Source organism: Terrilactibacillus laevilacticus, from assembly GCF_006517395.1.
Taxonomy (GTDB): domain Bacteria; phylum Bacillota; class Bacilli; order Bacillales; family Sporolactobacillaceae; genus Terrilactibacillus; species Terrilactibacillus laevilacticus.
Genome location: NZ_VDCY01000004.1, coordinates 230,686 through 288,356, shown reverse-complemented (window position 1 = coordinate 288,356; position 57,671 = coordinate 230,686). Strand labels below are relative to the sequence as shown.

The window sequence follows — 57,671 nt, the reverse complement described above, 5'->3', positions numbered from 1 at the left end:
TTGTTGCGACTTCATTTCGATAAGCATCAATTTCAGATTTCTGATCCGCTGTGGTAATTTTATCAACCAATTTATGTTCGGGGGCTAGTACGAGAAAACTCGCTCCAAACAGTGTATCTGGACGGGTCGAGAACACGGTTATTTTTTCGTCATGACCATCGATAGAAAACGTGATATTTGCCCCTTCTGATTTTCCAATCCAGTTGCGCTGCATATCTTTAACACTTTCAGGCCAATCAAGTTCTTCAAGATCGTCAAGTAAACGATCGGCGTAAGCGGTAATTTTTAGCATCCATTGTCTCATAGGCTTACGTATAACTGGATGCCCTCCACGTTCACTCTTTCCATCAATGACCTCTTCATTGGCGAGTACGGTCCCAAGAGCTGGACACCAGTTTACTGGAACTTCATCCACATAAGCCAATCCTTTTTTATAAAGTTGAAGGAAAATCCATTGTGTCCATTTGTAGTAATCTGGGTCTGTTGTGTTAACCTCTCTATCCCAATCATAAGAAAAGCCTAAAGATTTAATTTGTCCTTTAAAGGTTTCAATGTTCTTTTTAGTAAATTCACTCGGATCATTACCCGTATCTAAAGCATATTGTTCAGCAGGAAGACCAAATGCATCCCAACCCATCGGATGTAAAACTTCAAATCCTTGCATACGTTTCATTCTCGATAAAATATCCGTTGCCGTATATCCTTCAGGATGCCCAACATGCAATCCTTTACCTGATGGATATGGGAACATATCTAACGCATAGAACTTTTTCTTATTCGATTGATCGTCTGTTTTGAACGTTTCATGTTCTTCCCAATATTTCTGCCATTTTGGTTCAATCACCTTATGATTATAGGCCATTGATAACGCCTCCCTTAATACATCCCATAATAAAATATTAAAACGAGCTATGTTAACTAAACATATTTTTTGTTTTATATTCAAATAAATTTTCCATATATCATTAACATAGTTCACAAACTAAAAAACCTCTCGCCCCAAACGTATCGTTAGGGACGAGAGGTTGACACACCATTGTATCGGTTACCCGCGGTACCACCCAAATTAGTACTAAACGTACTCACTTGTTTATGCATTAACGCAAGCTTCACGGCAGATAGTTACTCATCTTTCACTACTGCAACTCAGAGGCGAGTTCGTTCCTGTTAGTATTGACTTGCACCAACCGTCAACTCTCTTTATTAGAATCTATTTCAGAAGACTCCAAAAACTAACGTTAGTCACTAATACTCCTCGTCGATGTTTTTAAATCAATATAAATATTATTATACCCAATTATTTATTCCTATACTCATCATTGTATGTAAGTGGTTTTTATATGTCAATATCTTTTACCTATTTTAAGATATACAAAAGGAAAATGAAGAAACTTGTATTGAATCTATTTACGTAAAGACGACTATTTAATCCATGTTAGAATGAAATTACCCATTTAATTTGGTAGACTAGAAATTGTGATATTAACGGTCCTTAAGAGAGGGGTTTATTCATGAGTAGCACCATACCTCATTTTTATCCAGAAAATAAACGTTACTATTCTTGGAATACATTTTTAAAAACAAGGTTTGGTGAAAAAGTCTTTAAGATTCCACTTGACGGCGGATTCGATTGCCCCAATAGAGACGGCAAAGTCGCTTACGGAGGTTGTACTTTTTGTAGTCAAAGCGGTTCAGGTGATTTCGCTGGAGACAGACGTGACGACTTAGTCCAACAATTCCAAACCATTAAAGAGCGGATGCATCAAAAATGGAAAAAAGGCAAATACATCGGCTATTTCCAAGCCTTCTCGAACACCTATGCGCCTGTTGATATTTTAAAACAACGTTATGAAGTGATTCTAGAGCAAGATGGTGTTGTCGGTTTATCCATTGCCACTCGTCCCGATTGTCTCCCTGATGATGTGGTTGAGTATCTAAGCGAACTTAGTCAAAAAACCTATTTATGGGTAGAATTAGGCCTACAAACCGTACACGATAAAACAGGCGAACTCATCAATCGAGTGCATGATTTTGACTGTTACAAAGAAGGTGTGGCTAAACTTCGCCAACATAACATTCCAATTTGCACACATATTATCGATGGACTTCCTGGTGAGACACCTGAGATGATGCTTGAAACGGCAAAGGAAGTTGCTAAACTTGATATTCAAGGGATTAAGATCCATCTTCTTCACCTCTTAAAGAAAACAGCGCTAGTGAAACAGTACGAAAAAGGGTTATTTGATTTTTTAGATTTTAACACTTACATCCAAATTGTCTGTGATCAACTAGAGGTATTGCCACCTGAAATGACCATTCATCGTCTGACCGGTGATGGCCCTGCTGATCTATTAATTGGTCCTATGTGGAGTTTGAATAAATGGGAAGTATTAAATGCCATTGATCACGAACTTGAGAAGCGCAGCAGCTGGCAAGGAAAATACTATGAAATGAAGGCGGCGTCACGATGATTTTAAAAGGTGTCATTCAAATGGCTCATGACATTCTACTTGAGGCCATACAACAAGGGGATATCGTCATTGATGCCACCGTAGGAAATGGTCATGATACGTTATTTCTAGCTGAGGCTGTCGGAGACGAAGGGCTTGTCTATGGATTTGATATTCAAGAACAAGCCATCGAAAATACAAAAAAGAGACTCACTTCAGCAGGGAAAAATCAACAGGTCAAGCTCATTTTAGATGGTCATCATCATCTTGAGCAATATATAGACGAAAACGCAAATATCAAAGCAGCTATCTTTAACCTCGGTTATCTTCCAAAAGGAGATAAAACCATTGTTACGAAACCAGATACGACGATCAAAGCGGTCAAAGCTTTACAAAATCGCCTTGTCGTTGGAGGAGTCATTTCTCTGGTTATTTATCCTGGCCATCCAGAAGGGGCTATTGAAACAAATACCCTTTTACCCTTCTTTAAGACCTTGGATCAACACTTTTGGCGAGTTATAAAAATTGACATGTTTAATCAAGTTCATGAACCACCCTTTCTCATTGTTTTAGAAAAGCGCAAATGATTCAATCCGTTGGGAGGTTTTTATCCCAATTGTATGAAGTTTAACTAAATTGATCATTTAAAAAACCAATTAAAAAAGTTCGACCTAAGATTTATATTAGGCCGAACTTTTCCTGTTTTTGAAGTTCTACTACGTACACTAGATGTTTACATACTTGGTTTTAATCGTCGATAAAGCCAACCATTGAAGAAAAAGAACATGCCAGAAAGCCCCGCTTTTTTTATAAGACGCCGTGATAAATATCGAACATTTTTTTGCCCAGCTACTTTTTTATCTGCTAAATAGATGCTTAACAATCCGCGATTGATCATGAGATGAAAATTTTTATTGGGTAAAGTTTTAATACTGATATCAGCTTGTTCAATAAAATATTGAAAACGTTTCATCATTTCTCGATCATTGGGATAATAAAAGCAAAAATTCAAGTCTCCACCTTGCTTGTCTTCTTCCTGATCAATAAAATAATCCATTAAAATATGTAAACCCTGTACCCACGGAAAATAACCCTCTTTGATTGTCTTTGCAAGACTTTTCATTTCGCTTCCTTTGGCAGAAGCATAGGCAACCAAACAAAAAATTCCCAATGTTGATCCTGAGCAAGCGGAAAACTCGTACCACGTCATAGGTGGAACTTGATTTTTGTATTGATTAAACCATGCTTCGAGACGAGGAACACGCTCTTCTTTTGTTACGTGTTTATGCACTTGGAGATCGCAATAATATCTTGCCAATTCAAGAAGATAGAATTTGATATCATCATATCCTTTACAATTTTCAAGGTAAGATTGACAAGTTTTGACGAGTTTAAGTAAATAACCGCCATCAGTAGAAACCTTTCTTAATCGATAATAATTTTCAGGTGAAGCGCCAGGTGTCAAAGCATGAATCATGGCTTTATGTAAGGCCCTAAAGTCTTCTGGATCGAGTGAAGTGCTTCGATCACATAGATTATCTAAATAATCACTAATCGTTTGATAAGCGACAATAAATGGAATGACATCTAAGTAACGGTCCTGAGCAAGAAGACTATAAATGGCTCCACCTTCACAGTGAAAGGTTTTTGACTGGATACTAGCTAACGCCTGTTTTTGTAATTCTGGATCAGGTATTTTTAAAGCTAGTTTATGCCATTTGTTTAATTCATGATGGACACCTGGTAGTACTTTTCGATATATTTGTGCCATGAGTCCAAATGGCGTTGATGGTACTTTCATGTACTGACCTCCATAGAACCTAGTCTTCATCGAACATTATATGCCTATCTTTGAATATGTTACAGTTAACACAGCTACAACCTGTGTTATCTTTAAGTATATCAAATTTAGTCAAAGATGTTAAAAAAAGGTGTGACCTCGTTTCGTCACACCTTTTTTATTGTTTTGTTTTATGATATTCACATCATTTATTTAATTTGACATTTTTCTTTTATTAGTTCTGCCTTATCTGTGTGCTCCCATGGAAGATCAATATCAACTCGGCCAAAATGCCCGTAAGCTGCTGTTTGACGATAAATGGGTCTTCTAAGATCTAGCATTTTTATAATCCCCGCAGGACGTAAATCAAAGAGTTCACGAACAGTAGCAACTAATACGTCTTCTGGTACAACGCCCGTCTCAAATGTATCGATTGAAATCGATACGGGTTGAGCAACACCAATAGCATAGGCTAACTGTACTTCGCATTTTTCTGCTAGACCTGCTGCAACGATATTTTTAGCCACATAACGAGCCGCATAGGCCGCTGAACGGTCAACTTTCGTTGGATCTTTCCCCGAAAAAGCTCCGCCACCGTGTCTAGCATAACCACCGTACGTATCAACAATAATTTTACGCCCAGTGAGTCCTGCATCGCCTTGTGGGCCACCAATGACAAAGCGGCCTGTCGGATTAATAAAAAATTTCGTTTGGTCATCGATTAATTCACTTGGGACGATCGATTTTATGACAATTTCAATAAGATCCCTGCGAATTTGTTCTTGAGAAATTTCTGGATGATGTTGGGTTGAAATAACTATCGTATCGACTCTAGAAGGCTTTCCTTCTTCATTATATTCAACCGTTACTTGCGTTTTTCCGTCGGGACGCAAGTAATCAATTTCACCCGATTTTCTTACTTCAGATAATTTTCTAGACAATTTATGGGCTAATGATATTGGTAATGGCATTAATTCAGGTGTTTCATTAGAAGCATAACCGAACATTAAGCCTTGATCCCCTGCACCAATAGCCTCAATCTCATCATCCGTCATTTGACCTTCTCGAGACTCAAGTGCCGTGTTTACACCTTGCGCGATGTCAGGTGATTGCTCATCAATAGACGTTAAAACCGCACAAGTTGCAGCGTCAAAACCATATTTTGCTCTGTCATACCCTATCTCTTTGATGGTTTGTCTTACGATTTTTGGAATATCTACGTAGGTTGATGTGGAGATTTCTCCTGCAACGAGCACCAGTCCCGTATTCACACTTGTTTCGCATGCAACTCTTGCAACTGGATCTTTTGCAATAATTTCATCTAAGATAGCATCAGATATTTGATCACAGATTTTATCTGGGTGTCCTTCTGTGACAGATTCTGATGTGAAGAGTCGCCTGGAATATTTCTTTGCCATTCGTTCTAAGTCCTCCTTCTACATAAACTATGATGTCTATTAATAACGGTACTCGTTTCCCACTGAAAATCGTGTTAAAAAGCATGAAAAAAAGACCTCGTCCCTCTAAATTAAGGATTAGGCCGCCGGTCAGATCCACGCACCTCTTATCGTCAAGGGAATTACAATCCTTTCAGGTTAGCACCGTACACATGTCATGCCGGTTGCCGGGCTTCATCGGGCCTGTCCCTCCGCCTACTCGGGATAAGAGCAGCCGTATTAGAATTAGAATATCGTAGTCGTGAATGCCTGTCAATAACTATAAAGAATAAGTTATCTTTGTTACGAAGATAAATAGAGTTTTTTAATTCTTTTAAGGCAATAAGTGAGAACATCATCTCTCATCATAAAACTATAATGACTTAATTTCTTAATATGTTGGGGAATATTTTCAATAAAATATGGGCCTTCAGTCTCTAGATAGTCCATTTTTAACCGAATATCTGATATGGTAGCAAAATATACATTCTTCACTATCGTACCATTTTTACCTTCAACTTTATATTGGCCAATATAATGGATATCTAACACTTTTGCCCCAGTTTCTTCATCTACTTCTCTAATCGCTGCCATTTCGGGAGTTTCACCGTCTTCTACTTTACCACCAGGAAACTCTAAACCACGTCTTGGATGCTGGGTTAAAAGCCACTGTGTATGGAACTTGCAAATCACCCAAACATGCTTTGGTTCGGAAGAAAAGGGATGATCTTCAAATGACAAAGTAACTCTGTTTTGATAATAATCATCAAAGGTAATCGATTGATTCATTGTTTGTAACTCCATCCCTATCTATAAGTGCAATTCAAAAAGATTTTGAGGGTCTAATAGCTAAACTTTATAATTTTTTTATATTGTTTAGCCTAAGAATGTCAGATATAAATCATATAGAAAAAAACTAATGTCTGTATCTTTTTGGTTAAAATTTATTCTATCATTCAGTATAAAAAATTACGTTCACTTTGTCCAATCAATCCAAAAAGAGTATCAGTGGTCTTTTAGTGGAATTGATCTTCGGAATAGCGTTCTTGATAACGCTTCCATTCTTCTTCAAGCTCAGATAATGTTAGGCCTAATAAATCAGATTCAGATTCTTCTGCATTAGCTTTTATCAAATCAACAAGTTCCGCTTTTCTCTTCTCAACGGCAGCTCTCAATATATTATTTGGGCGCTCCATTAGGCGTCCTCCTTTTTTTATAACTTACAAACTGTCATTTCATCTATTTTCATTGTTACCAATCACGTCATTTATTAAACTATTTAAGAAATTTGGTTTTAAAATTTTTCAAAAAGGGAATTCAACTTATAACCCTAATCCCAACACTAATTCATCGTTTATTCTGCGTTTTATAACGCAGATTTTTTTTACTTTAAGAAAGTAATAATAATTACGGTATAAGTTATAGTGAACTTGCATAATCTTCTTCGATTAAGCAACGAGTTGTCTCGGAAGGCGAAGTCGTAGTGACACATTATAGGCCTCTGTTCTAGCGCCTTTAAGGCTGGCCAATCGGCAAGTTTTCTTTAGTTTTTAGATACAAAGTATACGAATAAAAACAGGAATTGATACAATTTCATAAAAGTTGATACCAAAAAAGAAAGCGCATACATTTCACAACAACAAAAATTTATTTCTTTATTATAGTATATTAAAAATAGAGCATAAATTGCCACTTTTTTATTAAAAAATCAAAAAATTTAAGGAGGTACTTCCCTTGAGTTCAGAATTATATTCCGCTAATGAATTATTAGAGGTTGTTCAAAAAGTCACCAAATGATAAGCTGCGAATCTCGGTCGCCCACTTGTTTTTCCGGTCCTCATGTAGAAAATTAAAGAGGATCTTCAACTAAAATCGCTCACGTCCTGTGGCGGGCGCCTGAAGCTACCACATCATGTGGAATGCCGGTCCTCAAAACGGCGCCGCCTTGATCTTCTTGATTCTAATTTGTCACCTTTTTGAACACGCACTATTAAGAAGATACAAAAGTAAAACCTTGTCTCCTCTTGAATATATTCAAAATTTATTTGACCGTATTGAGCTTATTAATCCTAAAATAAATGCCTTTGTCACATTAAATAAAGAAAAAGCTCTAAATCAAGCTAAACAGGCTGAATGTATTTATGAAAAAAAACGATAAAGCCAGGCCACTTGAGGGCGTCCCAATTGCCATTAAGGATTTAACAAATACCAAAGGACTTCGTACAACATATGGCTGCCTCTTTTATAAGGATCATATACCGAAAAGAGATGCAAGTATCGTCCATCGTTTGAAAGAAGCAGGAGGCATTATTATAGGTAAAACAAATACACCTGAATTTGGCCATACCGGAACGACAACAAATCGGCTTTTTGGACCGTCTCGAAATCCTTGGGACCTGACAAAAGCGACCGGAGGATCAAGCGGAGGTTCTGCTGCGGCAGTTGCTGCTGGTTTAGTCCCTTTAGCCGAAGGAAGTGATGGGGGAGGTTTAATACGTATACCATCGAGTTTTTGTGGTGTCTACGGTTTTAAACCTACCTTTGGAAGAATTCCAATGGATAACCATCTTGATGGTATCTTTGGCAACCATGAGCCTTTTATACATTATGGTGTCATTGGCCGGCATGTAGACGATATTGCTTTAATGTTTGATGTCGTTCAAGGTGATGTCGTGACTGATCCTTTTTCACTACCTAAGATGCAAGATTTTGCAAGCCATTTAATAAAGCTAAATAATCGAGATTTTCGGATTGGATGGACAAGCGATTTTGGAATTTATACTCTTGATGAAGAGGTTAGTAACCTCTTTTTTGATACTTTATCAAAACTTGAGCGACTTGGAATAACAGTTGAACATGTGAACATCAATATGAAGAAAACACTGCCTGAGTATATTACCTATTTTGAATCGTTATGGACATGTGGTTTAGCTGCCGGCAGAGGAGAATTTACGGAGAAATATCGGGATCAATTACCTGAAACTTTGCTTACTATGATTGAACGAGGGAAACAATTATCGGCGGTAGAATTCAAATCATTAGAAACATATCGGGCCTATCTTTATCATATGATGGAATCTCACTTTCAAACCTATGACATTCTGATATCACCAACACTTGCGGTACCTCCGTTTGATTACGATCAGGAAGGCCCTTTTCATATAAATGGTAAGAAAATCAAACGGGATTCAGACTGGGTCATGACGCAATTGTATAATTTAACTGGTGAACCCGCGATATCCATCCCCATTGGTTTTACAGAAAAAACAAAATTACCAGTTGGCATTCAGGCAGCAGCAAGGCGTTTAGATGATGTTCGCCTCCTTCAATTTGCCAAATTATTAGAAGATTATTTTCAAATTCCAACTTTAGCTCAGCAAAACCATCATTAAAAGTGCTTGTTCAAAAAGGTGACAAACGAAAAGGGTTACTGGCTAAGTACGCTGGCATCCTGCAAGAAACGCCAGTTACTTGCCCGTCCTGGGTGTTGGAAGGCTAAGAGCGGCGCAGTTCCCGAGGACCAGCATTCCTCGCGTTGTGGTAGCTTCAGGCGCCCGCCACAGGACGTGAGCGGTTTTAGCCAGCGATCCTCTCGTATCCACTACATGAGGACCGGAAAAACAAGCGGGCGACCGAGATTCGCAAGTTATCATTTGGTGACTTTTTGAACAACCTCTAAAAATCGAGTTTTTTTATTTTTTTGTAAAATAGGTTATAATAGTAGTAGTATCGAGGAAGGGATGATCGAATTGGCATTTAATAAAGGTCCGCAAGAACCAATACCTGAAGCAAAAACAGACGTTTGGTCATGTACAAATGATTCATGCTCAGGTTGGATGAGAGATAAGTTTTCCTTTGAGGAAGAGCCTACATGTCCTTTGTGTCAATCAAAAATGGAAAAAGAAACACGTGTCCTTCCAGTGATCGACTAATCTTCAATTCTTTTGAAGATAAATTAAAACTTCCATCAGTGTGGGTTTTCGACGCACAGGATGTGCTAGTGCAGACGTTGCGACAGGACATCGCGTTTTTAGCCTGCGTTATCCCCCACTGATGGTAAGCCTGAACCAATCGACCTTTACGGGCAGTTGACCCCCACCCATCTTCTTTGTATACTCAGAATCGTCTTGAGGTGGGGGGTTGACTAGCCGTTAAGGCGGGATAACAGCTCCACTATTGTCTAGTGACAAAGTGGAGCTAAATTATGTCTTCATCCTAACGATGAGTCGTTTATTTATTCATTTGTGTATCATCCAATAGGCGATATTTAATTTTAAACCGAGACAAAATTTTAATCCAACTTTTACCGAATAGAGCAAGAAAGAAAACATTAGAGATTGCATGGGCGAGGTCAAAATAAAAACTCGATAGATAATAACTCATTATCATCGACCAAGTCCACTCATGACCCATTAAGATGATCCATAAATTCATAATCCAACCAAAAAGGAATCCTGCTAAAAACCCAAAGACACATAAAACAATACGAGAACGTAAGATTTTTGTTTGACCTAAGAAACCAGCTAAAACACCAATCAGTCCCCACGCATACATTTGCCATATGGTCCATGGACCTTGTCCAAGAAATAGATTTGAAACAAAGGCACTCAACGTTCCTATGATGAAGCCACTTTCCGGACCAAAAACGACACTGCTGACAATAATGACAAAGGTCACAGGCTGAACACTTGGAAATGCAGAAAATGGAACACGACTCAAACCTGCAATAGCCGCAAGTACACCAATTAAGACGACTTCACGACCCGATATATGACGGACCTCAAATCGAATAAAGAATGGTGCAGCCGTCCCTATGATAAATAAAGAAATCCAAAAGTACAGATGCTCTGGCCAAATAAACTCCGATAAAATTAAGACTCCTGACAGGCTTATAAGAAATAGGATTAATAAGGTTTTTGTACGTGCCACTTCATTTTAGCCTCCTCAAGATTCAAAACATGCGGGATCCCTCGTTGACGCGTCATACGATTAATGGCGGTCGTATAGAAGTGATTATGTTTAAAAAAGTCTTTAGCTTCTTCCACTTCTGACATCCCTCCACGAAACATCATGCCACTTCGTTTGGCATGTTTGCTTGCAAATTCAATATCATGTGTGACCAATACAATGGATTTTCCCTTTTTATTAATCTCCAATAAACATTCAGCAAATAAGTCTTTAACAAAAGGATCAAGCCCTTTTGTTGGTTCATCGATAAGAATGATGTCGGGATCCGTCAATAAAATACATGCTAATACGGCTTTTTGGAGCTCTCCACCACTTAAATCATAGATATGACGATCTTGAACATTATGAAGGGAGAAATGATGTAACCATTCATTTATTTTTTCTTTTGCCGATGGGATTTCATATCTTTGAACAAGATCATTCATTTCCTTTTTTAACGTGTCTTGAATAAAATAAAATTTGGGGTTTTGTGGACAATAACCTAGGACTCGACGATCTATTTTTTTTAGATTCTGATGTTTGTAGTAAACATTGCCCTCTTGAGGTTTTAAAATTCCACTGAGAATCTTCAATAAGGTTGATTTACCTGAACCATTACCACCGACGATCGCTAGAAAATCTTCTTGATAAATAGCGAGATCTAAATGCTCAATGATTTGTTTCCCTTTGCGATGATATTTAAATGATATATTTTTAGCTTGGAGAATTGCATCATTGATCATGACTTCTTGATCTTTTCGAACTTCCATCTCATGAATATGTAACGATCTTAACCATGTTCGGCCTTCATTGACATTTAAAGGAATCAGGTCCCTTTCTGGTTGAGGATCAAATGTTAAGTACAGTTCGGCTATATTAGGCAGCCACTCTTTCATATCTTTAATGTTTTCATCTTTAGACTGCCATAAATGATATAGCACCTCTCTTGGGGTGTCATTATATACGATTTGTCCATGATTCATAAAAATCATTCGATCACACAAGTCATATACGTGTTCAAGACGGTGTTCAACGAGAATAATGGTTATGCCAAGTTCTTGATTTAAATGATAGAGCAAATCAAAAAAGTCTTTAGTTGATATGGGATCCAGTTGACTCGTCGGTTCATCTAAAAGAATGATCTTAGGATTTAATAAAAGAACTGAGGCAATATTTAACAATTGCTTTTGTCCACCTGTAAGTTCATCGATAGGATAATCCATCCATGCCTCGATACCAAAATAATGAACAAGTTCTGCCAATCTTTTCTTTATTTCTGAACGCTTTAATCCTATATTTTCTAATCCAAAGACGAGTTCTTGTTCAACATGATCCATCACAATTTGATTATCTGGATCTTGAAAAACAAATCCAACGGCCTGTGCCATTTCCCTTTTTGGATACATATCTATGGACTTGTTATCAACATAAATAGAGCCTGTTTTATCACCTATAGGTTGAATAACCGGCTTTAAGTGCCTTAGTAAGGTCGACTTTCCGCATCCTGTAGGACCTGTAAGCAAAACAAATTCACCTGAATTTACGGTAAATGATAGATCTTTAAGGATGGATTCATCTTCATTTGGATAGTTAAATGTTAAGTTTTCAACTTGTAAAAGTACCATCGAATCCGCTCTCTTCCTTCAATAAAAAATGGACAACTAAAATATACCAAACTTAAAACTATAAGCCATATGGCTTGCCCCTTTGGAAATAAGGATTCATCAAGTGTGATCATTGTGTAACCAAAGAAAGGTGTATCAGGATAAAACTGACGTCGCAAGATAAAATACATCAAAATTAAAGCAAAAAAGATGAGGCACCAAAAGGTATCTTTTCGATTAAATCGATAACTGACATAAGACGTTCTTTTTCTATCTAGACCAAAACCTCTAGATTCCATTGAATCAGCTGTTTGCAAAGCCTCTTCTAAAGAAAAGGTAAGAAGCAATTGAATAAGCATGATGCCATGGCGAAGACGCCCCCGAAAACGGCCTGTTGTGATAGATAGACCTTTCATGTCCTGCACGTGCTTAATTTCTATGAACCTTTTCCTAAGTAGAGGCATGAAACGAAGTGTAATGACCGTAAGCAACGTAAAGCGAGGGACAACCTTGCCAAAAAGAAAGAGAATTTTACCTGTTGTTAAGATGAGATTAAGTGATGTAAAGATCAAGATTAAGCATAGGATACTAGCTCCCATGATCAGCCCACGAATAACCGCTTCTAACATGATTGGATTTTTCCCAAGATAGAACAGTGGATGTGTTCCACGATGATTCATCAATACATTAATGACAAAAATGACTAAACTCATCCATCCTTGTTGAATAAAAAAAGAAAAAACTCGAAATCGAGGATCTTGCCATTTATTAATCAATACGAGCATGACGAGGCAACCAATAGTTAAAGGTAAAGATTGAATGGACATAACTAAAATAAAAGCACCAAAATAGAATAAAAAAGATGTCACGGGGTGGTAATTTGACATGGCGCGCATTACTTCTTCACGTCCTGATCCGTCCTATAATTTTCTGTATAGATCCACGTTATCGAATCACCGTTAGAAACCGTTACGGCTCCAGAACTACGGGAGAGAAGAGTACCGTTTTTCTTTACCATCCAACCGCTCATTGGGCCATGGTCAAATTCATACAAATTATTAATACCTTCTACATAAGTTGACGAACCAGATCCAGTCACACTGTACTGTATATGCTTTTCTTTCAGATATTTAACCGTCGCCGTAATAAGGGTCATTTTTTCATTGATTGGTACGTTGGCCTTATTTACGAAGGTTCCCATTTTTTTATCACCCACAATGGTTAGTGATACCGATTTTGTCACTTTGTTCTTTACTGGAGCTGGGGATGAACTCTTTTGAGTAGATTGGACCGTGCTCTTTGAAGGTTCTTCGGGTGCTTTTTTATCGACCTCTTTACTTTTAGTTGTTGAAGTATTAGTTGAAGTGGCCGATTTTGACTTACTTGTTGTGACTGGTTTTTTGTCTGTAGGTTGTTGACTTTGATCTTGAGTTGTTTTTTGGTTTTCTTGAGTCGATTGCTGTGTTGTTTTCTGTTCTTTTGTGTCTTTTGTATCTTCTTTAGGCTTGCTTTCTGATTGTTCAGAAGCCATAGATTCTTTAGGTTGGTCATTCTTTTTAACAGTTTGCTCATCTGTTGCTTTTTTATTTTGTTGTTGTTGATCTTGATGTGTTTGAGTCATTGGCTCTGACTTTGTTTCACTCTTATCTTGTCCACATCCAATAAGTAAAATTGGAATTAACATGAACGCGAATAATCCAAGTAATACTTTTATTTTAACCATCATTATCACTCCTGATCTGGTATCGCATAGATAATATATCTTTTGGGTGCATTTCCAATATAGGAAAACGGATAACATGTAGTTAGGACAAGTTCTTCATGCGGCTTGGTGGAATGGATAATGGATGTATCTTCGCTTGACACAATTTTCATCCTTTGAATTATATATTTAAATTCACCATAGTCTAACTTAACAATTAAAGAATCTCCCTTTTTCAATTCACCAACATGTCGAAAGACCGTATCACGGTGACCTGATAAAACGATTTGATCGTGCATGGCAGGAAATGATGTTCCCGCTACATGGCCTACTCCCTTTGCTAGATCATCGGGATTGGCTCCTTCTACAATCGGTAACACCTTTTTTAATTTCGGAATGGTTAACATAGCAAAACCATCTCCTTTTTTAGGTGCATAAGACCCCAGGGTCACATTCTTAGTTTTTGATTGAGTGAGTGACGATTGGATATGATTTAATGTCACCCTTTCATGATACCGAGTCGATAGCATTTGAAAGCCGGCATATAACATAATGCCAGCTCCCAAGATGCAGAGAATCAATGCTTTATTTTTCATGAACATGTCTTCTTCTATTAATCCAATAAAAAATCAATCCAGTGATAAAAATAATAAAACCTATAGCAAACATATTTGGTGTATTAGTGGCTGTATTAGGTAGCTCCCTTTGTGTTTGAGAGGCTTTATTATCACTTTTTGAAGCTTGTTCTGGACTAGTTGATTCATGTTTACCTAATGTTTTAGGTGAAGATGAACGTTGATCGTCAGCTCGTTCATCAGAGTTAGCGAGTTTAGTTGATTTAGTTGGTTTAGTTGGTTTAGTTGATTTAGTTGATTTAGAACTATTTTTTGATGATGTACTTACACTCACTTTTGACGGAACTTGGAATTGGTAGATCGACAACTGATCTTTATTTAAAAATTTGTTAAAAGCCGCCAATGCTTCAAGCCCTTGTTCGGTCGCTATGGAATCAGCACTCTGTCCTTTTTGGTGAGCAAAGCCCCCATTTTTTGTTTGATAACCCATAAGGAAAGTCATTGGATTTCCTTTAGCTTTAGTAAATGATTCTCCTTGTGGGTCAACTCCTACCGATGACAATCCGATAATGGCTTGAGCGGTTGATTCACTGGTTTCACCTAAAATTGAATCTTTAAATCCTCCATCATCAGCTTGTACACTAGCCAAATAATGAACCGCATGATCGATTGAAGCAGCGACGTCTTTTTGCGATTGATACGGCGCGAGTGCTGTAAGCACAAGCCCTGTCATATCCACTTGTCCACTTTTATCTCCATCATTTAAAACCCAGAAACCTTGTTTCGTTTGTTTATTAAGTATGGCATGAATCAAACGATCACGTGTCCACGTTGCGCTTTTTGGTACGTTATAATGTCCGCTATCTAATGCAAGTAGACCAAAGACCGCGCCATTTAGTCCTTGCCTCATCATTTGATTAGAACTCGCATGAAACAACTTTTGAACGAGTGGATAGCCTTCTATTGACGTCGCATTCAACCCCGCTGCGGAGGCACCAATAATGAGTCTTTCAATATCTGTGATTTTACGAAACTCGCCATGATGGTCTTTGACTTCTTGGCGAATAAGTTCAGAAAAATGGGATGGTAATTTATTTCCCGATTGTTTTATTCCTATGGCTTCCCAAGTTGTATTGATTCCATTCGTTTGTATATAATTTTTCGTGGATTGAATGGCTTTATGAATTTGGGTTTTATCCACTTTTTCAACTTGCTTCGAAGACCCATTGTTACTTTGATTTCCTGCTTCATTCTCATTCGTTTGATCTTGATCTTGACTTTGATCATCACTGTCGCCAATGGTTCCCCATGTATCAACTTTAAATGTGACCCTATCATTTGGATTTAATGTATGCTGGGAAACACCATCTTGAGCCACTTGATCATTGACAAGAAAGCTCCAAAACTCACCACCTGTTGATGTTGTTTGAAGTTCTTGATTTCCAATATTATTGATAAAGTAGCTTCCAAATGAATCTGAATAAGTTGCATCAAGTGGAATATTTTTTTCTGTTGTCACCCAGTTTAAAAGATCATATGCTGTAGCGGGTCCAGCTGACTTTTCACGGTAGGCGGTTGTTTCATTAAGTATCGCATCTTTCTTACCTTTTATTTCAAGTTTATAAGGCATATCCTTTGTAAAGTCGTTTGTGAGTTCCAGATTAATTTGATCATTCGCTTTGATCGGTTCAACACCAACGCTTTTATCCAATGACCAGCCATTCTTATAGGCCATCCAATAATAATCTGACTCACTTTTATTAGGTCTGTCACCTATTGTTTGGATATAAGCACTTTCACCTTGACCTGAAACATTTAGTGTTAAATTATGATCTTTTGTCACTTTCTGTATAACATCAAGAACAGTACTATTTTTCGGTACATTTAGTGGATATTTTTGTCCATTTAAGTCTAGATTGACAGGAATCTGAGATTGTTCTTCAGTTTGTGTAGCACTTGTTTCTGCGTTTGCAGTATGTGGCAGTCCTATAATTAACTGTGATACGAATAATATAGCAATGAGCCATCCATAACTTATTTTCTTTAATTTTTCCATCCTAACACCCCTCATTAACAACAAATATCAAGCATTTTTATAAGTGCAAAAAAAAATATCCCTCTATAGGGACCCTAAAAAAACGAATATGACACCTTGACGGTTAACCGCTTCTTTAAAACCTCCTATCCTCGTAGGTTCTTGGTTTGTAAAAAAGGCAGGTCTCCTGGCTCATGATCATCGTATTCTTTTCCTTCCCATCATTCAATTTGACAGTGGATAACAAAGAACACTCACATATACAGTGGCGGGACCGCTTCGGATTTTCACCGAATTCCCTTTTCATGACAGTATCCATTCTTATTTGAATCTATCAACCTTTTTTAACGTATTAAACTAACCTCATCATATGCTAGCTTCATAAGTCCGTCAAGTTGAAAAGTGATCATATAACTAGACTTCAGTCAGTGGATTGTACCTTTTACAGGCCATTGTTGATTCAACCCTTACCTTCCCTCTCAACTGATAGCCATAGGTCAAAACACCTGTAAATTCTGTACGTCTTCAGGCTTAATATCCTTCCTGAATAAATACGTTATTTATGTATGAATGACTTAAAAAATGCACACGCTATGGTTTAGGTTTATTGGAAGGAGGATTGAAATGCCAAATAAAGAATTTCGATCAAATAAAGGTAAAGTGGGTTCAAGCGTTGATCCGACCGGCCATCCTGAAGGCAGTCACGAGAGACCAAAAACACAGCTAGAAGAACAAGCTCAAAAGAAAAATGGAAGAAGTTAAAACATTGAACCATGGAAAAAATCCATGGTTCCTTTCTTTCTATATAATCATACTTCTAACTAGACAAGCCGATGAATATGCTATAACAACTGTACAATTTTTAAAAAGAGGTTTATCTATGGTCAAATTCCTTATAATGTTAGTAGGAAGCATTCTCGTTGCTGTCGGGATTAACGCTTGTATTGTACCATACCACCTATTAGATGGGGGTATTATTGGTGTTGGTCTAATTATAAAATATACGTTAGGACTTAATGCTGGCTTAACCATTATCGTTTTTAATTTTCCTATTTATTTTTTTGCATGGCGGTATTATCGTTCTTACTTCTATGATAGTATATATGGATTTCTTATGACTTCCATCCTAATTGATGTCCTATCTCCAATTTCAGATTATATTACGTTATCACTTGCAACAAGTGCCGTATTAGGAGGTAGTTTGATAGGTCTGGGCACCGGTCTAATGCTTCGATTTAAAATCTGTACTGAAGGAATCGATCTTTTAGCTCAATTTATCTCCCTTAAAACATCTTTAAATATTGGCTTACTTATTTTTTTTATGGATCTAAATATTTTATTACTAGGCAATAGGCTTATAGGTGGTAACCTATTTTACTCCATTGTTGCTATCACCTTTGTTGGCCTAGGAACCACACTGTCGACTTTAACTCAAAAAGAACTGGTATAATGATAGACTACCAAATGAGTCCAAGTGCCAAAATAAGGGCAATAGATCCTAACGCAATTCCATAACCATAACCATAGCCGTATCCATAGCCAGGTCCCCAAAAAAAGAGTCCAGGTCCATTGTTTACTGAGTTTGGATTAAAATCATTCATTGGTTTGATATAAACATGGTGATGATCCACCTTAGTAATCGTACCTCGGTGTATAGAGCCATCATGACAGTGAATTTCGACATTTTGATTCATATATTTTTTACATAGTTCATACATTGACTTTTCATAACCTCCTCATTTTTTTACTTTAGATAATTGAGTACTTATGGTTAACCTATTCTAAAATCGCGTTATCGTATAGGAAGATGTCCTCATTTCTTTAAAATAGGAATTTGTCCACACTCTTTCTGATATAGTAAAATGATGACAATGATAAATATCACCTGAATAAAGCTCTACCATTAATTTACTTATCTATTCAAAAAGATAGGTTTCCATTACATGAAAATTCCTTACTATGATGTTAAAATAAAAGTTAAAGTGAAACTTCGGTGCATCTTTAGATTTGGTTCTTTTCTAAGAGATTGTGGATAGTCGTTTTTGGCTAGGCAAAAACAACTGTGTTTATGAAAAAAGCCTTAGTTTTATTACTATGAATGGCATTTATGACTACTGCATATAAAATTGATTCCTTGCCGTCAATCGTGGAAAATTTGACTACCAGTCAATTAAGTTCTTGAAGAGGAGATAGAATATGATAGATCCTACCATGTTTGATAATTTGAAGGTTGTTCTTGAAGGAATCATCTATGATTTTGAAATGGACGATAGGTTAACAATTCTTGATCGAACAGACAGCATCGATCTTGCAAAATTAAAAAAATCATACATTGTCGATTTTAAAAGATTAAGAGGAAAAACGAGTGTGACACTTGCTATGACAGCTGATTTGCAAACACTCGCCTCAGAAATACTTGAAGAGGATATGACTGATCTTGCTTGTCATTTTCAATTAACTTTTCATACACCAATTAAAAATCCTAAAACAGATTGCGAAGCCCTATTATTTATCATCAATAAGCATTGGAGGCAGTTTCATCCAACGATAACACAACGCATTTCCTATATTTACCCGGGACACCTTCATTATTCAAATGCCATTCAATTAAAATTCGATGATGGTTTAACAGAAGAGAATATCGATGATTTACATTCAATTATGACCAGCGTTGTTGAAACATTAAATAGTATTGATTTAATTTTTAAATAAACGGATACTTAAAATCATAAATAAAGGGAGCGAATGTGAAAACATTGGCTCCCTTCTATTCATGTATATAAGATTTAATCAACTTTTCATGACTCGTTAAGAGCTTCTAACAAGAGATCGACAATATGTACAGCCCTCACTCTGCCAGTAAGACCTTCTCTTTCGATACCAAGCTTCATTTGAAGTAAGCAGCCTGGATTAGCAGTGACGATGGTTGTCGCTTTCGTCTCCTTTACATGTTCCATTTTGTGATCTAAAATTTGCATCGACATATCCGGTTCAACGATGTTATAAATGCCTGCCGAACCACAACAACGATCAGCCCCTTCCATTTCTTTGAAAGTGACCCCGCCTATGGCTTTAAGTAATTTTCTCGGTTCGTCGTATGTCCTCATAACATTTCTTAAATGGCAAGAATCTTGATACGTCACGATCTGATCCGGTAGTCTTAAATGTTGATGATGAAATTGAAGATCAACTAAAATTGCCGAAATATCTTTCAATTTGGAGACAAAATATTTAGCACGATCGGCCCATTCCGGTTCATCTTTAAGTAAATGATCATATCCAATAAGAAAAGCTCCGCACCCTCCTGCATTGGTAATAATATAATCGGCCTGTACTTGCTCAAATGCTTCAATGTTTTGTTTCGCCATCTGCTTTGCTCTCTCTTTCTCACCGCTGTGTCCGTGGAGTGCCCCGCAACAAATTTGACCTTCAGGAACAACAACTTCACAACCGACTTTTTGTAATAGAGAGATCGTCGCATTATTGGTTTCTAAGAACATCGTATCCATGAGACAGCCAGTAAAGAAAGCGACCGTTGCTTTTTTTACGACTTCCGGTTCAAAGTGCCTGAGGCGATGTTTCATTTCTTTTCTTTTTGGTACAGGGGGCAACACTTTTTCCATTGTGGCCATACTTTCTGGAAATAGTTCCATAAAACCAATTTTTCGTGCCACTTTTGAAAGTCCTGATCGTTGGTACATCCCAAGTAAACTACTCACATTAATCATCCGATTTTGATGTGGAAATAATCCGTCTAAGACACCTTTCCTTAACATTCTTACAGGCAATGAGTGCTTTTTATTTTGATTAATAATATCTCTTGCATCTTCTAAAAGTTCCCCGTATTTAACTCCAGAAGGACAAACTGGTTCACACGCTCGGCAACCAAGACAGAGATCAAGTGAACGTTCCACTTCTTCATCAGGTTCAATCAAACCATCCTTGACAGCTTTCATTAAGGCAATCCGTCCTCGAGGTGAATATTTTTCTTGCATGCCGGACTCGATATAAGTTGGGCAGGCTGGCAAGCAAAATCCACAACGCATACAATTTAGAAGTTCATCTTCATTCATCTTCGTCTGAAAATCGTGCTGAATGGCTTCTCTTTCTCTTGCTAACGTCATTCGGCAATCACCACTCTTTTTTTCAATTCTTTTGCAAACATTTTACCTGGATTCATAATGTTTTGTGGATCGATCGCTTCTTTTATCCCCTTCATCACAGCAATTCCTGCTTCTCCCAATTTCCATTCTAAATACGGAGATTTCATCACACCAACGCCGTGCTCTCCTGTTAGTGTTCCTCCTAGATCAATAGCTTTAGCAAATATATCAGCAAATGCAGCTTCCACTCGCTCCATCTCATCTTTATCACGAACATCTGTTAAACACGTCGGATGCAAGTTTCCATCTCCAGCATGACCAAAAGTCGATATTTTCACATTGTGTTTTATTGCAATGTCGTTGATAGCTTTCACCATGGTGGCAATTTCAGATCTTGGGACTGTTGCATCTTCCAAAATGGTTGTTGGTTTCAATCGAGCAAGAGCAGATAAAGCAGTGCGGCGTGCGGTTGTTAATTTTTCTGCTTCTTCATCAGATTTCGCAACCGTTACATCAACCGCCTGCTCACTCAAGCAAACCTCCGCAATAAGTTGAATATCCCTTGCGACAATTTCTGGTGGTCCATCTTGTTCGATAAGTAAAATGGCTTCTACATCTGTTGGCAAACCAATTTGGGCAAAATCTTCAACAGCACGTATTGTATGTTTATCTAAGAATTCTAGAGTTGTGGGGATTATACGGTTAGCTATAATTCTAGAAACACTACGAGCCGCAGCTTCGATATCTTGATAGAGTGCAAGCATGGTTTTCTTTGATTCAGGTTTCGGTATCAGCTTCAAAGTGGCTTCCGTAATAACGCCTAACGTGCCTTCTGAACCGACAAATAACCTGGTCAAATCATACCCTGCGACATCTTTGGCTAACTTACCTCCCGTATGAATCAACTCACCGTTTGGGAGAACAACTTCGAGAGCAAGAACATAATCTCTGGTCACGCCATATTTTAAACCTCTAAGACCACCAGAATTTTCACTAATATTTCCACCAATCGTTGATATTTTCATAGAACTTGGATCTGGTGGGTAAAACAATCCTACAGCTTCGACTTGACGAATCATATCTTGAGTAATTAATCCAGGTTGAACCGTAACCGTCAAATTTTCCTTATCGATTTCTAATAATTGATTCATATGCTTAAAAAGTAATACAATCCCACCTTCTATAGGACATGTGCCCCCACAAAGGTTAGAACCTGATCCCCTTGCAACAATAGGAATTTGTTCTTGGTTACATATTTTTAATATTTTACAAACATCATGTTTATCTCTAGGAGCAATAACGGCATCAGGTATTTCTTGATGGTTTGGTGTGGCATCATAAGAGTAGACTAATCTTCCGCTTATGGTGTCATCATAATTTTCGTTGCCCACTATAGCTACAAGTTGTTCTTTTATTTTGGTATTAATCATAAGCAACCTCCACTCACTCAATCATTTTTTCCACTATAAATTTTATTCTATAAAAGTAATATGAATGAATATATGTTGCAAAAACCAAAAATCAGAATTATATAGACTTTCTTTTTGTTTGTTCATCCAAAAATAATAATCCCATATAAAGGATGACCTTCGTCTTTAGATGATTTAAATGAAGTCCTGTTAACTCTTCGAACTTCTTTACTCGGTAATGTAAGGTATTATGATGAATATGTAATTGAGTAGACGCTTCTTTATAAGAAAAATTATATTCAATAAGGACTTTAATGGTATGGATCAATTCCGGTTTATCTAATATAGCGGCTATGGTTCGGTTAATAAACATTTGCTTTGTATTGGGTCTTACGTCTTCTGCAATCATTTCTAAAGTAAGTAACTCATCATACACGATGGGTTCGTTGTCTGTTGTCGCATGCAAAGCGCGTTCAGCTTCTTGAAATGATTTGACGAGTGTCCTTGGATCAACAACACTTCCAACTCCGATTCGAGCAGGCCGAATCAAATGTTTCATTATTCGACGATACAGATGATTGACTTCATCTTTTAATGATAGATCTTTGTTTGAAACATCCATAATCAGTAAAAGATGACTACTCCCCCACCTGATGATCATGTCATTCCGATAACTAGGAATACCATTCATGATATCTTCCCAAATCGCACGGACAACTTGTCTTGTTGAGTCATTAAGATCGATAAAAAGAATTTGGCGATTAACGTCAAGGCGAATATTGAGTGGGATGGCTCTATGAAGAAACCGGTCATTCCATTCCTTTAGATTTAACCAATCAAAAACAAAAGCTTCCATTGATCTGGCATGATAATCGATCTCTTCTTGATAGTAGCTTTCCTGAATCATCAGTTCAGTCATCTTTTTAATAATTTCCCCCTTAGGCTCCACCTGCTCCGGTCGACCTGTTATACCTATGACACCAATCACCTCTTTTTGAAAAAAGATAGGCAAATTGATCCCCGCTTTGACGCCTGGCCAACGGTTCACGTCCTCCTGAGCAATGATTTGGGTTAGTCGCGTTGACATCGTATATTTGGCACCAGCATGAAATTGACCTTTTCTACCAAGATCTGTACTTGCAATAATGATCCCTTCTGAGTTAACAACAATAATTTGTTCATGTAACAGATGACCTACTTCATGAATAACCCGCTGGGCAAGTTGGGGTTTTAACATAGGCACCTCCTATAAATCATGTTAGTTTGATTCCATTATTATTATGTCATGATGGTTGATTTTTTGTAAATAAAAGGGATCTGAATTAGGGACCTTATGAACCATAGGAGAATTAAAAATGATATTCGAGTCATTGACTAGGCTTGCTATAAGAGGTTGTTCAAAAAGTCACCAAATGATAGTGCGAATCCTCGGCGCCCGCTCGTTTTTCCGGTCCTCATGTAGTAAAAACCTACATTCCGGTCCTCAAAACAGCGCCGCCTTGATCTTCTTGCTTCTAATTTGTCACCTTTTTGAACACGCACTATAAGTAAGTTTTAATGAGTTTAAAATATTGATAGTTTATGTAATGGCCGAGAACACGCGTGACTTTAGTCATGAGAGGTTCAGAAAAAGAATAAACGACCTAACTATTCCCTTCTATTAGTTAGGTCGCTTATCTTCTCTTATAAAAAAGAAGTCTTATAATCTAATTCTTTGTAAACGTAAGGCATTGAGGACCACAGACACTGAACTAAAAGCCATCGCAGCACCCGCTAACCAAGGAGCAAGCAGTCCTGCTGCAGCTATAGGGATCCCCATAGCATTATAAGCTAATGCCCAGAACAAATTTTGCTTAATATTTCGGATTGTTTTTTTACTCATAAAGATCGCATCCGCGATACTATTTAAATCCCCACGGACTAATGTGATATCCGCTGCTTCCATAGCAATATCTGTTCCGGTTCCTATAGCCATACCAATATCTGCTGTCGCAAGGGCTGGGGCGTCATTAATACCATCACCCACCATAGCGACTTTCTTGCCTTCGCCTTGCAATTTTTTTACTTCTTCTGCCTTTCCCTCAGGCAAAACCTCAGCAATAACTCGATTAACGCCAACTTGTTTAGCAATCGAATTTGCCGTTATTTTATTATCACCCGTCATCATGATGACTTCGAGTCCCATTTCTTTTAAACGTTTAATAGCATTTCCTGACGTTTCCTTTATTGTGTCAGCGACAGCTATCATTCCTTTATATTTCTGATCAACGGCCACTAACATCGCCGTTTTTCCATTAGATTCCAATTTTTCCATAGTGCCTAATGCCTGATTAATGTCAACATTATTTTCGTACATTAATCTTCGTGTCCCTACTAAAATGTTGGTTCCATCCATCATCGCTTGAATTCCATAGCCAGATATCGCCTTAAATTCGTTAACCTCTTTAAGTGTTATCCCTTTATCTTTAATACCTTGAACAATAGCCTTAGCAAGTGGGTGCTCTGATTGTTTTTCTGCTGAACCAACTAATTGCAATAGATATTGCTCTTCCTTCTTTTCAACAATAACGTCGGTCAAAACAGGTTGACCATTGGTGACTGTACCTGTTTTATCTAATACCACCGTATTGATAAGATGCGTTAATTCAAGATGTTCCCCACCTTTAAATAATACCCCAAATTCAGCCGCACGTCCTGAACCGGCCATAATAGACGTCGGTGTAGCCAGTCCTAAAGCACAAGGGCAGGCAATAACTAAAACGGCAATCAGTTTTTCAAGTGCTGACGGGAAATTGCCTGGATCAATCCAAACAAACCATACGATAAAACTACTAACAGCAATCGCAATGACAATTGGAACGAAGATGCCTGAGATTCGATCGGCTAAACGTTGGATGGGTGCTTTTGATCCTTGAGCTTCTTCAACGACTTTAATAATTTGAGCTAATGCCGTTTCCTTACCAATTTTTGTGGCTTTTATTTTTAGAAATCCATTTCTATTGATTGTTGCTCCAAAAACCATATCTCCGTCTACTTTGTCAACGGGTACACTTTCACCGGTAAGCATGGATTCATCAATTGCCGAGTTGCCTTCGATAATTTGACCATCAACCGGAATCTTTTCACCCGGTTTAACATAAACCACGTCGCCTACGATAACTTCATCAAGTGGAATGTTTCTCTCTACTCCATCTCTTACAACCGTTGCTGTCTTCGCTTGCAAACCCATAAGTTTTTTTATCGCCTCGGAAGATCGCCCTTTGGCTTTAGCTTCAAATAATTTTCCCAAAATGATGAGTGTAATCAAAATAGCGCTTGTTTCATAATAGAGTTGGATCGTAGAGGCATGATTTCCGAACGAGAGAATCGTTTGATATAAACTATAAAAATAGGCTGCTGATGTCCCTAGTGCGACAAGAACGTCCATATTTGCACTTTTGTTTCTTAACGCTTTATAGGCTCCTAAGTAAAATTGGCCACCGATAATAAATTGAACAGGCGTAGCTAATAACAATTGGAACCATGGATTCATAAAGATTTCTGGTACGTAGATAAATGCTGTAAAGGAAAAATGACCAACCATAGCCCATAACAATGGTATAGAGAGAATCAGTGATATGATAAACTTCGTTTGTTGTTGTTGTATCGCTTTTTTCTTGTAATCAACCGATGATTCTTTTCCCTCGTTTTTTAAAACCGCTCCGTAACCCAATTTTTCAACTCGATGAATCACATCATCACTCGAAACAACCGATGGATGATAAGTGACCGTTGCCTGTTCAATGGCTAGATTTACCGTTGCTTTTGATACACCTTCAAGTTTATTTAAGCCTTTTTCAATTCGATTAGCGCAAGCGGCACACGTCATCCCTGTAATCGTAAATTCATGTTTTTCCTTTACGACGTCATAGCCTAAATCTTTTATTTTCTTTTCAAAAGTTTCAACATTGGTTTGTTCTGAATCATACTTTATGGTCGACTTTTCAAGAGCAAAGTTAACATTTGCCTCCTCAACACCATCCAGTTTCTTCATTCCTTTTTCAATTCGATTAGCACAAGCGGCACACGTCATCCCTTTAATTTGTAGGTTCGCTTCTTTTGTACTCAATCTCTAACCCTCCTATACGACCTAGGGGTATATTTGATGTGAAAAGAAATCGTGCTATAGAGCACGTTCTTATACGACTTCGTAACCTTGATCGTCGATTGTTTCTTTAATTTTCTCTAGTGTAACTTCCTCTGGGTTAAATTCAACATCCACTTTACCTTCTGTTAAATGAACTTTTACTTGCTTAACGCCACTTAAATCGCCTACACTTCCTTCTACTGCCATCACACAATGACCACAAGACATACCAGTAACGTTTAATGTTGTTTTTTCCATATTAATGAACTTCCTCTCTTACTTATAGTTTTTTAAAGAGCAGTCAAACTCTTTTATCCCCATCACCGCTGACGATTATACTTAATCATCCTTACAATTGTATATTACCATACCCCCCTACGGTATGTAAAGAGTTAAAATATATTTTTAAAATACTCTACATGGGTATAGTTTAGCTCAAAGTTTTAAGAGGTTCAAATACAGTAATATACTATCTGGCTGCTAAAGAAAAATTGCCGATTTTTGGGGTCTATAAGGCGCTGACAGAGGCCTTTCTTAAAGTGTAAAAAAAAGTGCGACCTAACTCATTCCATTTGAATGTATAGGTCGCTTTTCTTAGTGCCATTATTCTGTTTTATTAGAATTTGAAGATTTAGGTTTATAGTTTGTTTGATAATCTGTATATTTCACTTCAGTATCCATTCCTGCTGATGCATGGTGAAGATCATGACAGTGGAACATCCAATTCCCGGGGTTATCTGCTACAAAGGCTACTTCATATTCTTCACCTGGTTTTAGATTCAATGTATCCTTCATAATGGGTGAACCTGAAATAGGTTTACCATTTTTACTTAAAACTTGAAAAAAGTGACCATGAAGATGCATTGGATGATGATTCATCATGTCACGATTGACGAGTTTTACTTTTACGAGATCCCCTTTTTTAACTTTAATCGGATCTGTATTCGGATAAGTTTTTCCATTAATCGTGTATATCATTTTATTGCTATCCATCCCAACATTAAGATCCATCGAATACTCAACATCGTATTTTTGATCTAAAGTCAATTGATTGTTGGATTTGGTACCATATTGAGTGAGATTTATAGGTGATAACGACTGGTTGGCATTAGCCTTATCGTTCATTTTTTTAATCCCCTCATAATTAATGACCGCCTTCATTCCACTTGTTCCTTTGGAATTACCATGATCTTCAATAAGCCATTTCCCTGGATTATCTGCAGTAAAAGCAATATCATAACGTTCCCCTGGAGCGATGTTAATAACTTGGTTTTTGATAAGACTTGGGTTATTAATCGGCTGACCGTCTGTTGCGATCACTTTAATATTATGACCATGAATATGAATATTGTGAGAGAGATAGCCTGCATTAATGAAACGTAATCGAACTCTATCTCCTTCTTTCACATTAAGAGGTTTTATTAAATGACCGCTTTTACCATTGATGGTATACAAATCGTACATCCCCATATGATCCATCATATTCATGCTGGTCATGTTCATACCACCCTGGCTCGATTCATTGTTATTATTGTGATGACTGCTATGGCTGTCATTTGCCATGTTCATTTCGGAATCTTGACCCATGTCCATATTGCCCATGTCCATTCCATTCATCCCTGAATCCTGATCACTTTTATTACTTGTTTCCTTTCCAGTCATCGTTTTAATCTGATTATTTATATATTTTTTATTCGTTACCCACTCATCTAACATGAGAGTATAATCTTTGTCATATTTATCTTCTGGATCTTCAACGACTAACGCGCCGTATAATCCTCGATCAACTTGATTTACAGAATCTTCGTGTGAATGGTACCAATACGTTCCTACTTTACTTGCGGTAAATTCATAGGTGAAACTTTTTCCAGGAGCTACGGCATCTTGAGTTACGTTTGGAACACCGTCCATGTTATTAGGCACTGGATAGCCATGCCAATGAATAGAGACAGGTGAAGGTAACTCATTCTTTAATGTAACACGGACCTTATCTCCTTTTTTCACTCGAATTTCTGGTCCTGGTGCAGAACCATTGAACGTCCAAACAGGAACAGTGACTCCATTCCTTAGTTTTTGTTTGGCTTCTTTAGCGACAAGTGTAATTGTTGGCCCCTTTAAAACCTTTAATGGCTCTGAAGTCGCCCCCTTAATAGCGACTCCTTGTTTGTTTGCATCTTTATTACTCGTAGAACATGCCGTTATAATGAATAATGAACAAACGACAGTTATAAAAAGCAGCATTTTTTTCACTGTTTATACACTCCTTTCTCTCACTAACTAGTCTATATTGAAATTATGGAGAATTTGTGAAGAGCTAGGCAAAAAAAGAGCATTTTTATGGAACTATCCAGAAAACTCGCGACTTCAGTCATGAGAGGTTCAAAACCACACAAAAAGTACACAAATTTGACTTAAAATCATCTTTATAAGAAGAATAATGTATTCTTCTAAAACATCTAATTTTAGAGATTTAAAAAAGACAAAGGGTGTGACAAAATAAATGAAAAAAACCGTCCTATTCATTGGAGGAATGGTCGCTCTAGGTTTACTTCTTATTTTTGCTTGGAAATACGTTCAAACTAACTTTAATAGTCATAAAAAAACGTCGGTAGAGGCAAAAATAGAGGCGTTGAACTGGCAGAAAAACGGAAAAAACGGAGAATATATTACGAAGAAAGATGAGGGAATGATCACAACCAAAATGGAAGGCATCGTCCAAACAGATACAGATTGTTCTCCAGATAGTAAAGGAATCAGCCGGTGTCATAACAAAATAAAAATCTCTAATAAAAAGGAAATTAGCGTGATAAACATTCACAATATGAAAAACTATTCCTGCTTTAAGCCCGGCCAAAAAGTGACTGTAGAGCCTATAAACCAAAAATGGATTAAAGTGATCAAAGTGAATTAAATCTATTTAATACAAACATTTATGACGATGCTTTAACATTGAAAAAGGTGATAATAATGAATAACTTACACGTTCTCATTGTCGATGACGAATGGAACATGCGGAATTTATTGAAGATTTATTTAACAAAAGAAGGGTTCATCGTTAAAGAAGCCATGACAGGAATTGAGGCTCTAACTAAGGTAAAACAAGAAGACTTTGATGTCATCTTATTAGATATTATGATGCCCGATATGGATGGCTGGGAAGTATGCAAATCGATTAGAAAAATAAAAACCACTCCAATTATGATGTTAACCGCTCGCGCAGAGCTACAAGAAAAAGTAAAAGGTTTTGCTACGGGGGCCGATGATTATTTAACAAAGCCCTTTAATGCTGAAGAATTGATTGCTCGCGTACATGCCCTGATCCGGCGCTCTTCTATTTCATATTTAAAACAAAACGAAAAAGAGAGATTAGACTTTCCTGATATAACCATTGAACCTGATGCACGACAAGTGACCATATGTCATCAAACGATTGAATTTACACAAATTGAATTTGATATTTTAGTCATGTTAGCAAAAAACAAAGATCGTGCCTTTTCCAGGGAACATATTGTTGAGAGAGTTTGGGGATATGATTTTGAAGGTGATTCTCGTGTCGTGGATACTCATGTGAAGAACATAAGAGAAAAAATAACCAAAGCCGGCTTATCATATAACCCAATTCAAACCGTCTGGGGGATTGGCTACAAATTTCATATACCAGGTACCATACAATGAGAATTAGTCGAATTGGACTCAAACTCGCTGCAGCATTTATGATCCTTTTCATTATTTTACTAATGACGTTAGGCATGGCAATAGATCAATTATTCTCCCATTTTTATTATGCGCAAATGAAAGAAGATTCACAGGAACTCGCCTCACACTTCGTCTCGATGGCAAAAAATAAAGAGGCTACTTCTACAACAATGATACAGAATTTCGCTGAATTCTCGAGCGTTAAAATTGTTTGGGTGACTGAAAATGGACAGGTTATCTCCCGTTCAGATAAAAGCAAGGGACAACATCCATTTATTAATCAAAAAGATCTTAACCATATGTTTTCAGGCCAATCAATCGACTTTATATATAAAGATACATCTGGACACCGTTATTACGTCTTAGGTAAACCCGTTGTAAAAAATCAAAAGTCTCAATCTGCCTTATACATCGTGTCTTCAATGAATAAAATAGATGATTCAATTAGAACAGTCCGTAAATTACTTCTCCTTTCAGCATTAGGTGCTTTTCTTGTCGCTTTAGGAATGACTTTTATTATGTCAAAGGTTCTCTCTCATCCTCTCCTTAAAATGCAAAAAGTGACGGATAGGATGGCTAAAGGAGATTGGAATGCACGTCTAAACATTCGTCAAAAGGATGAAATGGGAATGCTAGGGCAATCAATAAATAACCTGGCTCAGAGTTTACAAAGATATCGTGATACGAGACAAGAATTTTTTGCAAATATTTCACATGAACTACGAACCCCTATTACGTATCTTGAAGGGTATTCGCAAGTTCTAACGGATAATTTAGTCGAAAACGAATCAGAAAAAAAGAAATACTTGACCATTATTCATCAAGAAGCCATTCGTTTACAAAAATTAGTGGATGATCTTTTTGAACTCTCAAAAATGGAAGAAGGAAAAACTGAGTTAACGATAGAACGGTTAGACATGAAAGATATTATCTTGAATACTCTAAGCAAAGTTAAACTAAAAGCGGAACAGAAGAAAATTAACTTAAAAACTGAAATACATCAGGATATTCCTTTCATACTTGGAGATAGTTACCGCATGGAACAAATTCTTTTAAATCTATTAGAAAACGCCATCAAATACACGGACCAAGGAGAAATTATCGTTCAACTCGTCTCAGAAAATTCATCATTGGTCCTATCCGTATCTGATACGGGTCAAGGTATTCCAGAAGAGGAGCTTCCATATATTTTCGATCGGTTTTATCGCATTGAAAAATCAAGATCTCGCGACTATGGTGGTACCGGCCTAGGTCTTTCAATCGTCAAAAAATTAGTTGATCTGCAAGGAGGATCCATTCATGTGGAGAGCAAGTTAGATGTAGGGACAACTTTTACTCTAACCTTCCCACAACATGAAGAACTCGAAAGTTTGGAGAGTTCCTCATGAAAATACGTCATTTCTTAGTTGCTTCGTTACTAATTGGTATGGGTCTGACGTGCATGACCTATTCGGCAAATTCATTTGAAAGAGAAACTATCATGACCTTTGGAAAAACCTTTTTTCAAATCGGAATGATGGTTATATGTCCAGTTGTTTTACTTATTTGTCTTTATTTGATGTTTTATTACAAAAACAAGTAATTGTATAATTGATGTTTTTCAATTAATTGATTGTGTTTATAAACATGTTTTTAGCTCATTTATTCATTATCAGTCCTGATTAAAATGAATTCTCCCTTTCTACACAGAAATCACATAATTCTTAGCTACAATCAAGTTGTAGAAGAGAAAAGGAGATGACAATGGAATGGACTTGTCTTGGTTAGCGTATTTATTGTGTCCCTTAATGATGCTCCCAATGATGTTTATGATGTTGAAGGGACATCATTCAAACTCGAATCACTCTAAGCAACATCATCTGTCGGATGAGTTAAACACATTAAAAGAACAAAATAATCATTTGCAAAAAGAAATCCACCAATTAAAAAATAAAGTAGAATAAGAGGAGGAAAATTCAATGTCTTGCTGCGGTAACCATCATCATGGAAATCATAACAACCAAGGTGGAGAACACAAACGCTCTCACAACTGGATGATGATTGTATGCTTAATGATACCAGCGATTATCATAGGAAGCTTCTTTTTAACAAACAACTTTTCTGGACTGAGTAGTCTTCTTCCACTCGCTCTCGTACTAATTTGCCCATTAATGCATTTAATCCTCATGCCATTGATGATGAAAAAGAATAAAGGTCAGGATCATTAATAACAATCAATGGAGCCTTGTTTTATAACAAAGGCTCCATTGATTATATCTAACAATTTGTTTCAAAATAAAATAATTAATTCAATTAGCCAATCATTTTCTGGCAAGTTTCTGCACATTCGTGGCAGGCTTCTGCACATTCTTGGCAGTGTGTAGCTTTATGTTTATCACATTCAGCTCCACATGTTTGGCATATTTCGACACACATCCCGCAGATATGTTTCACAAATTCACTATTTCTTGACATGGCCTCTGCAGCAAATGAACAAATATCTGCACACTCTCTATTCAATCTAATACAACTAGCCATCATTTTCACGTTGTCTTCTTTTAGGCAAGCATCATAACAAAGATTACATGCTTGCATACATTTTAGGCATTCATCAATACATTTTTGATCGTTTTCTTGTAACATCAAAAGCCCCTCTCCTTCATTGATTATACAATTCATTAACCTCATAAGGGTATGATTAAACATGCTCAAGAGAGAGTTTTGATGATTAGGGAATTAATCTTCTGTTCTTTGTTTCATTTGAAAGTATAATTGATAATTTTTATTGCCACCTGATAAATTGTAGACTTCTTTAAAGCCTAAATTTAAAAGAACGTTTTGAGCAGCATTACCCGTGACGCCTTTGTTACAGTACGTAATGGTGAGTTTATTTTTATCCATTGTCAGCGCTTTTTCTCTAAGATCAACTAATGGGATATGAATCGCATTTTTTACAGAAGAAGCTGCATATTGTTGTCTTGATCGCGTATCAATAATTTGCATTTCTTCGTTTGCTTCCTGTTTTTCTATTAATTCTTCCGGAGTCATCAATGGATTTTTCTTTAAGGCGTTATCAAGCGCCATTCCTGTATATAAGACGGGATCTTTTGTTGTCGCAAAAGGCGGTGCATAGGCTAGATCTAAATGAAACAGATCTTCTACTTTTGCATGAAACGAGATAGCCGTAGCAAGGACATCAATACGTTTATCAACACCATTAACTCCAGTGATTTGAGCTCCTAACAACCTGCCATCAGCTTTATCAGCAATGGCTTTAATCGTGAGTTCTTTTCCACCAAGATAATCTGCTTTATCCGGTTTTATATTGTATAAAACGGCAACATCAAAGCCTGCATCACGCGCTTCTTTTTCAGTTAATCCCGTTTGTGCAATGGCCATATCAAAGATACGTACGATACCAGTACCTAAGATACCTCTATGTTCTAAAGTTCCACCTGTTATCACATCACCTGCTATTCGACCCATTTTATTTGCCGTTGAGCCGAGTGGTCGGTAGATTGGCCCGCCAGTAATGAGAGAGTAGCTTTCTGCTATATCACCAACCGCATAGATGTCGTTAATATTCGTCTGCATTTTTGTGTTAACTTTGATAGCTCCTGTCGATCCAACTTCTACCCCTACCTCCTGAGCTAGTTGGGTATTAGGGCTAACACCTGTTGCGAGAATGACCAAATCCGTATCAAGTGTTTCTCCATTCTTTATGATTAATCGGTTAATTTGGTCTTCTCCCATAATTTCTTTTATTTCCCTGTTTAATAAAACCCTAACCCCATTCATACGTAAGTTTTCTTCTACACGGTAAGCCATATCCTCATCCATATGTTTCATAACTTGCTTAGCGCGTTGAATTAGGGTAACCTCTAGTCCGCTTTTAACAAGTTGTTCAGCCATTTCAAGGCCAATAAAACCAGCTCCAACAATGACTGCTCGCTTTGGCTGTTGGAACTGAATAAATGAATGCAGCAATTCCGCTTGCCCAATAGTCCTGACTTGAAAGATATTACTCCATTGTTTTCCAATAAAAATATCCGGTATGACAGGCGAGGCACCCATGGCTAGGACAAGGGCATCATACGTATCTATTTTGGTTTGACCTGTTTGTAAATCAAGTATTTGTAGTTGCTTCTTGATAGGATCTATATGAGTGACCCGGTGTTCCGTGAAAATATCGACATTGTATCTTTTCTTAAACCAAGGGGCATTTCTTGGCGTTAATTTCTCGATTGATTCGACCTCTTCCCCAATAAAATAAGGGATACCACATACGGAATAGGAGATGTCTTTATCTTGATCATAGACAACAATTTCTGCTTCTTCCGTATTCCTTCTTGCTTTAGCTGCTACACTAGTTCCTGCTGCAACAGACCCAATGATCACTATTTTCATAATTTCACCGCCTCTTCGCTTATCATTTCCTAATTATGCTAGTTCAGAATTAAAATATTTCTTTTTAAACCATAAAGCAACATTAACAAGAGCAATCATAACAGGCACTTCGACAAGCGGACCAATGACAGCTGCAAAAGCGGCTCCTGAATGAATGCCGAATACTCCAACCGTAACAGCAATAGCTAATTCAAAATTATTACTCCCTGCCGTGAAAGCTAGCGTCGTTGTCACAGGATAACTCGTTCCCAATTTTCTCCCTAGATAAAATGAAACAAAAAACATCACAATGAAATAGATAAGAAGAGGGATCGCGACTCTCACCACATCTAACGGCAAGGAAACAATGTTATTTCCTTTAAGAGAGAACATGATAATAATGGTAAATAGTAAAGCAATGAGTGTAATTGGACTAATCTTAGGTATAAAACTCTTTTCATACCATTCTCGACCTTTCACCTTAACAAGGACAAGACGCGTGATGATACCTGCAATAAATGGGATACCTAGATACGTAAAAACAGATCTCGCCACTTCTGCCATCGTGATATTGACTTTTGTTCCATGTAAACCAAACCATTCTGGTACGACCGTAACGAAGAAGTAGGCATAGGCTGAGAAAAATAGAATTTGAAAAATAGAATTAAAAGCCACGAGTCCTGCAGCGTATTCTTTATCTCCTTTAGCTAAATCATTCCAAACGATAACCATGGCAATACACCTAGCTAATCCAATCATTATTAAGCCGACCATGTATTCTGGCTTATCAGGTAGAAGGATGATGGCTAACAAAAACATCAAAACAGGACCAATAATCCAATTCTGGAAAAGGGATAATAATAACACTTTTACATCTTTAAAAACACGACCAATTTCTTCATAACGAACTTTCGCGAGGGGTGGATACATCATAAGAATGAGTCCGATAGCGAGTGGAATCGATGTTGTTCCCACTTGGACCTTATTTAACTCCTCATCTATATTGGGAAAAATCAAACCTAATCCTATTCCTATCGCCATGGCAAGAAATATCCATAGGGTAAGAAAACGATCAAGAAAGGATAACCTTTTTTCACCTTTATTCATGACTTAACCTCCTAAAAAATAGTTTTCTAACAACCACATCTAAGCGTAGGATTACTTTTCTCAATCTGACGGATTTTGTTAGACTGATCTGGTATATAATTAATCACAGTTTGGATAAAGGGATAATACTCTGCCGTTTCATTGAGAGAATAGTAAACCCATTGCCCTTTTCTCGCTTCCTTCACTAATCCGGCATCCTTTAATTTGCGAAGATGCTGGCTTATGGATGGTTGACTCATCTCAAAAACCTCAAGTAACTCGCACACACACAGTTCGCGTTTCATTAAAAGCGCAACGATCGTGAGTCTTGTTTTATCTCCAAGTATTTTAAGAACTTGAACGGACTTATCCATATCAAATGGCGTCTTTTTCAAAACTTCACCCCCTACATAGATATATAAGAATATACTTATATGTAATTCCCAAAACAATTATACAAAACTATCTTTTTAATTCAACCTCGTGAGTTCAATTTTTACATAACTTTTACTAGAGAAGAAACCATTTCTGCCCATCATGAAATTAGATGCGTAAAAGCCGACTAATCAAAATCTTGATTTGCCAGCTTTTACTTTATTAAATATCGTATGTTAATATTTTTTCCATCGCCATCACATCAATCCACTTTCCATCTAAGACGCCTTGTTTTTCAAATATCCCAACTAACTTGCCGAAAGCCCATGATTATAAACCGTTAAGATCTCAGGTAAATCCACTTTCGTCGCTAATCGAATCACTACATTCGCATTATTTAACCCCTTACTTAGAACAACATGAATGCACTTCTCCTTTTACTTCTTTATCTTTGCAGCACGCTGTTGATTGATCATCTTTTACTTCTACAATCTTAACATCACAGCAAGACTGATGCTCATTTCTGGCAAAAAGTTTCTTAATTAATCCCATCTTGATCACCTCCTTTCAATGAAATTTAAATGATATAAAATAGAAAACCGGATATGGTTGCCATGGATATCACGGACAAAATAAAGGCAGTGACTAATTTTTTCTCAAATATAGAGTGAAGAAGAGTTAATTCTGGTAAACTAGCACCGGCAGAACTAATCATGAGGGCCATGACGGGACCTATAGCCATCCCTTTTACAATGAGAATCTGCGATAATGGGATCATGGTTGAAAGTCGAATATAAAGTGGAATCCCAATAATCGCCGCTATAGGGACAAGCCACCAACTTGATCCGCCAAAAGTTGATGATATCCACCTTGTAGGCACTAGTCCATGGATAACAGATCCTATAGCAGCACCTAGGATAAGATAGACATACACGGATTTCATTAAATTAACCGTCTCCTTCCAGGCCGACTTTAAACTGAACTTTTGATGGCTTTCGTCAAAACCCGTCATCATCACTTTCTTCACACTCTTACTAAAGCCCAACTTTTCTAGTACTAAACCAATGACAATTGAAAGGATTGTCGTGATAATAGTGTAGATAATCGCTACTTTGACTCCCAGTAAAGCTCCCATTAATGTCATAATGGTGGGATCTAACACCGGTGAGGCAAAGAGAAAAATCATGACGATCCCAAATCGAACATTTTTATTAAGTAGATTAACGACAACCGGTATCGTTGAACAGGAACAAAAGGGTGTTATAAAGGCGAGTGCAATCGCTACGAGAATCCCTAAGAAAGAATTTTTTCCGTTTAAATAGTCGTTAAGTTTGTCATATGGAATAAACCCTTGGACAAGATTGATGACAAAAGAAATGAAAATAAATAGCAGGGTCAATTCAAGTGCTATGGATAAAAAGCTCTGCAAGATATTCAAAATCATATTAAACCACTCCTTTTTTTACTTGTAATTTGCAAGTATTAGATTATAAAAAAATAGGACTATTCAAGAGGATTACAACATTTGCTCGATTTTGCCATACTTTCATTTAATAATTTAATGGATCGAATAACAGTTTCCCGTTCAAATTCATTCATATGAGAGAAGACTTCGTTAAGATATTCATTCATTTGTTGATCAATCGATTCGGCAATATAAACGCCTTCTGTTGTTAGTGATAAGATAGATACTCGTTTGTCATCTGGATCTGGGGTTTTCTTTACTAAATTCATTTTAATTAAAGACTGAACTTGTCGGCTAAACGTTGTAATATCAGTTCCTAATGTCTCTGCGATTTGCTGCATGGACGGCTTATGCTGCTTATCAATTTCATATAAAATATGACTTTGAACAAGCGATATATCATAGCCACCCGTACTGCAGCAGTTTTTATTTAAAAAGCCAAAGCGGCGAGTCATCACCTGAAACAGTTCACGAAGATTTTCCACATTTATCACCTCTTAAAATTAATTATACATAAATATTTGCATTTTACAATTTTTATTGTTTATATTTGTAAAAAACAACGGCAGCAAAAGAAGCAGCCAATATGGTCGATCTTGATTCCAACCCTACTAAGTTAATAGAGGTTGTTTCGATTGGAAAACAATTATTAATGACCAGGGGAGCACTTACGACCTTTAGTATTGCAAATGATATCGCCAAATATTTTGCCATCATCCCAGCAATGTTCATGCTTGCCATACCCGAAATGGATAGGCTAAACGTTATGCGTCTAGGGTCACCGACCTCGGCTATTTTATCTGCATTAATTTTTAATGCAATTATTATTCCGATGCTCATCCCTCTTGCAATGAAAGGTGTCGAATATAAACCGATGAGCTCTAATTCTTTATTAAAAAGAAACTTGTTAATTTACGGTTTAGGTGGGGTTATCGTTCCATTCATTGGTATCAAATGTATTGACATAATTATTAATATGTTTATCTAAGATAGAGGCTTATCGAACTCTCCTAAAAGAAAGGAAGAAACGAATATGTTCAAAACAATAGTTAGAACGAGTCTTCTACTGATGATTGTTTGTGGTCTTGTTTATCCACTTGTGGTCACAGGTATTGCTAATTTGACAATGCCCTATCAATCTCAAGGTAGCTTAATTTATAATGATAAAAATGAAGTAATTGGTTCAGAATTAATTGGTCAACCATTTACAAGTCCAGGATATTTTCACTCTCGAGTATCGAGTATAAATTATGATGCATCAGCTTCAGGATCTAATAACTATGCACCATCCAATAAAGACATGATTGCAAGAACTAAAAAGTCAATTGATGAGTGGCAAAAAAGAAACCCAGGCCAATCACTTGATCAATTGCCTTCTGATTTAATAACAAACTCTGGATCAGGTTTAGATCCAGATATCACGCCAAAGGCGGCATTAGCACAATTACCTCGGATCAAGTCAACAACTGGTCTACCAGAAGATCAATTGAAACACTTAATTCAAAAACATACACAAAGGAAGGAACTTGGTCTTTTTGGTGAAGATCGAGTCAATGTACTTCAGCTTAATTTAGAGCTTGCTGGATTAATACAGTAGTGATTGGACCTCGGTTTTATGCCGAGGTCCAATTAACTTGTATACCAATCGATAATGATTTATACAAAGAAGCATCCGATTAACCATCTGTTTGGGATTCTCCAACAATGGAGTTTAAATTGATGAGGTGATGAGATGGATAAGCACCCTTACTTTAGAAGAAAGACACCAGACGAACTTCTTCACGAGATTCATGAGTCAAACCGAGGAAAATTAAAACTATACGTTGGTTTTGCTCCCGGTGTAGGCAAAACATACAAAATGCTCCAAGATGCACATGACATGGCTAAAGAAGGAATAGATGTTGTTATTGGTTTGATAGAGACTCATAGTCGAAAAGAAACAGAAAAACAAGTCGGTACGCTTGAACACGTTCCTCTCAAACAAATTAAATATAGAAACAAAGTCTTTTATGAGTTACATGTGGAAGCTATTATCAAACGAAAACCGCACGTTGTTTTAGTCGATGAGTTAGCTCATACAAACATTCGTGGTTCCAAAAATCCAAAACGCTATTTGGATGTTGAAGAGATTCTTAACGCTGGTATCGATGTTATGTCGGCAGTAAATATACAGCACTTGGAAAGTGTCCACGATATCGTTGAAAATATTACAGGGATCAAAATTCGTGAAAGACTCCCAGATACATTCATTAATATGGCCAATGAAATACAACTAATCGATACGACTCCTATCACTCTACGAAAACGCCTAGCGGAAGGAAAAATTTATGCACCAGAAAAAATTCAACAAAGCTTAACTCACTTTTTCACTGAATCTAATCTTTCTGCTTTAAGAGAATTGGTTTTAAGAGAAATTGCTAATGATGTAGATGAAAAAATTGAAAAAACACATGGCGACAACTATAAAGGCCCTATTGGTGTTCATGAAAAAATCTTAGTTTGTGTTCAATATAGTCAAACAGCAGAAAAATTAATACGTAGAGGTTGGCGAATGGCCAATCGCTTAAAGGCTGACTTGTATGTTTTAACCGTTATTGATCAAGATCCTAACGATATGACAGATGTAATTAAGCAAAAAATTAAGTATTGGGAAGCGTTATGCGAACAACTTCATGCGACTTTTTTAATTGAACAAAAAAACAAAAGAAAACCTGCGCAAGTTATTGTCAACATTGCAAAAAAATACTATATCACTCAAATATTAATTGGACAATCAGCCCGGACAAGGTGGGAAGAAATCGTAAGAGGATCGATTGTTAATGAAATAATGAGAAACACTACGAATATTGATATACACATCGTTGCGGATAAGTAAGATAAAACAAGATGTGGTACCGTCAATTAATTGGCGATCTGCATGTAAATAAATGATTTCAATTTGTATTTTACAAACTAAAAGACTAACTCGTAGATAAGTCTTTTTGGGCAGTATAAAACCCCTATAAAAATTTACATCCATTTATCAAAAAGGACTAAGTAGATTTACATTTTATTACTAGACTAATAATGAAAACAAAAAAATGAGAAGGAGAGATTAGCTTTGTTTATGCAAAAACGTAAGTGGCATATCACTTTTACTTTGGCCATTCTTTTATGTATTATATTTTCAAGCTTTGCATTGGCCAAACCTTCGGAGACAAAGAGAACGAAGACTCACTCAAAAACAAAGAACGTCATTGTCTTTGTTGGTGACGGGATGGGACCTTCAGCGCGAGAGGCGATTCGGTTAGCCACGGTTGGAATGAGTGATAATCTTGAAATGAATAAAATGCCCTATACAGGGAACATCCATACTAGCTCAACCAGTGTCGTTACTGACTCAGCTGCGGCAGGTACTGCCATGGCAACAGGAGTAAAGACATATAATGGAGCTATTGGCGTTGATGCAAATCAAAAAGCCGTAAAATCAGTGCTAGAATATGCCCATCAAGCAGGCAAAGCGACTGGCCTGGTTACAACCAGTCAAATTACGGATGCGACACCTGCTGCTTTTGGTTCTCATGTTCTAAACCGTAAACAGCAAAGTGAAATCGCTGATCAATATTTAACTAAAAGTAAGGTCGATGTTTTGTTAGGCGGTGGTGAAGATTTTTGGTATCCAACAGGACAAGCCGGTGCTTACCCAGACCATCCGTCAGAAGATCCATCAGAAGTAAGTAAGGGGACTAAAGGAAATCTTGTGAAAAAGGCTGAAAAGTTAGGCTATAAATATGTGACCAATCAAGAACAGCTAATGAATCAATCAAATAAGAAGGTTTTAGGTTTGTTTGCAAACGAAGAAATGTTCCAACAAAATCCAGAAGGCCAAGGAGATATCTATAACCCTTCTGTACCTCTACCAACCATGACCAAAAAAGCGATTGATACATTATCGAAGAATAAAAAGGGATTCTTCTTAATGGTAGAAGAAGAAGCAATTGACGAAATGGCCCATGCAGATAATGCGAATTTAACGATTAAATCTGGTCAGCAATTAGATAAATCCGTTAAAGTAGCAAAAGATTATGCTAAAAAGCACCCTGATACCCTTGTACTTGTCCTAGCTGACCATGAAACAGGCGGTCTCACTGTGGAAACGGACGACTCTACCGATGAATCTGGGGATGGCCTATCAAAAGAGGATGGTCCTTTCCAAGTTGCTCATTCTGATCAAAAATTTATGGTTGATTGGACTACGGGTGGACATTCCGCTGTAGATGTTCCTATTACAGCGATAGGAAAAAATGCACATCTTTTTAAAGGAACATATGAAAATACCTATATCCACGATGCTCTACTTAAAGCAATGGGTATTAGATAACCCTCATCCTAATGAAATAAAGACCTTAAAGAGCAACAATCATTGGAAGTTGTTCTTTAAGGTTATAATTTGGTTTTCTCCTAAACCTTCGTTCGGTATCTGTTTTACTTATTAAATTGCTTTATAACAGATATTAACTCTTGAATATGATGGTCGCCCTGTCCTTCCTTTATAGCATCTGCAACACATGTTTTTGTATGTCTTTCAAGGATAGAAAATCCGACCTTCTTTAATGCAGCTTGAATCGCAGAAAGTTGAATCAAGATATCCACACAGTAACGATCTTCTTCAACCATTTTTTGAATTCCTCTTACCTGTCCTTCAACACGCTTTAATCGATTTATAATCTTTTGTTTTTCTTCATTTGTTCTTGGCACAGTGGGTTTCTTATCCGGCTGCATCAATGGATCTAAAGACTCGTGTCGATCACACATAGACGATCCCCTTTCATTTATCTCTTAGATAAATTATACCCCTTATGGGTATTATACGCAACACATTCATAAATAAGATAAAAGTGAAACTCAAGTTAATGGGGTCTTCATCCAATGTTAGTTAAATCAATCATGCTTTTATGGGTAATCTATCTAGCACCTTATACTTCTTTGACTCCCTTTACTCCTTAAAGTGCGTGTTCAAAAAGGTGACAAATTAGAAGCAAGAAGATCAAGGCGGCGCAGTTTTGAGGACCAGAATGTAGGTTTTTACTACATGAGGACCGGAAAAACAAGCCAACGCCGAGATTCGAAGCTTATCATTTGGTGACTTTTTGAACAACCTCTTAAACTCGGGGCTTAAACAAATTTATTAAATCATCTTCTAAAGAGAATTAATAGAGATATCAGGATATCCCTTAATCCACGAAAATCTCATTTTTTTAATTAAAATCAACGAGTTCGTAGTTGATCTTAATTTTGATAAAAAATATCAAAATAAGACAAAAAACGAGTCATATTATGTCTATTTCTATAATTAATTGAATTTCATGCCTTTTACAGGGGTATTTTTTGAATTATTGCGTTTTGAAGAAATAGGCCAATTCCTTTACCATATAACCAAGGTTAAAAGAATTAATGCATTCAATCAAAAGAAAAATCGCCTTCCCATTAAGGGATGACGATCAAAGGGGGGAGAAGATTTATTCACATTCAGTATTAACACAACTTAAAATTTTATACATTATTTTGCAATTTCCTCAAAAATTGGCTCACAGTTTGTGGGCACTACCTCTCTATTCATACGGATTCAAGATCCGTACCTCCATTAATTCCTCATATTATTCCTCTTTTATTAGCTTATTGAAGTTTGGTGTTCCGGTTCACCCTACTTTCTATAAGCTATTTTTTTTAGTTAATTTATGATTGTCATTCACATCTCCATCTATTGGTTTATCTATTTGTTTTGGGCGTTCAATCTCATTGTGGGATTCCGTTTCTTCAAATGTCACCGATCTTGAGTCCTCTACTTCACCTATGGGTTTCTCGAAGTGTCCTTGTGGCTTAGCATTTAACTGTTCCTCGATAGGTGTCAGTTGATTTACTTTCTCTTCTTCTTCAACGAGCCTTTTTGTATAAGGTATTGCTTTTAGCCTCTCAAATGGAATCGGCTGACCGGTTTCAATACATGTTCCGTATGTCCCGTCATCGATTCTCTTTAACGCATCATTAATTTCTTTTAATTGCTCTCTTCTATCCATGTTCTGGGCTATCTGCATTTCTCGATCAACCATTCCTATGGTTGAATCTGCGAGATGATTGTCAATAGACGTTAGCTCCCCTGTATCATCTTTAACCGAATCCAATTCTTCTATTGAATTTTTCAAGTCATTTTTCATATTTATTAAATCTTGCTGTAACTCATCTATTTGATCTTTACTTAGACTCATTTCTTTCAACTCCTTAAAAAGTTTCTATTTTCATTCCCTAACAAGTTGAGATGTAAACAAGTCCTCTAGTTTGATCATTTATCCATCTTAAAGAGCAGGAAGAGCTCCGCCAAAAGGATAATTTGATATTAAATAAGCATAGCATGAAAGAAAGCCGAACTGATTGAAATTTCACCTTATTAACCGACGATCTGGAAGCCTTTTTGCTTTAACATCAATAATTGGTTTTATATAATTAAGATAATATTTATTATTAATGGGTTTAATCATATTTTATTTGGGTATATAAAATATGTATTATGTCTATTTTGTCATTACTTGTTTAAGTTTTTATGTATGACCAAATCTTACATAATGTTAGTTAATAGGCATAGACCATTTTGTAAAATCTAAAAGTTGAGGTGAATAGCTTTGGAACAAACCAATATTGGAAAAACAAACCTTCAAGCATCACGTATAGCGCTAGGTACCTGGGCTATCGGCGGAGCTGGATGGGGTGGTTCTGATGATGCAGAATCCATTCGAACGATTCACACAGCATTGGATAATGGAATTACCTTAATTGATACGGCACCTGCTTACGGGGCTGGACATTCAGAAGAAGTGGTAGGGAAAGCCATTAAAGAATATGGAAAACGTGAAGATGTGGTGATCGCTACAAAGGTAGCATTAGAATATGAGAGAGATAACGCGAGAAATGCATCAAAGGAACGCATTAAAAAGGAAATTGATGAATCATTGAAACGACTTCAAACGGATTACATTGATATCTATCAAGTCCACTGGCCAGATCCTCTTGTCCCTATCGAAGAAACAGCTGAAGCAATGGGTGAATTATATCAAGCGGGAAAAATTAAAGCCATCGGTGTAAGTAACTATTCAATTGAGCAAATGGAGGCATTCAGAAAAATAGCCCCTCTTCATACTATTCAACCTCCATATAATTTATTTGAAAGAGAAATAGAGAAAGACATCCTGCCTTATGCAGAGGAAAATGAAATATCAACCTTGTTATATGGAAGCTTATGTCGGGGCTTACTATCTGGAAAAATGTCAAAAGACCGTAAATTTGGTAAAGATGATTTAAGAAGTGGAGATCCTAAATTTAACGGATCACGATTTGACCAATATTTAGCTGCGGTCGAAGATCTAAAAAAATTAGCTCAAGAACGTTATGGGAAATCAGTTCTCGCTCTAGCGGTCCGTTGGATTCTAGATCAACCGGGTGCCAGTATTGCTCTTTGGGGAGCACGCCGTCCTGATCAAATTAGCCCTGTTAACGAAGCAATGAATTTCAAATTAGATAAGGAAACCCTAAATGATATTGATTTGATCATCAATAAACATGTTAAAGAACCTGTTGGACCTGAATTTATGGCTCCACCTGATCGTGAGCATAGATAAAATGAAACTTCCACCAGTGGGGATTTTTCGACGCACAGGATGTGCTAGTGCAGGCGTTGCGACAGGACGTCGCGTTTTTAGCCTGCGTCATCCCCACTGAGGGTAAGCCTGAACCAATCGGACCTTTACGGGCAGTTGATCCCCCTCCTATCTTCTTTGAATTCTCAGTATCTTGAGATGGGGGTCTTTACTAGCCGTTAAGGCGGGATAAAATAAAGTCTATCAAAGTAGTGTCATCGTCACTACTTTGATAGCATTTTCTTATTCTATAGCTTTTTAAACCTACATGTTTCTACCTCAATTCAACCTTTAATATTCTTCTTACTTGCATTTATCATACTTATATTTAGCTTATAAACTTACATAATAAAACGCACCCTATAAATACGTGTTCAAAAAGGTGACAAATGAAAAGGATTACTGGCTAAGTACGCTGGCATCCTGCCAGAACGCCAGTACTAGCCCATCCTGGGCGTCGGAAGATCAAGGCGGCGCTGTTTTGAGGACCGGAATGTAGGTTTTTGCTACATGAGGACCGGAAAAACAAGTGGGCGTCGAGATTCGTAGCTTATCATTTGGTGACTTTTTGAACAATCTCTATGACATTATAATTTGTATTCATGGTATGATTTATATATAGATGCTTTGTCGTTCAATAAAAATGGAGGGGTTTACACATATGGAAACGATACCGCAAATGGAAAAGATCAAACATAAAGGGCTCACACTTCCTCAAATATTAATGCGCGTCCTTTTCATTATTATAGGTGTCACGCTAGAAGCTGTCGCATTAGAGGTATTTCTTGTACCCAATCATATCATCGATGGTGGCATCGTCGGTATTTCGATTATGTTATCACATCTCACTGGATTACAATTAGGTATCTATTTATTCCTTTTAAATTTACCTTTTTTCTTTGTGGGGTATAAACAAATGGGGAAAACATTTACAATTACATCCATTATCGCTACAACATTACTTGCCATTTTAACCACTCTATTTATTCCTGTTCCAAGATTCACAGATGATCTATTACTTGCAGCGGTTTATGGCGGAGTTATCTTAGGGATTGGAGTTGGTCTTGTCATTCGTTATGGAGGATCTTCGGATGGAACGGAGATACTTGCTGTTTTATTCAATAAAAAAATTCCTTTTTCGGTAGGTGAAACCGTTTTATTCTTTAATATCTTTATTTTAGGAAGTGCTGGATTTGTCTTTGGTTGGAATTACGCGATGTATTCTCTTATTGCTTACTTTATCGCCTTCAAAATGATTGACATAACGACTGAAGGACTGGATTCTTCAAAATCTGTATGGATCATTAGTGATTATTCAGAAGCTTTAGGGGATGCCTTAAACGATCGACTTGGTCGAGGTGTAACCTATCTTAGTGGTGAAGGCGCCTATTCTGGAGATAAAAAACGAGTCATCTTCACTGTCATTACTCGAGTTGAAGAAGCAAAACTTAAAAATATTGTCAGTGTGATTGACCCTGATGCCTTTTTAGCTATAGGTGATATACATGATGTTAAAGGTGGGCGTTTTAAGAAACGAAACATTCACTAATACACTAATAAAAATGGCGTGACTGTATTATTTTACATACAATCACGCTTTTTTTACTAAATTCTTTAATAATTTAGGAGTGGACTTCTTTATGGCTGTGTTGGTAATGGGACATTATAACACTCGAGTAAACAACCCAGCCTGCGTTTATAAGTAATAAAGCACTTGTGATAAAGAAAACATACTTGATACCAAAAATTGCAGCTAATTGTCCTCCTAAAACGGCTCCACCTAAAGTACCGAGATATTGAGCAGATTGGTTATAACCGAACAAACGACCAGTAATGGAGGATGGGCCCATTTTTTTGACAATGGTATTAATACAAGGCAAAAGTCCAGCTGTTGCTAACCCTAATAAGAATCGGAATATCATGAGTTCCCAAGGATTCGTGGAAAAAGCTTGTGGTATAAAAACAAGACCAGCAAAGATTAAACAATATAAAAGGACTTTACGCGGTCCAACTCGATCAGATAATTTCCCAAGAAATGGAGCTGCTAATACACTGGCAAGACCTGATGAGGCAACCACTAATCCGGATATCATTTCGACATGACTTAAATTATGAGATAGTTCCTTAACATACACGGTAATAATAGGCTGAATCGACATATTAGCTAATTGAACCATGAAAGTTGTCACAAACATAGAAATAAGCATCAAACTATTTGGAATCATCTTCCTTATTTCATGAAAACTTGGTGATGAATTTTTGGGTTGCTTAAAATCCTCTTTAATAAATAAGAGACTTGCAAGAAAAGCCACAATTAAAAGGAAACCTGTGTCAAAAAACACATTACGGATACCCCAATAATCAGCTATAAAGCCACCTATTAGTGGACCTAACAAAGATCCGCTTACACCACCGGTAGATAAGACACCTAACGCCCAACCCGCTTTATGTTTTGGCGTTTGCGAGGCAACAAGAATGACGGCTGATGAAATAAATCCAGAAACTGTTCCCATAACAAAACGAAGAGCAAACAGCTCATAGACATTTTGTACAAAACCCATTAACACGATCACAATGGCCATCCCTAAACTCGCACGAAGAAGCATCGGTTTTCTACCATATTTATCTGCAAGTTTCCCCCATAAGGGTGAAACAATAGCAGAAATAAGAAAAGTTGATCCAAAGATCAGACCTGCCCATCTCTCTACTGATGCAGTATCATGAACGCCAAGGTGTTCAATATAAAAAGGGAGGAACGGAATAATTTGACTCATCCCTGCTGCTGTGACAAACGTACCAAACCAACAGATATATAAATTTCGTTTCCACATGGACATTTTAAATACACCTTCAATTAAATGACTTACAAACATTATTTTCACATTATATATCATAAAGGGAATGACTCATTTAAACAAATATATATATTGTTATAATATAATAGGATGAATCCTATGAGTAATTCATCGTTATGAAATTTTAAAACTCATTTTTATCCCTAAGAGGTGTTGATATGGAACTGTTACAGTTATATTATTTTAAAACAGTCGCTCAATTTGAACATATGACAAAAGCAGCAAAAGAGCTTTCGATTGCCCAACCTTCATTAAGCCAAACCATTTCTAGACTAGAAAAAGAACTTGGTGTTCCGTTATTCGATCGAAGCGGACGTAAAATTAAATTAAATCAGTATGGTCAGATTTTTCTTCACAAAGTTGAACAAGCTCTATTGACTTTAGAAGAAGGGAAACGTGAAATTAATGACATGTTCCATCTAGAGCATACCTATCTGACCCTATCAGTGATGCGTACGCCCATCATCCCGGATTTATTACGCGAATTTCGTTTAGATCATCCTTATATCCGGTTCCGTGTTAAGCAACTTTCTCACCAAAAAACATTACAACAACTTGAATCAGGAGATATTGATCTTAGTATATCTGCATCGACTTTCAAAAACGCAAATATTGATTGGGTTAAGTTATTAGAAGACGAGATTGTCCTCGTCGTCCCCATTGGTCATCGATTAGCTAACCGTTCGTTTGTCAAACTAGACGAACTCAAAAATGAGCCATTTATATTACGATCACATGGTGTCTTCCGTAATTTATGTGACCGCTTTTTTAGACAGTCCGGTTATCTTCCAGATGTCGCTTTTGAGGTTGACGATCCATTGTCTATCCGTGGATTAGTCAAGGCAGGTTTAGGTGTCACCTTTTTTTCAACACTTACCCTTAGAACTCTTAAAGATCCAACACTCATTGCCATCCGTATTGATGAGCCTAAATGCTCTCGCTCCATCGGTTTATCATGGAATAAAGAACGATACCATTCATCTATTGCTAACACATTCCGGCAATTTGTGATCGATTACTTCTCTAGATTAGCTCCACCTTCAAGCTAACTCTGTTGAATAGAAATAAAGTGATCGGTCATATTAAGAAGGGGAAAAGATAAAAATAGGAGTGAGACAACTTTGAGTAATCCTAAAAGACATCCTGAAAAATTCACACCCGATCATTTAGGTGAACAGTCGGTTAGAGCACACAGTAATAAAGGACTGCAAATGGCGAACAAAAGTAACGAAGAGCCTCAATATATTCCGCCAAAAGGAAAATGAAACCTTAACGAAAGGACAACTCGTCCTCTAAACAAAACAAAAAAAGAACAAGGAATAGCCATCATCATTCACGCTATCTTCCTTGTTCTTAATATATATTTAGATTAATTATGAATAAAACATATCACTTTCACTGTAGCTTTATCTTATTTTGTTATAGCTTCTACTTGACCATTTGTTACTTTAATTAAATCTGTTAATTTTAATTGTATTTGTAGACCTATTTTCCCACCACTAACAACGATTTGTTCGAACTGATTTGCATGATCATCAATAAATGTCGGGTATCGTTTTTTCATACCAATAGGTGAGCATCCTCCTCTTATATAACCCGTTGTTTTCTGTATATCTTTTACATGTAGCATTTCTACTTTCTTTTCACTAGCAGCCTTTGCTGCCTTCTTTAAATCCAACTCTTCCTCCACTGGAATAATAAACACATAGATCCCATTATGACCATGAGTGACTAATGTTTTAAATATTGTTTTAGGATCTTTACCTACTTTGTGAGCAACTGAGATTCCATCAATCTTACCATCACTCACATCGTATGCTGTTACTTGATACTCTATATTCTCAGCATCTAATAACCGCATGGCGTTGGTTTTTGCGATTTTCTCTTTTGGCATATCCATATCCCCCAAACTTACCGACATCTTTTCACTTAGTTTACCACGTACACCCTAAGAGAATCATCAAAATGATCTTTATTTGATTCATACATCAAATAAATGAGATATGGGAAACATGATTTAAGAAGGTTCAAGTCTATTTCTTTGACTATGAATCATTTGTAAAATATAATTACTTTGAATTAGAGATATATTAATTCATAATTTATTATTTGGAGGTTTTTAAATGTCAAACGATTTTACAAAAGCAATAAAAGAAAGACGTTCTTATTACGGTATCAGTAAAACACCTGTTATCTCTGATGATAAAATTATTGATCTTGTTAACGAAGCCGTAAAATACTCCCCTTCATCTTTTAATTCACAAAGCGCTCGCGTACTTGTTTTATTAAATGATCAGCATGATAAATTTTGGGATATGACGACGGACATATTACGAAAAATGGTTCCAGCAGATTCATTTGAACCTACGAACGAAAAAATGCAATCTTTCCGCAATGGTCAAGGAACGGTTCTCTTCTTTGAAGACCAAAAAGTTGTTGAAGGTCTTCAAAATCAGTTTCCTTCTTATGCCGATAACTTCCCTTTGTGGTCTCTTCAATCCTCGGGTATGCTCCAATATGTTGTGTGGACATCACTCGAAGCTGAAGGACTTGGTGCTTCACTTCAACACTATAATCCGCTTGTTGATGAACAAGTGCAAGCAGAGTGGAACATTCCTTCAACTTGGAAATTAATTGCTCAAATGCCATTTGGTAAACCAACAGCGGAACCTGGCGAAAAAGATTTCCAACCTCTTGAAGAACGCGTGAAAATTGCAAAATAAAGTAAAACTTCCAACAGTGAGGGTTTTTCGACGCACAGGATGTGCTAGTGCAGGCGTTGCGATAGGTCGCCTGGTTTTTAGCCTGCGTCATCCCCCACTGTTGTTAGCCTAAACAATCGGGCTTTTACGGACAGTAACCCTCGCCTAGACATGCTTGTTTACAGTAGAGGTCGTAACTAGCCGTTAATGAGGGATAAGTAAGGAGGACTTAAGAACCGGGCAAATCGAGCCCGGTTTTTTTGCACTTTAAGTAAGTGTTCAAAAAGGAGGCAAATGAAAAGGGTTACTGGCTAAGTACACTGGCATCCTGCAAGAAACGCCAGTTACTTGCCCGTCCTGGGCGTCGGAAGGCTAAGAGCAGAGCAGTTTTCTTTGGACCGGCATTCCACGTGATGTGGTAGCTTCAGGCGCCAGCGTGAGCGGTTTTAGCCAGAGATCCTCTTGTATCCGCTACATGAGGACCGGAAAACAAACGGGCGCCGAGATTCGTAGCTTATCATTTGGTGACTTTTTCAAGCAACCTCATAAAGTGCAACTAGGCCTCTGTTCTCGCGCCTTATAGGCCCCGCAATCGGCAAGTTTTCTTTAGCTCATAAAACCCTCTCCTTTTATGATAAATATAAAAGGCTTTACTCTCCTCTATTAGAAAGTAAAGCCTTAATATGGCTATTTTGGCTCAATATGTACATGGGCTTCATAAACACCATGCTGATGGGATAGTTCATTCTCCACATTTGTGGCAATGTCGTGTGCATCACGAACGTCCAAAGTTGGATTTACTAGGATGACCACATCTACAACAGGATTATTCCCATAATTCCTTGCTCGAATATTTTTTACAGAAAGGACTCCAGGAACATGCATAATCGCATTTTTATAAGATTGGAGCTTATTCTCATCAAACCCATCCGTTAAATATTTTACAGCTTCTTTAAAAATGTCAATCCCTGTTTTACAGATTAATCCACCCACTAGTAGAGCTGCAACAGGATCGAGCCATGGGAGGTTTAATTGGGATCCAAGTATACCAACAGCTGTTCCAATACTGACCCATGCATCCGATAAATTATCTTTTGCAGCCGCCATGACTGATTGACTTTGAATTTTTTGAGCTAATTTTTTATTGTAACGATAGACGCCATACATCACGATCGCACAAAAAATAGCCGTCCATGCAGATAGAATGTCCGGTGGTTTTACTTCCCCGTGAAACAATGACTTTATCGCTCCATACAAAACTTGCAACCCGACGACAAGCATGATAAATGAAGCCACCATCGAAGCGACTGTCTCCGCTTTCCAATGTCCATATAGATGATCATCATCGGCTGGTTTTCGAGCAATTCTTAATCCAATAAGTACTGCAATTGATGCTATAATATCGGTTGTATTATTTAAACCGTCCGCTCTTAAAGCTTCCGAATGAGTAAAATAAGCGAGAATGAGTTTAATTCCTGAAAGAAAGAGATACGCAATGATACTAATAATAGCCCCGCGTTCGCCCATTTTTAAATTGTGATATTGTTGCTCCATGCCACTTCCTCCATTCCCTCCTCTTCAATCATAACAGTTACAAAGCGAGTGAGTCTATAGCAATCATTTTTGTTCATTCTACAATTATAACAGCACCGAAAAAATGTTTCACAAAGCCAAATTTCGTGTCACATTAAAAATAATACCCTTTTCCATCTATTACTGCTTAATATAGTCAGTATTTCCTATATGACATATTTTAGTGCTAGTCAAATTTCCCAACGAAAGTTTTAAAGCTCAGCGCAATGGTTATGATAAATATAAAGGATATCATTAAATTGACAAGAAAGGGTGTTGTAAAATGAAAAAAACTAAAGAAGAAACACTAAGACATTCCCTATCTTCCATGCAAGAAGTCAAGTATATAAGAGACTTCAAACGAGCAGATAAAGCGTCCCGTGTAAAAGATAAAGGATAAAACCTATTTTATCACAGAACAAATTCCTATTATGAACAACAACTCCTTTCCAAAATTTTTTGGAAAGGAGTTGTTGTTTTTGACGCGAATGAATTAAAATGCATATTGACGGTTTCCATTTTGTTTGATATATTACTTTTTGGAAAAGAAATCTTGGGGCATTAGCTCAGCTGGGAGAGCGCTACGCTGGCAGCGTAGAGGTCATCGGTTCGATCCCGTTATGCTCCACCAAAAAAAGCCTATAATAACGCGGTTCCTACAAGTTGGGATACCGCGTTTTTTATATGCATCAGAGTCACTTGCAAACCAAACCTCTAATGAAATGATGTGATATTCAACACCTTTTTTTGGGGTTATTTTCTACATATGGTACTATGGTATTTCCTTATTTTGATGAACATATTTATGAAAAATCAAAGCAAAATATATGCGTATCACAAAAAAAGGAGGTCAAAACAACATGCAAAACCAAAACTTTAGTCTAACTGGAACTATTCTTCCTATATTAGGCGCTGTTGGTACAGGAGCATTAACTTATATGTGCATTCAAAACATGCAAAATGGACAACAACCTTTCCAACAACTTGGACAAACTGTTCAAAATGCTGGACAACAAGTCGGACAGACCGTTCAGCAAGCCGGGAAACAAGCTGGTAAAATGGTATCCCAACCTTTAGATACAGCTGGAGAAACTATAGGTAAAATTAGTAAAAATATCACTCAATAATTAATTAATTCCCTCTTCCAGATAGGAAGAGGGATTATCATTTTAAAAATCATTGATTTATGATTACATATGGATTATAATGGAATCACCTTTAAGTTAACAAAATAATATGAAGTACTAGGGGTGCCCAGTAAGTGCTGGGCTGAGAGAGAAACCGATTAAGTTTCTTAACCCTTAAGACCTGATCTAGTTAGTACTAGCGTAGGAAAGTATGTATATGGTTATTTAAACATGTTGTTTAGAACATGCATGGTTTAATGGCCCAGGTCTTTTTTTGACCTGGGCCTTTTTCAATTTATCAAAGAGGGTGTCTATTTGGAGTTACATGTATTAACAACAGGAACCCAGTCACTCAATCACGTTGTTCAGCATATCCGTTATTTAGTGCCTTATTTTGATTATTTTCATATTCGTGAAAAGCATCGTCCTAAGGAAGAACTTTCAAAGTGGATTGAGACTTTTTTAGAAGCCGGCATCCCTGCTAACAAGATTATAATGAATAACCATATTGATCTTGCTTTGGCTTATCAATTAGGCGGGGTTCAATTACCTGAATCTATACATATTCCACCTACATTGAAACAAGAAGCACCACATCTCAAGGTTGGTTCTTCTGTACACTCCGCTATGCAGGCACAGGTGAAAATGGATCAAGGTGCAGATTATCTCCTTTATGGCCATGTTTTTGAAACAAGTTGTAAACCAGGATTACCAGCACGTGGACTTTCAGAATTCAAAAAATTGACGCAACTTGCGCGAGTACCAGTGATCGCCATTGGTGGTATAAACCCTTCAAATATTTCAATGATCCGCGAAACAGGAGGGGCAGGTATAGCCGTCATGTCGGGCATTTTGGGAGCTCCTTCACCGCTTGATCAATGCAAAATCTACTATCAAACGTGTAAAGGAGAGATTTACGAGACCAAAATTCGATAAAGCCTTAGATATGAAGAGTCGTGAAACATTAAGGAGGTGAACGGATGAAAGTAACGATAAATGGTCAGGAGGTTCAGCTGCCAGAACAGGTACAGACTATCTCAGGTATTCGAAAACATTTTAACATTGAACAGGCATTAACGATCATTGAACAAAATAAAAAAATTGTTGATAAAAATAAGTACGATTCTCAGGCCCTTTCAGATGGGGATCGTATTGAAATTGTTCATTTTGTTGGAGGGGGATAATTATGCTGAAAATTGGAAATCAAACATTTGAATCACATTTTTTATTAGGAACAGGTAAATTTCCTGATTTTAAAATTCAAAAACAAGCCGTTGAAGTTTCAAAAGCGAATATTTTGACGTTTGCACTTAGAAGAATGAATGTTTTTCAACCAGATCAACCTAACTTCCTAGAAATGTTAGACGTGGACAAATATACGTTGTTACCAAATACAGCCGGAGCGTCAACAGCGGAAGAAGCGATCCGAACGGCACATTTAGCCAAATCATCTGGATTATGTGATATGGTCAAAGTCGAAATCATCGGAGATGCACGGACCTTATTACCCGATCCACTCGAAACATACAAAGCTTGTGAAGTCCTTTTAGAGGAAGGCTTTATTGTATTACCCTATATCTCAGATGACCTTGTATTGGCTAAGCGATTAGAAGTGCTTGGTGTTCATGCGGTGATGCCCGGTGTTTCACCGATTGGTTCGGGACAAGGGATATTAAATCCGACGCAATTACAGCTGATCATTGAAACGATAAATATCCCTGTGATTGTCGATGCAGGGATTGGCTCACCAGCTGATGCCGCTTTGGCGATGTCACTTGGTGCTGACGGTATTTTACTTAATACAGCCGTTTCTGGAGCAAAAGATCCTGTGAAAATGGCAAACGCCATGCGGTTAGCTATTCAAGCAGGTCGTCTTGGCTATGAGGCGGGGCGTATTGACAAAAGAGAGAATGCTGTCCCAAGTAGTCCGGTTGAAGGATTGAGCGTGAGTGAATAATCGATATGATCGTCAAGTACGCTTTGATGGGATTGGAGAGCAAGGACAAAAAAAGATATTAATGAAGCATGTAGGAATTATAGGTGCAGGTGCATTAGGTACACACGTTGCTGAAACGTTAATTCGTGCTGGTATTGGCTATTTAAGTATTATTGATCGGGATTATGTTGAATATAGTAACTTGCAAAGACAATGTCTCTATACAGAACGTGATGCAGGGGAAGTACTTCCTAAAGCCGTTGCTGCAAAAAAGCATTTAGAACAAATTAATCATAACGGTCATGTCAATGCCATTGTAGGTGAATTAAGTGGCAAGTTGTTTTCTGATAAATTTTCCACATGCGATGTGATTGTTGATGCAACTGATAATTTTGAAACAAGATTACTACTAAATGATTTGGCGATAAAATATAAAATACCGTGGATTTTTGGTGGGTGCTTAGGTAGTAAGGGTTTAACTTACACTATCATTCCTGATGAAACCCCTTGCCTTTCTTGTCTCATGAACCACATGCCCTTTTCTAATGATAGCTGTGACCTATCTGGGGTCATTGCTCCAATCGTCGAGTGGGTGGCAACCCAACAAGTCGTTGAGGTCTTTAAACTATTAGTCGAGGACCATACAGCATTAAGAGGTACCTTACTGTATGAAGATATGTGGACGAATGAACATATATCAATGAACGTCCAAACTTTAAAGAACCCACTTTGTCTATCTTGCGGTCGGCATCGGACGCATCCTTATTTATCTGAATCGAAAAAAAGATATCGTACCTCTGTTCTTTGTGGAAGAGATACAGTACATATTCGACCAGAGGAGAACATGAAGCTTGATATGTCATACATGAAACAAATGCTGATGAAAGATGAACTACCATGTGTTGATAATGGTTTCCTGTTGCATACGTGTATAGATGGCCATCGGTTAATTCTTTTTCAAGATGGTCGTGCACTAATCCATAATACATCTGACATGAAATGGGCCATGAAACTATATATGGAAGTTATTCGGAAAGGTAGAACGTGCTTGACTGAATAAAAGGGGAAAACATGATGTTTTCCTCTTTCTTGTTTCTTCTATTGACGCTATATCCTATATCAACTCACATTTAATCATCTTTTTATTTCGGTTATCATACATTAACTTCAAAAGCCGAGAAGGAGTCATTTTATGCGAATCGATACTGTTGCAACTTTGGAGGACATCAAGAATGAACATATAGATAACCGAACAGTCATTGTTATTGATGTATTAAGGGCATCCAGTACCATCGTAACGGCATTAGAATCTGGCTTCACGTCTGTTATTCCTGTAAAAACAAAAACTGAAGCCTTAGCCATGCGTTCTTTAAATTCCATCGTTTCTGGAGAATGGCATGGAAAAAAACTTGATGGATTTGATTATAACAATTCCCCTTCTATCCTTCAGAAAAAAACTACACATACAGGAAAAGAACTCATTCTCACAACAACAAATGGAACAAGAGCCATTGAAAAAGCCGCTTCTGCCAATAAATTACTTATTGGTTGTTTTTTGAATGCCTCCAGTTGTATAAAAGAAGCCATAAATCAAAATCGTAACCTGACGCTTTATTGTGCAGGAACCCGTGGTGAATTTGCTTTAGAAGACGGTCTTGCTGCAGGGTTAATGGTATCGATCATTAGGACTCGAGTACCTTCTACTGAAACCTGCGATTTCTCAAAAGCAATGGAAACTTGTTACCTTCAGCTAGCCAAACGATTACCAGATATCCTCTTTTCAACGATAACTGGGAAAAGATTATTTGAAAATCTAAACTCGGAAGACATCAAATATTGTGGTCAAGTAGACATTTCGAATATCGTCCCAATTTTAATAGAAAATAGGATTGTATCTATTCATCCTTCATAGTAAACATTCAATATTAAAAAGATACTATTCAGAAAAAGTGTCAAATCTTAGACCCCTTCTAAGACATTCAAGACTAAATGCATCTTTACATTGGATATTACCCATATTTACATTTCTGCCCCAAAAATGGATTAACCCAATTTGTTGCTTTTTTTGCGGCGCTTCCCAAATAAGAAATCTTCTCATATCATTCGGAATTGTTTCTTTTACTTCTTCAAGAAAATCAATATCTATATTCCCTTTGTTATTATATATCCCCACGTTTTCACCTGATTCTCTTCCTTCCACTATGACGTACGAGGCGCCACATTCAAGGTCAGAATACAGCATTCGCTCTAGGTCTTTCACTTCACAAGAACTACCTTCTTCTTTTTTCCCACATTCTGAAATGACGGTGAATCCATTAGCCACCGCCTCTTTAATCATCATTTGTCGTCTTCTAAAAGGTAAATCAATTGTTCCTTCGGATATTTCAATGTAGTCAAAACCTACATTCTGTAAAAAATCAAAATACTCTTTTACGACCCCCTTATGTAGGGCAATTTCAAATAATGTACCACCTGGATAGAGTTTGACGTTTGCTTTTTTAGCAAGTTGAAGCTTTTTTTCTAAAAGTTCCTTTGAATACAATACGGTTGTGCCAAAACCTAGTTTTATGAAATCAACATATTGACCGGCCAACTGTAGGAGATCATCAAAGAGAGCTAGACCATTCCCTGTATCAATTAACATTGTAATGCCATGTT

At 37.2% G+C, this 57,671-nt stretch carries 60 protein-coding genes, 1 tRNA gene, 1 pseudogene, 3 riboswitches and 1 other annotated feature (2 of these 66 only partly in view); of the genes and pseudogenes, 31 read left to right on the top strand and 31 right to left on the bottom strand.

All coding sequences use genetic code 11. From position 1 onward, the window contains the following. Nucleotides 1–862 carry the start of a leucine--tRNA ligase gene (leuS, locus tag FG390_RS07770; RefSeq protein ID WP_141190461.1) on the bottom strand. It extends 1,559 nt beyond the left edge of the window, so 862 of the gene's 2,421 nt are visible here — the first part of the coding sequence; the start codon lies at nucleotides 860–862; its stop codon lies off the left edge, out of view. A 148-nt stretch (nucleotides 863–1,010) separates the two neighbouring features. Then, nucleotides 1,011–1,271, bottom strand: a binding site (T-box leader). Between the two features lie 240 nt (nucleotides 1,272–1,511). Between leuS and mnmL the strand changes: the two genes are divergently transcribed. Both mnmL and mnmM read left to right on the top strand, forming a co-directional pair. Then, the gene (gene mnmL, locus FG390_RS07765; RefSeq protein ID WP_141190460.1) at nucleotides 1,512–2,471 is read left to right on the top strand and encodes a tRNA modification radical SAM protein MnmL/YtqA; all 960 of its coding nucleotides are present in this window, start codon (nucleotides 1,512–1,514) and stop codon (nucleotides 2,469–2,471) included. Then, on the top strand, nucleotides 2,468–3,037 hold the full coding sequence (gene mnmM / locus FG390_RS07760; RefSeq protein ID WP_141190459.1) for a tRNA 5-(aminomethyl)-2-thiouridylate-methyltransferase MnmM: 570 nt from the start codon (nucleotides 2,468–2,470) through the stop codon (nucleotides 3,035–3,037). The genes mnmL and mnmM overlap by 4 nt, the downstream gene beginning before the upstream one ends. Before the next feature lie 146 nt (nucleotides 3,038–3,183). On the opposite strand, the gene tbcS is transcribed toward mnmM, so the two are convergent. The 4 genes from tbcS to FG390_RS07740 all read right to left on the bottom strand — a co-directional run bounded on the left by tbcS (nucleotide 3,184) and on the right by FG390_RS07740 (nucleotide 6,862). Then, a complete protein-coding gene (tbcS, locus tag FG390_RS07755) occupies nucleotides 3,184–4,251 on the bottom strand; it encodes a tetraprenyl-beta-curcumene synthase (RefSeq protein ID WP_141190458.1) in 1,068 nt (355 codons plus the stop codon). Nucleotides 4,252–4,439: 188 nt separating this feature from the next. Continuing rightward, nucleotides 4,440–5,648, bottom strand: a complete 1,209-nt coding sequence (gene metK / locus FG390_RS07750; protein WP_141190457.1) for a methionine adenosyltransferase — start codon at nucleotides 5,646–5,648, stop codon at nucleotides 4,440–4,442. A 143-nt stretch (nucleotides 5,649–5,791) separates the two neighbouring features. Further along, nucleotides 5,792–5,898: riboswitch (SAM riboswitch) on the bottom strand. 71 nt (nucleotides 5,899–5,969) lie between these two features. After that, nucleotides 5,970–6,455: an RNA deprotection pyrophosphohydrolase gene (ytkD, locus tag FG390_RS07745; protein ID WP_141190456.1), complete on the bottom strand. Its 486-nt coding sequence runs from the start codon at nucleotides 6,453–6,455 to the stop codon at nucleotides 5,970–5,972. A gap of 227 nt (nucleotides 6,456–6,682) precedes the next feature. After that, the gene (locus tag FG390_RS07740) at nucleotides 6,683–6,862 is read right to left on the bottom strand and encodes a hypothetical protein (RefSeq protein WP_141190455.1); all 180 of its coding nucleotides are present in this window, start codon (nucleotides 6,860–6,862) and stop codon (nucleotides 6,683–6,685) included. A gap of 716 nt (nucleotides 6,863–7,578) precedes the next feature. Between FG390_RS07740 and FG390_RS16045 the strand changes: the two genes are divergently transcribed. The 3 genes from FG390_RS16045 to FG390_RS07730 all read left to right on the top strand — a co-directional run bounded on the left by FG390_RS16045 (nucleotide 7,579) and on the right by FG390_RS07730 (nucleotide 9,598). Continuing rightward, on the top strand, nucleotides 7,579–7,824 hold the full coding sequence (locus tag FG390_RS16045; RefSeq protein WP_246092690.1) for a hypothetical protein: 246 nt from the start codon (nucleotides 7,579–7,581) through the stop codon (nucleotides 7,822–7,824). Next, nucleotides 7,808–9,058: an amidase gene (locus FG390_RS07735; RefSeq protein ID WP_258311624.1), complete on the top strand. Its 1,251-nt coding sequence runs from the start codon at nucleotides 7,808–7,810 to the stop codon at nucleotides 9,056–9,058. The genes FG390_RS16045 and FG390_RS07735 overlap by 17 nt, the downstream gene beginning before the upstream one ends. A gap of 357 nt (nucleotides 9,059–9,415) precedes the next feature. Beyond that, nucleotides 9,416–9,598, top strand: coding sequence for a cold-shock protein (locus FG390_RS07730; RefSeq protein ID WP_141190485.1), 183 nt, complete (start codon nucleotides 9,416–9,418; stop codon nucleotides 9,596–9,598). A 298-nt stretch (nucleotides 9,599–9,896) separates the two neighbouring features. On the opposite strand, the gene FG390_RS07725 is transcribed toward FG390_RS07730, so the two are convergent. The 6 genes from FG390_RS07725 to FG390_RS07700 are packed head-to-tail and all read right to left on the bottom strand — an operon-like array spanning nucleotide 9,897 to nucleotide 16,550. Continuing rightward, nucleotides 9,897–10,595, bottom strand: coding sequence for an ECF transporter S component (locus tag FG390_RS07725; protein ID WP_246092695.1), 699 nt, complete (start codon nucleotides 10,593–10,595; stop codon nucleotides 9,897–9,899). Next, nucleotides 10,571–12,238 carry an ABC transporter ATP-binding protein gene (locus FG390_RS07720; protein ID WP_141190454.1) on the bottom strand — a complete coding sequence of 556 codons (1,668 nt, stop codon included), beginning with the start codon at nucleotides 12,236–12,238 and terminating at the stop codon, nucleotides 10,571–10,573. The genes FG390_RS07725 and FG390_RS07720 overlap by 25 nt, the downstream gene beginning before the upstream one ends. Then, entirely contained in the window at nucleotides 12,211–13,104 is an 894-nt protein-coding gene (locus FG390_RS07715; RefSeq protein WP_181406425.1) for an energy-coupling factor transporter transmembrane component T, read from the bottom strand. The genes FG390_RS07720 and FG390_RS07715 overlap by 28 nt, the downstream gene beginning before the upstream one ends. An 8-nt stretch (nucleotides 13,105–13,112) precedes the next feature. Continuing rightward, nucleotides 13,113–13,943: a DUF4430 domain-containing protein gene (locus FG390_RS07710; RefSeq protein WP_181406424.1), complete on the bottom strand. Its 831-nt coding sequence runs from the start codon at nucleotides 13,941–13,943 to the stop codon at nucleotides 13,113–13,115. A 2-nt stretch (nucleotides 13,944–13,945) separates the two neighbouring features. Further along, nucleotides 13,946–14,515 carry a class D sortase, LPxTATN-specific gene (gene srtD, locus FG390_RS07705; protein WP_219995048.1) on the bottom strand — a complete coding sequence of 190 codons (570 nt, stop codon included), beginning with the start codon at nucleotides 14,513–14,515 and terminating at the stop codon, nucleotides 13,946–13,948. Then, the gene (locus tag FG390_RS07700) at nucleotides 14,505–16,550 is read right to left on the bottom strand and encodes a DUF4430 domain-containing protein (RefSeq protein ID WP_181406423.1); all 2,046 of its coding nucleotides are present in this window, start codon (nucleotides 16,548–16,550) and stop codon (nucleotides 14,505–14,507) included. Before FG390_RS07700 ends, srtD begins: the two co-directional genes overlap by 11 nt. 139 nt (nucleotides 16,551–16,689) lie before the next feature. Then, a riboswitch (cobalamin riboswitch) is annotated at nucleotides 16,690–16,887 on the bottom strand. A 266-nt stretch (nucleotides 16,888–17,153) separates the two neighbouring features. On the opposite strand from FG390_RS07700, the gene FG390_RS07695 reads away from it, so the two are divergent. Beyond that, nucleotides 17,154–17,291 (top strand): small, acid-soluble spore protein L, encoded by a 138-nt coding sequence (locus tag FG390_RS07695; protein WP_141190449.1) that lies wholly within the window; start codon nucleotides 17,154–17,156, stop codon nucleotides 17,289–17,291. Between the two features lie 118 nt (nucleotides 17,292–17,409). Further along, nucleotides 17,410–17,979, top strand: a complete 570-nt coding sequence (locus FG390_RS07690; protein ID WP_181406422.1) for a YitT family protein — start codon at nucleotides 17,410–17,412, stop codon at nucleotides 17,977–17,979. A 7-nt stretch (nucleotides 17,980–17,986) separates the two neighbouring features. On the opposite strand, the gene FG390_RS07685 is transcribed toward FG390_RS07690, so the two are convergent. Then, nucleotides 17,987–18,247 carry a hypothetical protein gene (locus FG390_RS07685; RefSeq protein WP_141190447.1) on the bottom strand — a complete coding sequence of 87 codons (261 nt, stop codon included), beginning with the start codon at nucleotides 18,245–18,247 and terminating at the stop codon, nucleotides 17,987–17,989. A 478-nt stretch (nucleotides 18,248–18,725) separates the two neighbouring features. Here FG390_RS07685 and FG390_RS07680 point away from each other — a divergent pair, with 478 nt between their 5' ends. Further along, a complete protein-coding gene (locus tag FG390_RS07680) occupies nucleotides 18,726–19,241 on the top strand; it encodes a hypothetical protein (RefSeq protein ID WP_141190446.1) in 516 nt (171 codons plus the stop codon). An 86-nt stretch (nucleotides 19,242–19,327) separates the two neighbouring features. Here the strand turns inward: FG390_RS07680 and FG390_RS07675 are convergent, their stop codons facing one another. The 6 genes from FG390_RS07675 to FG390_RS07650 form a co-directional block, all read right to left on the bottom strand. Beyond that, nucleotides 19,328–20,653: a (Fe-S)-binding protein gene (locus FG390_RS07675; RefSeq protein WP_141190445.1), complete on the bottom strand. Its 1,326-nt coding sequence runs from the start codon at nucleotides 20,651–20,653 to the stop codon at nucleotides 19,328–19,330. After that, the gene (gene glcD / locus FG390_RS07670; RefSeq protein ID WP_141190444.1) at nucleotides 20,650–22,062 is read right to left on the bottom strand and encodes a glycolate oxidase subunit GlcD; all 1,413 of its coding nucleotides are present in this window, start codon (nucleotides 22,060–22,062) and stop codon (nucleotides 20,650–20,652) included. The genes FG390_RS07675 and glcD overlap by 4 nt, the downstream gene beginning before the upstream one ends. A gap of 97 nt (nucleotides 22,063–22,159) precedes the next feature. Beyond that, nucleotides 22,160–23,278, bottom strand: coding sequence for a CdaR family transcriptional regulator (locus FG390_RS07665; RefSeq protein ID WP_141190443.1), 1,119 nt, complete (start codon nucleotides 23,276–23,278; stop codon nucleotides 22,160–22,162). Between the two features lie 462 nt (nucleotides 23,279–23,740). Next, nucleotides 23,741–26,149: a heavy metal translocating P-type ATPase gene (locus tag FG390_RS07660; RefSeq protein ID WP_141190442.1), complete on the bottom strand. Its 2,409-nt coding sequence runs from the start codon at nucleotides 26,147–26,149 to the stop codon at nucleotides 23,741–23,743. Nucleotides 26,150–26,218: 69 nt separating this feature from the next. Beyond that, nucleotides 26,219–26,425: a copper chaperone CopZ gene (gene copZ / locus FG390_RS07655; protein ID WP_141190441.1), complete on the bottom strand. Its 207-nt coding sequence runs from the start codon at nucleotides 26,423–26,425 to the stop codon at nucleotides 26,219–26,221. Nucleotides 26,426–26,770: 345 nt separating this feature from the next. Then, a complete protein-coding gene (locus FG390_RS07650) occupies nucleotides 26,771–28,417 on the bottom strand; it encodes a multicopper oxidase family protein (RefSeq protein WP_373681540.1) in 1,647 nt (548 codons plus the stop codon). Nucleotides 28,418–28,667: 250 nt separating this feature from the next. Here FG390_RS07650 and FG390_RS07645 point away from each other — a divergent pair, with 250 nt between their 5' ends. From FG390_RS07645 to FG390_RS07620, 6 genes are all read left to right on the top strand, one after another. After that, nucleotides 28,668–29,078 carry a hypothetical protein gene (locus FG390_RS07645; protein ID WP_141190440.1) on the top strand — a complete coding sequence of 137 codons (411 nt, stop codon included), beginning with the start codon at nucleotides 28,668–28,670 and terminating at the stop codon, nucleotides 29,076–29,078. 56 nt (nucleotides 29,079–29,134) lie between these two features. After that, the gene (locus FG390_RS07640; protein ID WP_141190439.1) at nucleotides 29,135–29,842 is read left to right on the top strand and encodes a response regulator transcription factor; all 708 of its coding nucleotides are present in this window, start codon (nucleotides 29,135–29,137) and stop codon (nucleotides 29,840–29,842) included. After that, nucleotides 29,839–31,251, top strand: coding sequence for a sensor histidine kinase (locus FG390_RS07635; RefSeq protein ID WP_141190438.1), 1,413 nt, complete (start codon nucleotides 29,839–29,841; stop codon nucleotides 31,249–31,251). The genes FG390_RS07640 and FG390_RS07635 overlap by 4 nt, the downstream gene beginning before the upstream one ends. Further along, nucleotides 31,248–31,445, top strand: coding sequence for a hypothetical protein (locus tag FG390_RS07630; protein WP_141190437.1), 198 nt, complete (start codon nucleotides 31,248–31,250; stop codon nucleotides 31,443–31,445). Before FG390_RS07635 ends, FG390_RS07630 begins: the two co-directional genes overlap by 4 nt. A gap of 166 nt (nucleotides 31,446–31,611) precedes the next feature. Next, nucleotides 31,612–31,806: a hypothetical protein gene (locus FG390_RS07625; protein ID WP_141190436.1), complete on the top strand. Its 195-nt coding sequence runs from the start codon at nucleotides 31,612–31,614 to the stop codon at nucleotides 31,804–31,806. A 15-nt stretch (nucleotides 31,807–31,821) separates the two neighbouring features. Then, on the top strand, nucleotides 31,822–32,070 hold the full coding sequence (locus FG390_RS07620) for a DUF2933 domain-containing protein (RefSeq protein WP_141190435.1): 249 nt from the start codon (nucleotides 31,822–31,824) through the stop codon (nucleotides 32,068–32,070). A gap of 85 nt (nucleotides 32,071–32,155) precedes the next feature. Here the strand turns inward: FG390_RS07620 and FG390_RS07615 are convergent, their stop codons facing one another. From FG390_RS07615 to FG390_RS07585, 7 genes are all read right to left on the bottom strand, one after another. Next, nucleotides 32,156–32,485 carry a four-helix bundle copper-binding protein gene (locus FG390_RS07615; RefSeq protein ID WP_141190482.1) on the bottom strand — a complete coding sequence of 110 codons (330 nt, stop codon included), beginning with the start codon at nucleotides 32,483–32,485 and terminating at the stop codon, nucleotides 32,156–32,158. A 93-nt stretch (nucleotides 32,486–32,578) separates the two neighbouring features. Next, nucleotides 32,579–34,249, bottom strand: coding sequence for an FAD-dependent oxidoreductase (locus FG390_RS07610; RefSeq protein ID WP_141190434.1), 1,671 nt, complete (start codon nucleotides 34,247–34,249; stop codon nucleotides 32,579–32,581). A 33-nt stretch (nucleotides 34,250–34,282) separates the two neighbouring features. Then, nucleotides 34,283–35,335 (bottom strand): ACR3 family arsenite efflux transporter, encoded by a 1,053-nt coding sequence (arsB, locus tag FG390_RS07605; RefSeq protein ID WP_141190433.1) that lies wholly within the window; start codon nucleotides 35,333–35,335, stop codon nucleotides 34,283–34,285. A gap of 26 nt (nucleotides 35,336–35,361) precedes the next feature. After that, a complete protein-coding gene (locus FG390_RS07600; protein WP_141190432.1) occupies nucleotides 35,362–35,709 on the bottom strand; it encodes an ArsR/SmtB family transcription factor in 348 nt (115 codons plus the stop codon). Nucleotides 35,710–36,094: 385 nt separating this feature from the next. Continuing rightward, nucleotides 36,095–36,241: a hypothetical protein gene (locus tag FG390_RS15755; protein WP_181406421.1), complete on the bottom strand. Its 147-nt coding sequence runs from the start codon at nucleotides 36,239–36,241 to the stop codon at nucleotides 36,095–36,097. Nucleotides 36,242–36,266: 25 nt separating this feature from the next. After that, nucleotides 36,267–37,133 carry a permease gene (locus tag FG390_RS07590; protein WP_141190431.1) on the bottom strand — a complete coding sequence of 289 codons (867 nt, stop codon included), beginning with the start codon at nucleotides 37,131–37,133 and terminating at the stop codon, nucleotides 36,267–36,269. A gap of 59 nt (nucleotides 37,134–37,192) precedes the next feature. Beyond that, nucleotides 37,193–37,639, bottom strand: coding sequence for a MarR family winged helix-turn-helix transcriptional regulator (locus tag FG390_RS07585; RefSeq protein ID WP_141190430.1), 447 nt, complete (start codon nucleotides 37,637–37,639; stop codon nucleotides 37,193–37,195). 74 nt (nucleotides 37,640–37,713) lie between these two features. On the opposite strand from FG390_RS07585, the pseudogene FG390_RS07580 reads away from it, so the two are divergent. The 4 genes and pseudogenes from FG390_RS07580 to FG390_RS07565 all read left to right on the top strand — a co-directional run. Then, a pseudogene (locus FG390_RS07580) lies at nucleotides 37,714–38,142 on the top strand (potassium-transporting ATPase subunit B); the annotation flags it as partial. 45 nt (nucleotides 38,143–38,187) lie between these two features. Beyond that, nucleotides 38,188–38,751 (top strand): potassium-transporting ATPase subunit KdpC, encoded by a 564-nt coding sequence (kdpC, locus tag FG390_RS07575; protein WP_141190429.1) that lies wholly within the window; start codon nucleotides 38,188–38,190, stop codon nucleotides 38,749–38,751. Between the two features lie 135 nt (nucleotides 38,752–38,886). After that, on the top strand, nucleotides 38,887–40,029 hold the full coding sequence (kdpDN, locus tag FG390_RS07570; protein WP_141190428.1) for a KdpD-like non-kinase potassium sensor: 1,143 nt from the start codon (nucleotides 38,887–38,889) through the stop codon (nucleotides 40,027–40,029). 225 nt (nucleotides 40,030–40,254) lie between these two features. Continuing rightward, a complete protein-coding gene (locus FG390_RS07565; protein WP_373681539.1) occupies nucleotides 40,255–41,514 on the top strand; it encodes an alkaline phosphatase in 1,260 nt (419 codons plus the stop codon). A gap of 104 nt (nucleotides 41,515–41,618) precedes the next feature. Here the strand turns inward: FG390_RS07565 and FG390_RS07560 are convergent, their stop codons facing one another. Both FG390_RS07560 and FG390_RS07555 read right to left on the bottom strand, forming a co-directional pair. Next, entirely contained in the window at nucleotides 41,619–41,948 is a 330-nt protein-coding gene (locus FG390_RS07560) for a metal-sensing transcriptional repressor (protein ID WP_281279687.1), read from the bottom strand. 896 nt (nucleotides 41,949–42,844) lie between these two features. Further along, entirely contained in the window at nucleotides 42,845–43,399 is a 555-nt protein-coding gene (locus tag FG390_RS07555; protein ID WP_141190427.1) for a TraR/DksA C4-type zinc finger protein, read from the bottom strand. A 411-nt stretch (nucleotides 43,400–43,810) separates the two neighbouring features. Here FG390_RS07555 and FG390_RS07550 point away from each other — a divergent pair, with 411 nt between their 5' ends. Both FG390_RS07550 and FG390_RS07540 read left to right on the top strand, forming a co-directional pair. After that, entirely contained in the window at nucleotides 43,811–44,803 is a 993-nt protein-coding gene (locus tag FG390_RS07550; protein WP_141190426.1) for an aldo/keto reductase, read from the top strand. A gap of 697 nt (nucleotides 44,804–45,500) precedes the next feature. Further along, complete coding sequence (locus FG390_RS07540) at nucleotides 45,501–46,370, top strand: YitT family protein (protein WP_373681542.1); 870 nt, start codon at nucleotides 45,501–45,503, stop codon at nucleotides 46,368–46,370. 73 nt (nucleotides 46,371–46,443) lie between these two features. Here the strand turns inward: FG390_RS07540 and FG390_RS07535 are convergent, their stop codons facing one another. Beyond that, the gene (locus tag FG390_RS07535) at nucleotides 46,444–47,658 is read right to left on the bottom strand and encodes a multidrug efflux MFS transporter (RefSeq protein ID WP_141190424.1); all 1,215 of its coding nucleotides are present in this window, start codon (nucleotides 47,656–47,658) and stop codon (nucleotides 46,444–46,446) included. Between the two features lie 176 nt (nucleotides 47,659–47,834). Here FG390_RS07535 and FG390_RS07530 point away from each other — a divergent pair, with 176 nt between their 5' ends. Continuing rightward, entirely contained in the window at nucleotides 47,835–48,725 is an 891-nt protein-coding gene (locus FG390_RS07530; RefSeq protein ID WP_141190423.1) for a LysR family transcriptional regulator, read from the top strand. Nucleotides 48,726–48,797: 72 nt separating this feature from the next. Further along, nucleotides 48,798–48,941 (top strand): acid-soluble spore protein N, encoded by a 144-nt coding sequence (locus FG390_RS07525; protein WP_141190422.1) that lies wholly within the window; start codon nucleotides 48,798–48,800, stop codon nucleotides 48,939–48,941. A 146-nt stretch (nucleotides 48,942–49,087) separates the two neighbouring features. Here the strand turns inward: FG390_RS07525 and ybaK are convergent, their stop codons facing one another. After that, nucleotides 49,088–49,570, bottom strand: a complete 483-nt coding sequence (gene ybaK, locus FG390_RS07520) for a Cys-tRNA(Pro) deacylase (protein ID WP_141190421.1) — start codon at nucleotides 49,568–49,570, stop codon at nucleotides 49,088–49,090. Between the two features lie 229 nt (nucleotides 49,571–49,799). On the opposite strand from ybaK, the gene FG390_RS07515 reads away from it, so the two are divergent. Continuing rightward, entirely contained in the window at nucleotides 49,800–50,399 is a 600-nt protein-coding gene (locus tag FG390_RS07515; RefSeq protein WP_141190420.1) for a nitroreductase family protein, read from the top strand. A 666-nt stretch (nucleotides 50,400–51,065) separates the two neighbouring features. Here FG390_RS07515 and FG390_RS07510 read toward each other — a convergent pair. Then, the gene (locus tag FG390_RS07510; RefSeq protein ID WP_141190419.1) at nucleotides 51,066–51,932 is read right to left on the bottom strand and encodes a cation diffusion facilitator family transporter; all 867 of its coding nucleotides are present in this window, start codon (nucleotides 51,930–51,932) and stop codon (nucleotides 51,066–51,068) included. A 301-nt stretch (nucleotides 51,933–52,233) separates the two neighbouring features. Here FG390_RS07510 and FG390_RS07505 point away from each other — a divergent pair, with 301 nt between their 5' ends. From FG390_RS07505 to FG390_RS07470, 8 genes are all read left to right on the top strand, one after another. Continuing rightward, nucleotides 52,234–52,350 (top strand): YfhE family protein, encoded by a 117-nt coding sequence (locus FG390_RS07505; protein ID WP_141190418.1) that lies wholly within the window; start codon nucleotides 52,234–52,236, stop codon nucleotides 52,348–52,350. A 155-nt stretch (nucleotides 52,351–52,505) separates the two neighbouring features. Continuing rightward, nucleotides 52,506–52,581, top strand: a tRNA-Ala gene (locus FG390_RS07500). Between the two features lie 229 nt (nucleotides 52,582–52,810). Further along, nucleotides 52,811–53,077, top strand: coding sequence for a hypothetical protein (locus FG390_RS07495; protein ID WP_141190417.1), 267 nt, complete (start codon nucleotides 52,811–52,813; stop codon nucleotides 53,075–53,077). Nucleotides 53,078–53,186: 109 nt separating this feature from the next. After that, nucleotides 53,187–53,302, top strand: a riboswitch (TPP riboswitch). A 90-nt stretch (nucleotides 53,303–53,392) separates the two neighbouring features. Further along, nucleotides 53,393–54,013, top strand: coding sequence for a thiamine phosphate synthase (locus FG390_RS07490; protein ID WP_181406420.1), 621 nt, complete (start codon nucleotides 53,393–53,395; stop codon nucleotides 54,011–54,013). A 44-nt stretch (nucleotides 54,014–54,057) separates the two neighbouring features. After that, nucleotides 54,058–54,261, top strand: coding sequence for a sulfur carrier protein ThiS (gene thiS / locus FG390_RS07485; RefSeq protein WP_141190415.1), 204 nt, complete (start codon nucleotides 54,058–54,060; stop codon nucleotides 54,259–54,261). A gap of 2 nt (nucleotides 54,262–54,263) precedes the next feature. Next, the gene (locus FG390_RS07480) at nucleotides 54,264–55,034 is read left to right on the top strand and encodes a thiazole synthase (protein WP_141190414.1); all 771 of its coding nucleotides are present in this window, start codon (nucleotides 54,264–54,266) and stop codon (nucleotides 55,032–55,034) included. Continuing rightward, on the top strand, nucleotides 55,027–56,073 hold the full coding sequence (locus tag FG390_RS07475) for a ThiF family adenylyltransferase (RefSeq protein ID WP_141190413.1): 1,047 nt from the start codon (nucleotides 55,027–55,029) through the stop codon (nucleotides 56,071–56,073). The genes FG390_RS07480 and FG390_RS07475 overlap by 8 nt, the downstream gene beginning before the upstream one ends. Before the next feature lie 132 nt (nucleotides 56,074–56,205). Beyond that, nucleotides 56,206–56,925, top strand: coding sequence for a 2-phosphosulfolactate phosphatase (locus tag FG390_RS07470; protein WP_141190412.1), 720 nt, complete (start codon nucleotides 56,206–56,208; stop codon nucleotides 56,923–56,925). A gap of 24 nt (nucleotides 56,926–56,949) precedes the next feature. On the opposite strand, the gene comA is transcribed toward FG390_RS07470, so the two are convergent. Next, nucleotides 56,950–57,671, bottom strand: the 3' portion of a protein-coding gene (gene comA, locus FG390_RS07465; RefSeq protein WP_141190411.1) for a phosphosulfolactate synthase. 73 nt of this gene lie beyond the right edge of the window; only the last 722 of its 795 coding nucleotides appear in the window; the start codon falls outside the window, past its right edge — the gene reads right to left on this strand; the stop codon is at nucleotides 56,950–56,952.

Coding starts and splice junctions, on each gene's coding strand:
- mnmL (WP_141190460.1), top strand. CDS start 1,512: ATGAGTAGCACCATACCTCATTTTTATCCAGAAAATAAACGTTACTAT.
- mnmM (WP_141190459.1), top strand. CDS start 2,468: ATGATTTTAAAAGGTGTCATTCAAATGGCTCATGACATTCTACTTGAG.
- tbcS (WP_141190458.1), bottom strand. CDS start 4,251: ATGAAAGTACCATCAACGCCATTTGGACTCATGGCACAAATATATCGA.
- metK (WP_141190457.1), bottom strand. CDS start 5,648: ATGGCAAAGAAATATTCCAGGCGACTCTTCACATCAGAATCTGTCACA.
- ytkD (WP_141190456.1), bottom strand. CDS start 6,455: ATGAATCAATCGATTACCTTTGATGATTATTATCAAAACAGAGTTACT.
- FG390_RS07740 (WP_141190455.1), bottom strand. CDS start 6,862: ATGGAGCGCCCAAATAATATATTGAGAGCTGCCGTTGAGAAGAGAAAA.
- FG390_RS16045 (WP_246092690.1), top strand. CDS start 7,579: ATGTGGAATGCCGGTCCTCAAAACGGCGCCGCCTTGATCTTCTTGATT.
- FG390_RS07735 (WP_258311624.1), top strand. CDS start 7,808: ATGAAAAAAAACGATAAAGCCAGGCCACTTGAGGGCGTCCCAATTGCC.
- FG390_RS07720 (WP_141190454.1), bottom strand. CDS start 12,238: ATGGTACTTTTACAAGTTGAAAACTTAACATTTAACTATCCAAATGAA.
- FG390_RS07715 (WP_181406425.1), bottom strand. CDS start 13,104: ATGTCAAATTACCACCCCGTGACATCTTTTTTATTCTATTTTGGTGCT.
- FG390_RS07710 (WP_181406424.1), bottom strand. CDS start 13,943: ATGATGGTTAAAATAAAAGTATTACTTGGATTATTCGCGTTCATGTTA.
- srtD (WP_219995048.1), bottom strand. CDS start 14,515: ATGAAAAATAAAGCATTGATTCTCTGCATCTTGGGAGCTGGCATTATG.
- FG390_RS07700 (WP_181406423.1), bottom strand. CDS start 16,550: ATGGAAAAATTAAAGAAAATAAGTTATGGATGGCTCATTGCTATATTA.
- FG390_RS07695 (WP_141190449.1), top strand. CDS start 17,154: ATGCCAAATAAAGAATTTCGATCAAATAAAGGTAAAGTGGGTTCAAGC.
- FG390_RS07690 (WP_181406422.1), top strand. CDS start 17,410: ATGGTCAAATTCCTTATAATGTTAGTAGGAAGCATTCTCGTTGCTGTC.
- FG390_RS07685 (WP_141190447.1), bottom strand. CDS start 18,247: ATGTATGAACTATGTAAAAAATATATGAATCAAAATGTCGAAATTCAC.
- FG390_RS07680 (WP_141190446.1), top strand. CDS start 18,726: ATGATAGATCCTACCATGTTTGATAATTTGAAGGTTGTTCTTGAAGGA.
- FG390_RS07675 (WP_141190445.1), bottom strand. CDS start 20,653: ATGACGTTAGCAAGAGAAAGAGAAGCCATTCAGCACGATTTTCAGACG.
- glcD (WP_141190444.1), bottom strand. CDS start 22,062: ATGATTAATACCAAAATAAAAGAACAACTTGTAGCTATAGTGGGCAAC.
- FG390_RS07665 (WP_141190443.1), bottom strand. CDS start 23,278: ATGTTAAAACCCCAACTTGCCCAGCGGGTTATTCATGAAGTAGGTCAT.
- copZ (WP_141190441.1), bottom strand. CDS start 26,425: ATGGAAAAAACAACATTAAACGTTACTGGTATGTCTTGTGGTCATTGT.
- FG390_RS07645 (WP_141190440.1), top strand. CDS start 28,668: ATGAAAAAAACCGTCCTATTCATTGGAGGAATGGTCGCTCTAGGTTTA.
- FG390_RS07640 (WP_141190439.1), top strand. CDS start 29,135: ATGAATAACTTACACGTTCTCATTGTCGATGACGAATGGAACATGCGG.
- FG390_RS07635 (WP_141190438.1), top strand. CDS start 29,839: ATGAGAATTAGTCGAATTGGACTCAAACTCGCTGCAGCATTTATGATC.
- FG390_RS07630 (WP_141190437.1), top strand. CDS start 31,248: ATGAAAATACGTCATTTCTTAGTTGCTTCGTTACTAATTGGTATGGGT.
- FG390_RS07625 (WP_141190436.1), top strand. CDS start 31,612: ATGGACTTGTCTTGGTTAGCGTATTTATTGTGTCCCTTAATGATGCTC.
- FG390_RS07620 (WP_141190435.1), top strand. CDS start 31,822: ATGTCTTGCTGCGGTAACCATCATCATGGAAATCATAACAACCAAGGT.
- FG390_RS07615 (WP_141190482.1), bottom strand. CDS start 32,485: ATGTTACAAGAAAACGATCAAAAATGTATTGATGAATGCCTAAAATGT.
- FG390_RS07610 (WP_141190434.1), bottom strand. CDS start 34,249: ATGAAAATAGTGATCATTGGGTCTGTTGCAGCAGGAACTAGTGTAGCA.
- arsB (WP_141190433.1), bottom strand. CDS start 35,335: ATGAATAAAGGTGAAAAAAGGTTATCCTTTCTTGATCGTTTTCTTACC.
- FG390_RS15755 (WP_181406421.1), bottom strand. CDS start 36,241: ATGGGATTAATTAAGAAACTTTTTGCCAGAAATGAGCATCAGTCTTGC.
- FG390_RS07590 (WP_141190431.1), bottom strand. CDS start 37,133: ATGATTTTGAATATCTTGCAGAGCTTTTTATCCATAGCACTTGAATTG.
- kdpC (WP_141190429.1), top strand. CDS start 38,188: ATGTTCAAAACAATAGTTAGAACGAGTCTTCTACTGATGATTGTTTGT.
- kdpDN (WP_141190428.1), top strand. CDS start 38,887: ATGGATAAGCACCCTTACTTTAGAAGAAAGACACCAGACGAACTTCTT.
- FG390_RS07560 (WP_281279687.1), bottom strand. CDS start 41,948: ATGTGTGATCGACACGAGTCTTTAGATCCATTGATGCAGCCGGATAAG.
- FG390_RS07555 (WP_141190427.1), bottom strand. CDS start 43,399: ATGAGTCTAAGTAAAGATCAAATAGATGAGTTACAGCAAGATTTAATA.
- FG390_RS07540 (WP_373681542.1), top strand. CDS start 45,501: ATGGAAAAGATCAAACATAAAGGGCTCACACTTCCTCAAATATTAATG.
- FG390_RS07535 (WP_141190424.1), bottom strand. CDS start 47,658: ATGTCCATGTGGAAACGAAATTTATATATCTGTTGGTTTGGTACGTTT.
- FG390_RS07530 (WP_141190423.1), top strand. CDS start 47,835: ATGGAACTGTTACAGTTATATTATTTTAAAACAGTCGCTCAATTTGAA.
- ybaK (WP_141190421.1), bottom strand. CDS start 49,570: ATGCCAAAAGAGAAAATCGCAAAAACCAACGCCATGCGGTTATTAGAT.
- FG390_RS07515 (WP_141190420.1), top strand. CDS start 49,800: ATGTCAAACGATTTTACAAAAGCAATAAAAGAAAGACGTTCTTATTAC.
- FG390_RS07510 (WP_141190419.1), bottom strand. CDS start 51,932: ATGGAGCAACAATATCACAATTTAAAAATGGGCGAACGCGGGGCTATT.
- FG390_RS07505 (WP_141190418.1), top strand. CDS start 52,234: ATGAAAAAAACTAAAGAAGAAACACTAAGACATTCCCTATCTTCCATG.
- FG390_RS07495 (WP_141190417.1), top strand. CDS start 52,811: ATGCAAAACCAAAACTTTAGTCTAACTGGAACTATTCTTCCTATATTA.
- thiS (WP_141190415.1), top strand. CDS start 54,058: ATGAAAGTAACGATAAATGGTCAGGAGGTTCAGCTGCCAGAACAGGTA.
- FG390_RS07480 (WP_141190414.1), top strand. CDS start 54,264: ATGCTGAAAATTGGAAATCAAACATTTGAATCACATTTTTTATTAGGA.
- FG390_RS07470 (WP_141190412.1), top strand. CDS start 56,206: ATGCGAATCGATACTGTTGCAACTTTGGAGGACATCAAGAATGAACAT.